Here is a 53,557-nt window from a genome sequence, read left to right as displayed (position 1 = left end):
ACTCAACGTGTGAAGTTGAGATTGTGATACCACGCTCACGCTCTTCTGGAGCGTTATCGATTGATGCGAAGTCTTTTGCTGTACCACCGTATACTTTTGCAAGTACGTTAGTGATTGCTGCAGTTAGTGTAGTTTTACCGTGGTCAACGTGGCCGATAGTACCAACGTTTACGTGCGGTTTTACGCGTTCAAACTTTTCTTTTGCCATTTTCAAATTTCCTATAAAGAAATTAAAGTCCAGCCCTAAGACCGGACCGAACTAAAATTACTTAACAGCGCGAGCTGCAATTATTGCATCAGCTACGTTTTTAGCCGCTTCAGCATACTTTAGGAATTCCATAGAGTATGATGCGCGCCCTTGTGTAGCGGAGCGTAAGTCTGTTGCATAACCAAACATTTCAGAAAGCGGTACCTGAGCATTAATTTGCTTCGAGCCACCAAAAGCTTCTTCCATGCCTTCAATTATGCCACGACGACGGTTTAAGTCGCCTACTACATCACCCATGTTTTCTTCAGGGGTGATTACTTCTACTTTCATGACAGGCTCAAGTAGAACCGGACTTGCTTCAAGCGCGCCCTTTCTAAAGCCCATCGAACCTGCGATCTTAAACGCCATCTCGTTTGAGTCAACATCGTGGAACGAGCCATCAAACAGGGTAGCTTTAACACCCAATAGCGGATAACCAGCAAGAACACCTTGCTTCATCTGCTCTTGAATACCTTTATCAACCGCTGGGATATACTCTTTTGGTACTGTACCTCCTACGATTTCGTTAACGAATTCGTATATTGGCGCATCATCATCAGAGACATCCATTGGTTCTAGCTTCAACCAAACGTGACCATATTGACCACGACCACCAGATTGACGCACAAACTTACCTTCAGCTTCAACAGAAGCTCGGATAGTTTCGCGGTATGCAACCTGAGGCTTACCAACGTTACACACAACGTTAAACTCACGCTTCATACGATCAACAATGATATCTAAGTGAAGTTCACCCATACCAGAGATAATCGTCTGACCTGATTCTTCGTCCGTTTCTACACGGAATGAAGGATCTTCTGCTGCAAGTTTACCAAGCGCAACGCCCATTTTTTCTTGGTCAGCTACTGTTTTAGGTTCTACTGCGACCGAGATTACAGGCTCAGGGAACTCCATACGTTCTAACGTAATTGGGGCATCTTGAGCACAAAGTGTATCACCAGTAGTCACATCTTTTAGGCCGATAGCAGCCGCGATGTCACCCGCATGAACTTCTTTAATCTCTTCACGCGAGTTTGAGTGCATTTGAACTATACGTCCAAAACGCTCTTTTTTACCTTTAACAGGATTTAGTACCGAATCACCTTGGCTAACTTTACCAGAGTAAACTCGGAAGAAAGTAAGTGTGCCAACGAATGGATCGGTTGCGATCTTAAATGCAAGCGCCGCAAACGGTGCATTATCGTCAGCTTCACGCGTATCTTCGGTTTCGTCTTCTAAGACACCTTGGATAGCTTTTACTTCAGTAGGCGAAGGCATGAATTCAATCACAGCGTCAAGCACAGCCTGAACACCTTTGTTCTTGAATGCACTACCTGTCGTCATTGGCACAATTTCATTGGCCAATGTGCGTTGGCGAAGGGCTGATTTAATCTCTTCTTCGCTCAACTCACCATCTTCAAGATATTTTTCCATTAGCTCTTCAGAAGCTTCTGCAGCGCTCTCAATTAGATGAGAACGCCATTCTTCAGCAAGCTCAAGAAGATCTGCAGGGACCTCTTCATAGTTGAAAGTCATCCCCTGGTCTTCTTCATTCCAGTTAATCGCTTTCATCTTGATAAGGTCAATAACACCTTTAAATTCATCTTCAGCACCAATTGGTAGCTGAATAGGCACAGGTGTAGCACCGAGACGTTTTTTAACTTGTTCAACAACAGACAAGAAGTTTGCTCCCGTACGATCCATCTTATTGACGAAAATCATACGTGGTACTTCGTATTTGTTTGCCTGACGCCAAACGGTCTCAGTTTGCGGTTGCACACCTGATGAAGCACATAACACAACAACAGCACCATCAAGTACGCGCAATGAACGCTCTACTTCGATAGTAAAATCTACATGTCCTGGAGTATCGATGATGTTTACACGATGCTCATCAAACTGAGCATCCATCCCTTTCCAGAAACACGTCGTTGCAGCAGAAGTGATCGTGATACCACGCTCTTGCTCCTGCTCCATCCAGTCCATAGTTGCGGCACCGTCGTGTACCTCACCAATCTTATGAGAAAGACCAGTATAGAAAAGTACGCGCTCGGTCGTAGTTGTTTTACCCGCATCTACGTGAGCACATATACCAATGTTACGGTAGCGCTCAATCGGAGTTGTCCGTGCCATAATATCCTCTTAAAGGGTGTTAGCAGATTACCAACGGTAGTGAGCGAATGCTTTGTTCGCTTCAGCCATACGGTGAACGTCTTCACGTTTCTTAACCGCAGTGCCTTTGTTTTCAGCAGCGTCGATCATCTCTTGAGCAAGACGAAGACCCATTGATTTTTCGCCACGCTTACGTGCAGCTTCAACCAACCAACGCATACCTAGTGCGTTACGACGCACTGGACGTACTTCAACTGGTACTTGGTACGTTGAACCACCAACACGGCGAGATTTAACCTCTACCTGTGGGCGAACGTTATCAAGTGCAGATTCAAAGATTTCTAGGTGCGACTTGCCTGATTTTTCAGCAGCCACGTCTAGCGCACCATATACGATTTTTTCAGCAGTAGATTTCTTGCCGTCAAGCATTACTACGTTAACGAATTTAGCAAGAAGCTCTGATCCGAACTTCGGATCTGGAAGAATTTTACGTTGACCTATTACGCGTCTTCTAGGCATTTTCTTTCTCCGGTATCTTCAGGTCCGTGCTAAACACGGATTCCCAAAACAATATATAAAAATTTAAAACTTAAGTGCTTGGCCTTACTAACGGAGAACCATTAGCCCTTAGGACGTTTTGCACCGTACTTAGAACGAGCCTGTCTACGGTCGTTTACGCCTGCACAGTCAAGTGCACCACGAACAGTGTGGAAACGCACACCTGGTAAGTCTTTAACACGACCACCACGGATTAGGATTACACTGTGCTCTTGTAGGTTGTGACCTTCACCACCAATGTATGAAGTTACTTCGAAACCGTTAGTTAAACGTACACGCGCTACTTTACGTAATGCAGAGTTTGGTTTCTTAGGTGTTGTTGTATATACACGAGTACATACACCACGCTTTTGTGGACAAGCTTTAAGAGCAGCAGAGTTGCTCTTTGTAACCTTGCTACGACGTGGCTTACGCACTAGCTGGTTAATAGTTGCCATTAAATAGCTCCTGAATTAATAAATTACTACTGAAAAATAAAATCTTACCATTTAGGTCAAATCCAATTTTCTTGAACGACTAAAATGGGTGGCCGAATTTTAATGACCAAAGTTTAACCTGTCAACCAAAAGTCGTCATCAGCGCTAAGTAAATGTATGCAATTCGGATGGTTTTGTCTGCGAAGCTATTGAAAGTTAACAAAAGTTAGCGATTGCATTGAAAAACCTTTGTTGCAGTATACATATTGATGTGACGCTTTGATGGCAATTCGACCTGCGAGTTGAAAAGGCATAAAAAAACCGCTGTATTCACACAGCGGTTTTTCAATTAATTCGCTAAATGGCGAGGATTACTCGTTGCCACCTAGTAAATCAGCGTTTAGTGCGTCTGTTAGCGCTTGAGTTGCCTCTTCAGCACTTACTGTTTGCTCTTCAACAGCTGCTTCACCTTGCTTACGACGGTTGATGCGCTCTTCATGGTATGCGAAACCTGTACCCGCTGGGATCAAACGACCCACGATTACGTTTTCTTTCAGACCACGTAGCTCATCGCTCTTACCGTTAACCGCAGCTTCGGTTAGAACACGTGTTGTTTCCTGGAACGATGCCGCAGAAATAAACGATTCAGTCGCAAGTGACGCTTTAGTAATACCCATTAGTTGGATTTCAAACTTAGCTGGGATCTTACCTTGCATTTCTAGTTCACGGTTAGCGATGTTTACACGTGCAACTTCAGCTTGCTCGCCTACTAGGAATTCACTGTCACCACCATCAAGGATGATACACTTACGAAGCATCTGACGAACGATAGTCTCAATGTGTTTATCGTTAATCTTTACGCCCTGTAGACGGTATACTTCTTGTACTTCGTTAGTGATGTAGTTAGATACATCAGTAACACCACGTAGACGTAGGATGTCGTGCGGAGACTCTGGACCATCGGCGATTACTTCACCTTTAGCCACTTGCTCACCTTCGAACACGTTAAGCTGACGCCATTTCGGGATCATCTCTTCGTATGCATCACCCTCTTCCGGTGTGATCACAAGACGTTTCTTACCTTTAGTCTCTTTACCGAAGCTAACGGTACCTGTGATTTCTGCAAGGATTGCAGGATCTTTTGGCTTACGCGCTTCGAATAGGTCAGCAACTCGAGGTAGACCACCCGTGATGTCACGAGTCTTCGAACCTTCTTGTGGAATACGAGCCAGTACCGAACCAGGTAGTACTGTTGCACCATCTGTGATTTCAATCGTTGTGAATGAAGGTAGACGGATCTCTTGAAGACCACGTTCTTCGTTCTCAATGATTAGTTTAGGCTCTTTCGCGTTTACTTTCGCAAGATCCTTAACAACCACACGTGTTAGACCAGTTAATTCATCAGTCTGTGCTTCAGTGTTTGAATCATCGATATCGCTGAACGATACTTTTGACTCATGTTCAATGATGATTGGGTGGCTATGCGGGTCCCAAGTAGCAACGATATCGTTACCTTTAACGTCAGCACCATCTTGTACAGTTAATACTGCACCGTAAGGAACTTTATAACGCTCTTTCTCACGACCGTGTTCATCGATTATCGTGATCTCAGTTGAACGAGACGTGATAACGATTTTGCCATCAGCATTGATTACAAACTTCGCATTGTGAAGTTTCAGATTACCATTGTTCTTAACTTGAACACTGTTCTCTGCAGAAGCTCGTGATGCCGCACCACCGATGTGGAATGTACGCATCGTAAGCTGTGTACCCGGCTCACCGATTGACTGTGCCGCGATTACACCAACTGCTTCACCAGGGTTGATGATGTGGCCACGTGCCAAGTCACGACCATAACAGTGTGCACACACACCAAAGTCGTTTTGACAGGTGATTACAGAACGTACTTTAACTTCGTCTACTGAGTGCTCTTCTAGAAGGTCACACAGTTTTTCGTCAATCATTACGTTACGTTCAACCAGTACTTCTGTTGTACCAGGCTTAACCACGTCTTCAGCAACAACACGACCTAGTACGCGCTCACGAAGCGGCTCTACAACGTCACCACCTTCAATTAGCGGCTTCATTACTAGACCTTCTTCGGTACCACAGTCTGATTCATTGATAACCAAATCTTGTGCTACGTCTACTAGACGACGAGTTAGGTAACCCGAGTTCGCTGTCTTAAGTGCCGTATCCGCTAGACCCTTACGCGCACCGTGCGTCGAGATAAAGTACTGTAGTACGTTTAGACCTTCACGGAAGTTCGCTGTAATCGGCGTTTCGATGATTGAACCATCTGGACGTGCCATTAGACCACGCATACCCGCTAGCTGACGGATCTGAGCTGCACTACCACGAGCGCCTGAGTCTGCCATCATAAACACTGAGTTAAATGACGGTTGCTCTTCTTCGTTACCTTCAGCGTTGATAACCGTTTCTTTTGAAAGGTTAGCCATCATCTCGCGAGAAAGGTTTTCGTTTACACGTGACCAGATATCGATAACTTTGTTGTATTTCTCACCGGCAGTTACAAGACCTGATTGGAACTGTTGGTTGATTTCTGCAACTTCAGCTTCCGCACGATCGATGATCTCACCTTTAGTTGGTGGGATTACCATGTCATTGATACCGATAGAAACACCTGACTTCATCGCGTAGTGGAAACCGGTATACATCACTTGGTCAGCAAAGATAACAGTATCTTTAAGACCTAGACGACGGTAACACTCGTTAAGAAGACCAGAAATTTGTTTCTTACCTAGTGGTTTGTTGATCAGTTCAAACGGCAAGCCTTCAGGGATATTCAATGAAAGGATTGCACGACCTACTGTCGTATCTACTAGGTGAGTTAAAGTGCCGCGCTCACGTGTTTCTTCGTCGATAGTCACTTCTGTGATACGCACTTTAACACGAGCGTGAAGCTCAGCAGCACCTACACGGTATGCTTTTTCAGCTTCTTTAGCATCTTTAAATACTAAACCTTCACCTTTACCGTTGATGCGATCGCGAGTCATGTAGTAAAGACCTAGTACAACGTCCTGTGAAGGAACGATGATTGGTTCACCGTTAGCTGGTGCTAGGATGTTGTTGGTAGACATCATCAATGCACGCGCTTCCAACTGCGCTTCAAGCGTCAGTGGTACGTGAACAGCCATTTGGTCACCATCGAAGTCAGCGTTATACGCCGCACACACTAGCGGGTGCAGGTGGATCGCTTTACCTTCGATAAGTACAGGTTCGAATGCTTGGATACCTAGACGGTGAAGTGTTGGCGCACGGTTAAGTAAAACCGGGTGCTCACGGATAACTTCGTCTAGTACGTCCCAAACCTCTGGTACTTCACGCTCAACCATCTTCTTCGCAGCTTTGATGGTTGTCGCCATACCACGGCGCTCTAGTTTACCGTAGATAAATGGCTTGAATAGCTCAAGTGCCATCTTCTTAGGTAGGCCACACTGATGTAGTTTCAGTGTAGGACCAACGGTGATAACAGAACGGCCTGAGTAGTCAACACGCTTACCTAGAAGGTTTTGACGGAAACGACCTTGCTTACCTTTGATCATGTCAGCAAGCGACTTCAGTGGACGCTTGTTAGAACCTGTAATTGCACGGCCACGACGACCATTATCAAGTAGCGCATCAACCGCTTCTTGAAGCATACGCTTTTCGTTACGTACGATGATGTCTGGTGCAGCTAGGTCTAGAAGACGCTTCAAACGGTTGTTACGGTTGATCACACGACGGTAAAGGTCGTTCAGATCTGAAGTCGCAAAACGACCGCCGTCTAGTGGTACTAGAGGACGTAGATCTGGTGGAAGAACCGGTAGCACGCTCATTACCATCCACTCAGGGTTGTTACCTGATTGGTGGAACGCTTCCATTAGTTTAAGACGCTTAGTGATTTTCTTACGCTTAGTTTCAGAGTTGATTGTTGGCAACTCTTCACGCATTTCAGCGATTAACTGACCAAGGTCTAGGTCACGAAGTAGATCAAGTACAGCTTCTGCACCCATCTTCGCTTCAAACTCATCACCGTGCTCTTCAAGTGCATCTAGGTATTCTTCTTCACCTAGTAGTTGACCGCGCTCTAGCGTAGTCATACCTGGCTCAGTTACCACGAATGATTCGAAATAAAGTACGCGCTCGATATCACGAAGCGTCATATCTAGCATTAGGCCGATACGTGACGGAAGTGATTTCAAGAACCAAATATGCGCAACTGGGCTAGCCAGCTCGATGTGACCCATACGGTCACGACGTACTTTTGTTAGCGTTACTTCAACGCCACACTTTTCACAGATAACACCACGGTGCTTCAAGCGCTTGTATTTACCACACAAACACTCGTAATCTTTTACTGGGCCGAAGATACGGGCACAGAATAAGCCATCACGCTCAGGCTTGAAAGTACGGTAGTTGATTGTCTCAGGTTTCTTTACTTCACCGTAAGACCATGAACGCACCATGTCTGGCGAAGCAAGACCAATGCGAATTGCATCGAATTCTTCGGTCTTATTTTGTTGCTTCAGAAACTTAAGTAAGTCTTTCACCTTAGCTCTCCTGTCGGAGGTTAATCTTGAGGGCAAGCCATGCTTGCCCCTACATTCTTTTCAGTCCGGTTGCAGTTATGCAACGCCGCAGCGCACTGCGGCGGTCGGATTAAATTTCTTCCAACTCGATGTTGATACCTAGCGAGCGGATTTCTTTCAACAGTACGTTGAACGACTCAGGCATACCCGGTTCCATCTTGTGGTTACCGTCTACGATGTTCTTATACATCTTAGTACGACCGTTAACGTCATCCGACTTCACTGTCAACATTTCTTGTAGCGTGTAGGCAGCACCGTATGCTTCTAGTGCCCATACCTCCATCTCACCGAAACGCTGACCACCGAACTGTGCCTTACCACCCAGCGGCTGCTGAGTAACTAGGCTGTAAGAACCTGTTGAACGCGCGTGCATCTTGTCATCAACAAGGTGGTTCAGTTTCAGCATGTACATGTAGCCTACTGTCACTTGACGCTCAAATGCATCACCAGTACGACCATCATATAACGTTACCTGACCACTTCTTGGATAACCACCAAGCTCTAGCATGTCTTTGATTTCAGCTTCACGTGCACCATCAAATGCTGGTGTTGCGATTGGAAGACCACCTTTAAGGTTATCTGCCAAGCGACGGATTTCATCATCAGAGAAGTTAGCAATATCTACTTTCTGACGGCAGTCACCGATTTCGTAAGCTTTCTTGATGAATTCGCGTAGCTCGTGAATTTCACGTTGCTCTTTCATCATTTCTTCAAGACGTTCACCGATACCACGAGCAGCTAGACCCATGTGAGTTTCTAGGATCTGACCGATGTTCATACGTGATGGTACACCCAGCGGGTTAAGTACGATATCTACAGTACGACCTTTATCATCGTAAGGCATGTCTTCAACAGGAACGATAGTTGAGATTACACCCTTGTTACCGTGACGACCCGCCATCTTATCACCAGGTTGGATACGACGTTTAACAGCTAGGTATACTTTAACAATCTTAAGTACGCCAGGTGCTAGGTCATCACCTTGAGTGATCTTACGACGCTTGTTTTCGAAACGCTTATCGTAGTCAGCTTTAAGCTCGTCATACTGTGCAGCTAGTTGCTCAAGCTCTGCTTGATGCTCTTCATCAGCAAGGCTTTGTGTTAGTAGCTTCTCAGTGTTAAAGCCAGCAAGCTGCTCTTCACTCATACCTGATTTAATCAGTAGGTTACGAGCGTGAGTCAGGATACCGCCTTCAAGGATTCTGAACTCTTCGTTGAAGTCTTTCTTCGCTTCGCGAAGCTGCATATCTTCAACTTCAAGTGCACGTTTGTCTTTTTCAACACCGTCACGCGTAAACACTTGTACGTCGATAACCGTACCAGATACAGAGTTTGGTACACGTAGTGAGCTGTCTTTAACGTCAGACGCTTTTTCACCGAAGATAGCGCGTAGTAGCTTTTCTTCAGGTGTTAGCTGCGTTTCACCTTTAGGCGTTACTTTACCTACAAGGATGTCGCCGCCTTTCACTTCAGCACCGATATATACAACGCCTGATTCGTCAAGCTTACCTAGTGCAGACTCACCAACGTTTGGAATATCCGCAGTGATTTCTTCTGGACCAAGCTTAGTATCACGAGCAATACACTGAAGCTCTTGAATGTGGATAGTCGTTAGACGATCTTCTTTTACAACATTCTCTGAAAGTAGGATTGAATCCTCGAAGTTGTAACCATTCCAAGGCATGAACGCTACGCGTAGGTTCTGACCAAGTGCTAAGTCACCTAGGTCTGTTGAAGGACCATCAGCAAGCACGTCACCACGTACCACCGGCTCACCAACCATACAAGTTGGTTTCTGGTTGATACAAGTGTTTTGGTTTGAACGTGTGTACTTAGTTAAGTTATAGATGTCGATGCCCGCTTCACCTTGGATGCGCTCATCTTCATTAACGTTAACAACAATACGGCTTGCATCAGCATACTTAACGATACCGCCACGCTTAGCAACGATTGTTACACCAGAGTCTTTCGCTAGTGTACGCTCAATACCAGTACCAACTAACGGCTTATCAGCACGTAGTGTAGGTACAGCTTGACGTTGCATGTTCGATCCCATCAATGCGCGGTTCGCGTCATCGTGTTCTAGGAATGGGATAAGCGCTGCCGCCACAGAGATTACCTGCTGTGGAGATACGTCCATATACTGGATGCTGTCGCTTGGCATAAAGGTTGATTCACCTTTAAAACGACATGGAATCAATTCTTCAGCAAATTGGTTATCATCAGTTAGCGTTGTATTCGCCTGTGCGATAACGAACTGACCTTCTTCAATTGCTGATAGGTAATCAACATCGTCAGTAACGATACCGTCTACTACTTTGCGGTATGGAGTCTCTAAGAAACCATAGTCGTTTGTACGCGCGTAAGTAGATAGCGAGTTGATTAGACCGATGTTTGGACCTTCAGGCGTTTCGATAGGACAAACACGACCGTAGTGCGTTACGTGTACGTCACGTACTTCGAAGCCAGCACGCTCACGAGTTAGACCACCCGGACCTAATGCAGAAATACGACGCTTGTGCGTTACTTCTGAAAGCGGGTTGTTCTGGTCCATAAACTGTGAAAGCTGTGAAGAACCAAAGAATTCTTTTACTGCTGCAGAGATTGGCTTAGCGTTGATCAAATCCTGTGGCATAACGTTATCTAGGTCACCAAGACTTAGACGCTCACGTACTGCACGCTCAACACGTACAAGGCCGACACGGAATTGGTTTTCAGCCATTTCACCTACAGAACGGATACGACGGTTACCTAAGTGGTCGATGTCATCAACATCGCCTTTACCGTTACGGATGTCGATCAATACCTTCATCACGCTCACGATATCTTCTTTAGATAACGTACCGTCACCTTCGTCTGAATCATAACCAACACGGCTATTGAACTTCATACGACCAACCGTTGAAAGGTCGTAGCGCTCTTCAGAGAAGAATAGGTTATCAAATAACGCTTCTGCAGCTTCTTTTGTTGGTGGCTCACCAGGGCGCATCATGCGATAGATTTCTACCAATGCTTCTAGGCGATTGTTAGTAGAATCAACACGTAATGTCTCTGACATGTACGCACCGCTGTCTACTTCGTTGATGTAAAGCGTATCGATCTTTGAGTGACCCGCTTTCACCAATTCAGCCATAAGCTCTAGTGATAGTTCAGTGTTCGCTTCTGCAATCACTTCGCCTGTTGATTCGTCGATATAGTTTTTAGCAACAACACGACCGATGATGTACTCATGCGGTACTTCAAGAGTGTCGATGCCTTGCTTTTCGATGCTCTTAATGTGGCGTGCAGTAATACGACGGCCTTTTTCAACCAATACGTCACCGTTTGCATCTTTAATATCAAATGCAGCGGTTTCACCACGTAGGCGTGAAGGCACAAGTTCCATCAACACTTTGCCATCTTTTACTTCGAAACTTGTCGTTTCAAAGAATAGTGCCAAGATTTCTTCTGAAGTGAACTCTAGTGCACGTAAGATGATAGATGCTGGTAGTTTACGGCGACGGTCAATACGAACGTAAAGGTTATCTTTAACGTCGAATTCAAAGTCAAGCCATGAACCACGGTAAGGGATCACACGTGCGTTATATAACACTTTACCAGATGAGTGTGATTTACCACGGTCGTTATCAAAGAATACACCAGGTGAACGGTGTAGCTGAGAAACGATAACACGCTCAGTACCATTGATTACAAAAGTACCGGTGTCTGTCATGAGCGGGATTTCGCCCATGTAAACTTCTTGCTCTTTTATGTCTTTGACTGTGCCAGGTGCATCTTTGTCCATTAGCACAAGACGTAGTTTAACGCGAAGTGGAGCAGAATATGTCACACCGCGAATTTGACATTCTTTAACGTCAAATACTGGCTCGCCAATACGATAACTGACGTATTGAAGTTCAGAGTTGCCCGAGTAGCTCTTGATAGGGAATACAGAACGGAAAGCAGCTTCCAATCCAGTATCGCCATCGGCATCAGGCGCAATGAACTTATCGAACGATTCCAACTGCATTTGCAGTAGGAAAGGTATGTCCAAAACCTGTGGACGTTTACCAAAATCCTTACGGATACGTTTCTTTTCAGAATAAGAGTAAGCCATGGGGTTCCTCAGCTTGCTGATCTTTGACCCAACCTGTCCAAAATTGAACAGACTTCACTGGCATCTAAGCCATGATAACAACATCTAAATTGTCACACTAACTTGCTTAACTAACGGCTTAAATGAGCACAATTCAGGCTATATTCAAATCGTTAATGTCATCAAATTAGTGTTACTTCAAATGCCATTGCGATTTTCAACAAAAACTTCTAAGTTATTGAAAATTACAGTGAAATTCGAAGATTTATGCACGATAGAAATGCATATCTCTATAGCGCAAAAGGGCCGGTGATTAAATAATCACCAGCCCTTGCCTGATTTCTCAGGCAGCGAACCTAGCGGGAGCTAGATTACTTGATCTCAACTTGAGCACCAGCTTCTTCAAGATCTTTCTTAAGAGCTTCAGCTTCTTCCTTAGATACACCTTCTTTGATAGGTGCAGGAGCAGACTCAACTAGAGCTTTAGCTTCTTTAAGGCCTAGACCTGTTGCGCCACGTACCGCTTTGATTGCAGCAACTTTGTTACCGCCAGCAGCAGCTAGGATTACGTCGAACTCAGTCTTTTCTTCAGCAGCTTCAGCAGGACCAGCAGCAACAACAGCAGCAGCTGCAGTTACACCGAACTTCTCTTCCATAGCTTCAACTAGTTCAACAACTTCCATTACTGACATTTCAGCAATAGCGTCAAGGATTTGGTCTTTAGTTACAGACATTTCAAATTTCCTAATTATTTACGAACCCATGCGGTTCAAAAAATTTATTAAAGAAAGGAGCGTTGCTTAAATTAAGCAGCTTGCTCAGCTTTCTGTACACGTACCGCTTCAATTGTTTTACACAATTTGCCAGCAGACGCTTCTTTCATAGCGCTCATTAAGCGTGCAACAGCTTCGTCGTAAGTAGGTAGCTTAGCAAGCATATCTACGTCAACGATTTTGCCTTCGAATGCAGCAGTTTTAAGCTCAAATGCTTCGTTCTTTTTCGCGAAATCTGCAAAGATACGCGCAGCAGCACCAGGGTGCTCTGAAGAGAAAGCGATTAGGCTTGGACCAACTAGTGATTCATTAAGGCATTCGTAATCAGTGCCTTCAACCGCACGTCTAGCTAGGGTGTTACGAACAACTTTCATCCATACACCAGCTTCACGAGCTTCTTTACGAAGAGCAGTGATTGCACCTACTGTTACACCACGAGAATCAGCAACAACTGCTGAAAGAGCACCTTTGGCAGCTTCGTTGACTTCAGCAACAATTGCTTTTTTGTCTTGAAGATTTAAAGCCATGGGTGTTACTCCTGGTTTATAGAAAAACAAACATGTTTTTCAGTTCTACTCTACCCTGCTAAAAACTTTAGCAGAGATGCTTTTTACGGCGAGAGCCAGAAGATTAGGAAAATCTAGCTGGGATTCACACCGTCTACGTAGGACGATTAAGGCCGAAGCCACCTACGGTCTTGGACGGAAGCGCAATTTATCGATTCATTGTAGACCATGATGGAAACAATTTTCGAAATTATGCGCTTCAACCCGAATTCTTTGCTTTGTAAAGAAGTACACTTCTCTACAAAATGGCGCAAAATTATAGTCTAATTTTTACGCCATGTAAACGCTAAACTCTAAATTATACTACTTGAGTATTTAGAGTAGCTTGGTCTAAAGCAACACCAGCACCCATCGTAGTAGAGATGCTTACTTTCTTCACGAAAGTACCTTTTGCAGTAGAAGGCTTAGCCTTCTTAAGCGCGATGATTAGCGCTTCAAGGTTTTCTTGAAGTTGGTTAGCGTCAAAGTCTACTTTACCGATAGTAGTGTGGATGATACCGTTCTTATCGTTACGGTAACGAACCTGACCAGCTTTAGCGTTCTTAACAGCTTCTGCAACGTTAGGCGTTACAGTACCTGTCTTAGGGTTAGGCATAAGACCACGTGGACCTAGGATTTGACCTAGTTGACCAACAACGCGCATTGCATCTGGAGAAGCAACAACAACGTCAAAGTTCATTTCGCCTTTCTTAACTTGCTCTGCAAGGTCTTCCATACCTACTAAATCAGCACCAGCTTCTTTAGCAGCTTCAGCATTTGCACCTTGAGTGAATACCGCTACGCGTACATCACGACCAGTACCGTGAGGTAGTACAGTTGCACCACGTACGTTTTGGTCAGATTTACGAGCATCGATACCTAGGTTTACAGCAACGTCAACACTTTCAACGAACTTAGCAGTAGCAAGTTCTTTTAGAAGAGCAACAGCTTCGTTGATTTCGTACTCTTTAGTCGCATCCACTTTCTCGCGGATAGTACGCATACGCTTAGTTAATTTAGCCATTCTCAATTACTCCTCTACGTTCAAGCCCATTGCACGTGCAGAACCTGCAATCGTGCGTACAGCTGCGTCCATATCAGCAGCAGTAAGATCTGGACGTTTCGTCTCAACGATCTCTTCAAGTTGAGCACGAGTAACTGTACCAACTTTTTCAGTGTTAGGACGACCAGAACCAGACTTGATACCAGCAGCCTTCTTAAGAAGGTATGCCGCAGGTGGAGTCTTCATTTCAAAAGTGAAAGAACGGTCACTGTAAACAGAAATAACAACAGGAACAGGTGCGCCTTTTTCGATAGACTCTGTACGTGCGTTGAACGCTTTACAGAATTCCATGATGTTTACACCGTGTTGACCTAGTGCAGGACCTACTGGAGGACTAGGGTTAGCCATACCAGCAGCAACTTGTAGCTTGATTAGAGCTTCAACTTTCTTAGCCATGATAATACCTCAATTGTGGGTCTTTGCCTCGTGCGCGCGAGGACGCGTACTCAAACGGCTTCCCAGTTAAAAAATTCAGTCTTTTTGCCGCATATTTTTGCGTACAACAAAAAGGCCGCTGATTATAGATTAATCAGCGGCCTTTGACAACTTTTTCAAGTTAGAATTTATTTGTCTTTCTCAACCTGACCAAATTCTAGGTCTACAGGCGTTGAACGACCGAAAATAAGTACCGATACTTTCAGGCGACTCTTTTCGTAATCCACTTCTTCAACCACACCGTTGAAGTCAGCAAATGGACCATCTGTAACACGAACCACTTCACCCGGCTCGAATAAAGTAGCAGGTTTCGGTGCTTCAGCATTTTCTTGCAGACGGTTAAGAATACGATCCGCTTCTTTTTGACTGATTGGTGCAGGACGGTCTGACGTACCACCAACAAAGCCCATTACACGCGGTGTACTATTCACCAAGTGCCAAGACGCATCGTCCATTACCATTTGAACTAATACATAGCCAGGGAAGAATTTACGCTCAGATTTACGTTTCTGACCTGCACGCATTTCAACCACTTCTTCAGTCGGCACAAGGATCTCACCGAATAGGTCTTCTAACCCTTCGATTTTAATATGCTCGATAATGGTTTGTGCTACGCGTTTTTCAAAACCTGAAAACGCTTGGATCACGTACCAACGTAATTTCTTTTCTTTGTTCTCATCCGACATGGGATCAGATCTCCAATCCAGTTAAAAAGCCTACTGCACGGAAAAGTATACCATCTAATCCCCATAGGATTAATGCCATAATCACCGTTGCAATGATCACGATGAAAGTAGTGTGAGTCGCTTCCTGACGCGTTGGCCAGATAACTTTACGTACTTCAATACGTGATTCTTTAGCAAAAGCGATAAAGGTACGGCCTTTTTCAGTCGTTACCAAAATGCCCAAAGCCGCAGCGATAGCTGCAACTACGCCAACAGCGCGTACTAAAACAGATAAATCGGCATATAGATAATTACCAACTACGGCACCAGTTAGAAGTGCAATAGCAGCTAGCCACTTTACCGTGTCCATCGAGCTTGACGAGTTTTCAACATTAGTGCTCATAATCAATTTTACCTTAAATACAGACACAACAACCCTGCATAGAACAGGGTAAATCCATTCAATCCAAATTTACAAATAAGCGACTTAAGTGGTTTTGGGTCACGTTATTTTAAATGTGGACTTGTTGCTGAATTGGCAGGGGCGGCAGGACTCGAACCCGCAACCATCGGTTTTGGAGACCGCTGTTCTACCAATTGGAACTACGCCCCTGCAAAGTGGATGCCCATTATACTGACGAAGCAAACGAAAACAAGTGTAAAAGATATGCAAAGTAACATTTAATCTAAACTTAGTTTTGCGACGTCTTCAGAAAAGACGCAATAAATCTCCGTGATAAAAATCACAAAGCACCCAAACTTGTTCAAATGGGTGACAATCAGGGATCTCCCAAGTGGCTTTTAAGCGCTTAAAATCGTCAAGATGATAAATGGGGCTAGCATTTCGAATTAACAACCAAACGCGTTGTGAATCATAGTGTTTTTTGGCTTTTTGATTGAGCAACCGCTGTAAACCGATACTCAGTTGATCGGAGTCAGCGGCTTGACTCATTGCTGCCAGCTCTCTTTGCGTGGAGAGAGACAGCGGACGCCCAAGCACAGCCATCGCTTCTTTCTCACTGGCATAAAAATGGGCTATTTCTATATCGAGCTGTGTTTTTCCTTGATAACAACTGACGTCCGGTTTATTGGGCTCATTGTGCCAAATATGGCGCATATGCACTGCAAACTGCTTTTCATAACTGCGTAAAAACAGTTTAGCCGCGTCATGCTCAAGTTTTATCTTTTCTGCTTCACTCGCTCTGTCCATTCACAACCACTGCTACATCACTCAATAGGCTTGAAGCGCCGAATCTAAAATTCTTGGCATTGAGCCACTCGGCCCCCATAATTTCTTCGGCCAATCGTAAATATCGCTGCGCTTCTACTACTGACTTTACTCCACCGGCCGCTTTAAATCCAACCGATTTACCACTGCTTTTGATTGTCTTAAGGATAACTTCAGCCGCTTCTGGTGTAGCATTGACAGCAACCTTTCCTGTACTTGTTTTAACAAAGTCCGCGCCCGCCATAATGGCAAGCTGCGCGGCCTCCGCAATGAGCTTTGGTTTGGCCAATACGCCACTTTCGATGATGACCTTGAGCTTTGCTTTACCTTGACAAGCAAGCTTGCTTGAATGCACATATTGCCAAGGTGTATCTGGATCACCCGCCATCAGCTGCTGATAAGGAAGCACGAGATCAATTTCGTCGGCACCATCAGCGATTGCTAAATGAGTTTGTGCAACGACCTGCTGGAGCTTTTGCTCTCCCGATGGGAAGTTGGTCACCGTTGCTACTTTTATCTGCGACCACTCACGCTTTTCCAACTCTTCTTTTACTAACGTCACAAACTGCGGATACACACAAATAGCCGCTGGTAGTCCAATATCAGGGTTAATGCTATTCAATAACGCGAGAATACTTGCCGGCGTATCGTCCTCTTTCAAAGAGGTCAAATCCATTAAACTCAGCGACAACCGAGCATCAGATTGTAAAGTCATTACCGTGTTCCTTTTCATTCTATGTAATAAGCCGAGGGCCTGTTCATCTTTCAAGTTTGTTTTTGCAGCAAAGGTCAACAGACCCTAGTTAAATGCATACAGCAGCACCAGCAATAGGACAAATGTCCGCATACAATTACCTGTCGGATACGGTTTTTACTATTGTTCATTAAATGAATATCTCATAACCAAACACTATAATCGTCAAATCACAGCAAAAACTTAAGCTAACCACATGAAATAAAAAGAAAATGATATTTAGCCACTTTCTTTATAACTTTTGGTTATATTGAGTCGGTTTAAATTATTTTTTCCCACATTTGCAACTCTATATGCTGCGCTCTATTACCGATATCAATCAATATTGATATCAACCGTCGTGATGTTTAGCAGAGGTTATCGTGCAATACTTGCCAATTTTTACCAAACTAGAAAATAAACCTGTATTGATTGTAGGTGGTGGTGAGGTTGCGCTGAGAAAGTGCCGCGCCTTTTTAAAAGCCAATGCAGCAGTCACTTTGGTTTCACCTGAGTTTTGCACTGAGCTTTTATCACTAGCAGCAGATTCAAGCGTTGCACTTCGGCATAAGCCATTTGATGCATCAGACCTAGACAATGCCATGTTAGTCGTTGCAGCAACGGATATTGAAGCCGTAAATGCAGAGGTGGCAGAGCTTGCTGAAGCGCGCAACCTTTTTGTTAACGTAGTCGATGACCAACCAAAGTGTAATTTTATTTTTCCTTCAATCGTGGATAGAAACCCTATAACGATTGCCATATCTAGTGCTGGAACTGCGCCCGTCCTTGCAAGACGATTACGAGAGAAGTTAGAAACCCTTATTCCACAGCATATTGGTCCGCTGGCAACGCTTGTTGGTCAATTCAGACATAAAGTAAAAGCGCGTTTTAAACACTTTGCTGACCGCCGTCAGTTTTGGGAATCTGTCTTTGATTCAAATGTGGTAGGTGAAGTACAAGCTGGTAACAATGAAAATGCACAAATTCAACTTGAAGCCATGCTAGAAAGCACTCCTTCACCTGAAGGCGAGGTGTATGTCGTCGGTGCGGGTCCTGGTGACCCGGAGCTGCTGACGCTTAAAGCATTACAACTCATGCAACAAGCCGATGTTGTGGTATATGACTACCTCGTTTCAGACGAAATCATGGATCTTGTACGTCGTGACGCTGATTTAATCTGCGTGGGCAAAAAAGCCGGTAATCATAGCGTTAAACAAGAGCACACCAACGAGATTTTGGTTGATTTAGCCAAACAAGGTAAAAAGGTTTGTAGGATAAAAGGCGGCGACCCATTTATTTACGGTCGCGGTGGCGAAGAAGTACAAGTGTTGGCCGAAAATAACGTGAAATACCAAATTGTTCCTGGCATTACTGCTGCAGCTGGATGTAGCGCATATGCAGGTATTCCATTAACTCATAGAGATCATGCTCAAGCTATTCAATTTGTGACTGGACATTGTAAGCAAGATGGACAAGAACTCGACTGGGAAGGCTTGGCTAAAGCGAATCAAACGCTTGCTGTATACATGGGAGTGATTAAATCGCCGCACATTCAGGCGCAATTACTCACTCATGGGCGCTCGCCGAGTACACCTGTAGCAATTGTTGAGAATGGCACACGCAAATCTCAGCGTGTCGTAAGAACACAATTAGATCAACTTGCACAGACTATTACTGCGCATGATATTCAGTCGCCAGCACTATTGATTATTGGTGAAGTAGCAGCATTACATGAGCAATTAGCTTGGTTTAATAAGAACAATCAAATCAGTAGCTTTGCTCAACCCATTACGCAAGTCGCGTAATAACCGTCACAGATAGTTAAATTTATAAGTAGGACATTAATCATGGCTTTAACCCATCTCCAGCAACTCGAAGCTGAGAGCATAAAGATCATCCGAGAGGTTGCCGCAGAGTTTGAAAACCCGGTAATGCTGTATTCGATTGGTAAAGACTCGTCGGTACTGCTTCACCTTGCTCGTAAGGCTTTCTACCCTGCGAAGATCCCTTTTCCTCTACTCCATGTTGATACCAATTGGAAGTTTAGAGAAATGATCGAGTTTCGCGATAGATTAGCAAAAGAGTATGGATTTGAACTGCTTGTGCACAAAAATCCAGAAGGACTTGAGATGAACATCAGTCCATTTGTTCATGGTTCATCTAAGCATACCGATATCATGAAAACACAAGGCCTGAAGCAAGCGCTAGATCAATATGGCTTTGATGCGGCTTTTGGTGGTGCGCGCCGTGATGAAGAAAAATCTCGCGCAAAAGAACGAGTTTATTCATTTAGAGATAAACACCATCGCTGGGATCCTAAAAACCAACGTCCGGAGTTATGGAATACATATAACGGTCAAGTGAACCCTGGCGAAAGCATTCGAGTTTTCCCATTATCAAACTGGACAGAGCTCGATATTTGGCAATATATCTACCAAGAAGGTATTGAGATAGTGCCACTTTACCTCTCAAAGCCAAGACCAGTTGTTGAGCGTAACGGAACATTAATTATGGTCGATGACGACCGCATGCCACTTGCTGAAGGTGAAGTGCCTGAAATGAAATCTGTACGCTTCAGAACACTTGGCTGTTACCCACTAACGGGGGCAGTTGAATCAGAGGCCGATACGCTCACTGGAATTATCGAAGAAATGTTGTTATCTACGTCATCAGAACGTGAAGGACGAGTGATTGATCATGATTCATCAGGATCAATGGAGAAGAAAAAGCGCGAGGGGTATTTCTAATGTCAACAGCAAATGAAGTGAAAGAATTAGGCATTGAAACCTACTTAGCGCGTCAGCAAGACAAGAGCTTGTTGCGCATGATGACCTGCGGCAGCGTAGATGACGGTAAATCAACGCTGATCGGCCGTTTGCTACACGATAGCCATCAAATCTATGAAGACCAATTAGCTGCGCTACACAAAGACAATGAAAAAGTCGGCAATGCGGGTGAAGATCTAGATTTAGCGTTACTCGTTGATGGCTTACAAGCGGAGCGTGAGCAAGGTATTACCATTGATGTGGCTTACCGCTATTTCTCGACAGCAAAGCGTAAATTTATTATTGCCGATACGCCGGGACACGAGCAATACACACGTAATATGGTTACGGGCGCTTCAACCAGTGATTTGGCGATTATCCTTGTCGATGCCCGTTATGGTGTGCAAGTTCAGACTAAACGCCATAGCTTTATCTGTGATTCACTGGGTATTAAACAGTTCGTTGTCGCGATAAACAAGATGGATATTGTTGACTTTGATGAGGCCGTATTTGAGCGCATAAAGGCCGACTATTTGAAGTTTGCTGAGCAACTGAACGTACGAGATATTCGCTTTGTGCCAATGTCAGCACTTAAAGGCGACAATGTTGTAAACCGCTCAGAAAAAACACCTTATTATCAAGACAAACCATTGCTGGAACTGCTGGAAGATTCTCCTGCAGCAGAGCCTAATCATGGTTTTGAAGCGCGATTCCCGGTGCAATATGTAGTGCGTCCTAACCTAGATTTTCGTGGTTTCCAAGGCACATTAACCTCTGGTAGCTTAAGCGTTGGGCAAGCGGTTAAAGTATTACCATCAGGTAAGACTTCAACCATTAAAGAACTCGTGACTTTTGATGGCAATCTAACCCAAGTGGAAACCGGACAAGCATTCACTATCACCCTAGCAGATGAAGTCGATGTGAGTCGTGGCGATGTGATTGTGCCTGCAGAGTCGACTGCTCAGGTGACGAATCAGATCACAGCTAAGCTGGTATGGATGCACGAAACACCACTCCAGCTGGGTAAAAGTTATAACCTTAAATTGGGTAGCAAGAAAACTGCGGCAATCGTGAAAAATATCGAGCACACTATCGATGTGAATACACTTGAGCACGGTCAAGCCGATTCATTATCATTAAATGAAATTGCTATCGTGACCATCGAGCTGACAGAAAATGTCGTTGCGGATGAGTATTTAAATAATCGTGAAACTGGCTCGTTTATCTTAATTGATCGCCTATCAAACCTAACCATAGGTGCGGGTATGGTGGAAACGGTTGAAGCAGCAACAGCAACGTCCTCAAGTCAGTTTAGTGAATTTGAGATTGAGTTTAATGCATTAGTTCGCAAGCACTTCCCTCATTGGCAAGCGCTTGATATTTCGAAGTTAAAATAATGCAATTTAGCCTGTTAGTCGAGGTATGACGTCATTATGGAACAAGTCATTTTAACAGGCATTATGCTAGCGTTAGTCGTGTGTCTTTTTGCCACACGCATTAACGCTGCATGGCTATTCACAGGCGCAATCGCCACTAGTTATTTGACTGGCCTTATCGATCTTGAATCGATGTTGGTGAATTATGCGAATCCGTCTTTAATCACGCTTGTGCTACTTATCCTAGTTTCTATTGCGATTGAAAAAACAACCTTAGTCAAAAAACTCGCCCACTCAATGGCGCAAGGTAGTCTCGCAAAAGCGGTGATTAAACTGGGTTTATCCACCGCCTTTTTGTCATCTTTTACCAATAACACGGCGGTGGTTGCCTCGCTGATCACGACCGTTAAAGAGAGCAAAACACATGCGCCTTCTAAGCTGCTATTACCGCTTTCTTATACCGCTATTTTAGGTGGTACGTTAACGCTGATAGGTACTTCTACCAATCTTATTGTTAATGGCTTTGCCGTAGAAGCAGGGATGGCGCCGCTGGGCTTTTTTGACTTTACCTTAGTTGGTATCGCCGTCCTGAGTGTTGGTTTATTGACCATCACGATTATGCTCAAATATTTGCCCGACAACGGCAAAAATAACGATGAGGTCGTACCGTTCTATTTAGAAGGAAAAGTTGAGCCAAGCTCCAAGCTAGTTGGTCGCACGGTTGAAGAAAACGGCCTACGCGACCTCAAAGACTTATTCCTTGCTGAAATCATTCGCGGTGAACGACGGATCTGCGCCGTAACGCCACAACAAGAAATTCTTGCTGGTGATGTTCTGCTATTTGTGGGCGACATCAACTCAGTGCCACTGTTACAGCGTTTCGATGGATTAAAAATAGTCCATGATAAACACGAGAAAGACGTTGAGCACTTGGTGGAAGTGGTCGTAAGTCAGTCTTCGCGCTTTCTTGGAAAAACTATTAAAGAGATCCGCTTTAGGGAGCAGTTTCATGCCGCTATTATTGCGATACGTCGTGGTCATGATCGCCTACAAGGTGGAATCGGTCAGGTCGAATTACAAGCGGGCGACTCTTTAATACTTGCCCCAAGCAGCGATTTTTATGCACTCCCCAATCTCAAACGCGAATTTGTGTATATCTCTGGCCTAGATTTACAAACACATCTATCTCGTAATAAGTCCAACACCGTACTTGCGAGTTTTGCGACAGTGGTTGGCCTTAGCATCTTTGGGGTTGTACCGTTGGTAAAAGGGTTAATTGTGTTACTCGCCGCCCTTGTGGTGCTCGGTACAATCAAAGTCCCTGAGATGAAACGTCGCTTTCCTATTGAGCTTGTCGCTATTGTTGGCAGTGCGATAGGACTGGCTAAGTTAATGATTGAAACCGGACTAGCGGCAGAGATTTCCTCGAGCTTATTGTGGTTGTTAGGGGATTTTGGTCCTTACGGCGCATTTATCGCCATTTTTGTGATGACTGTGATATTTACCGAGCTCATCACTAACAATGCCGCGGCAGCACTTTCATTCCCAGTGGCTTATGCGCTGGCAAGTGGCTTTGATGTAAATCCACTGCCATTTGTAATGGCGGTAGCCTTTGGTGCATCCGCGAGCTTTATCTCACCTTTTGGCTATCAAACTAACCTCATGGTGTATAGCGCAGGCAACTATCGAATTCGTGATTACGTCACCATGGGACTGCCCTTGTCATTGATTTATTCAGCGACGGTACTGACTGTTATTCCATTTGTCTTTCCATTTTAATAGAGCAAAGTATGGACGAAAATATTGTTTGGCATAACTATGCCGTAGATAAAACAAAACGTAGCGAATTAAAAGGTCATAAGCCTTGCGTGCTGTGGTTTACAGGCTTTTCAGGCTCAGGTAAAAGCACCGTGGCCAATGCACTTGAGCATGCACTGCAAGCAAAAGGCATACATACCTACCTCCTTGATGGGGATAATGTCAGGCATGGACTGTGTAAAGACTTAGGGTTCAATGATGAAGACCGCGTCGAAAACATTCGTCGAGTGGGTGAACTCAGCAAACTCATGGTCGATGCGGGACTAATGGTACTCACCGCTTTTATCTCACCTTTTCAAGCTGAACGAGACATGGTGCGTAACTTAGTCGCAAGCGGCGAGTTTATTGAAGTATACCTAGATACGCCGCTTGCAGTTTGCGAGCAACGAGACCCTAAAGGTTTGTATAAAAAAGCGCGTGCTGGAGAAATAAAACATTTTACTGGCATAGATTCGGCGTATGAGCCCCCAATTAGTCCAGAAATATGTTTAAATACTTCCGAGCAGTCGCTGGAAGAATCTGTCCAGCAGCTAATACACTATCTACTGTCAAAAAATTTAATAGGGTAAGTCATGAATCATACGGATCTGCTGGAAGAAGTATTAAATCTGAGTATTCGCGCTGGTGAAGCGATTATGGAGATTTATGCCAAGGACTTTAATGTTGAATATAAAGAAGATGAAAGTCCCGTCACTGAGGCAGATCTCGCTGCACATAAAATTATTGTTGCAGGCCTTAAAACTCTCACTCCCGAAATACCGATATTAAGCGAGGAAAGCGCGGGAATAGATTGGCAAGAACGCCAACAATGGCAGGAATATTGGCTGGTTGACCCCATTGATGGCACCAAGGAATTCATCAAGAAAAATGGCGAATTTACGGTAAATATTGCACTTATCAATAACGGTGAACCCATTCTTGGTGTTGTTCATGCTCCAGCACTTAATGAAAGCTACCTTGCAGAAAAAAGTATTGGCGCGTTCAAGCAAACGGGTGAAGCTCGCATAGAGCTCAAAGTCACCACCAAGCCCAATCAAGGTTTAATCAAAGTAGTTGGCTCGCGCTCACATCCTTCACCAGATTTAGCCGAGTACCTTACCCGCTTCGAGCAAGTCGACATGGTACCTAAAGGCAGTTCACTTAAGTTATGTTTAGTGGCCGAAAGTAAAGCCGATGTTTACCCTCGTCTTGGCCCAACTTCTGAGTGGGATACCGGGGCCGGACACGCAGTGGCGAGTATCGCTGGGGCAAAGGTCAGCCAAGTGAATGGCGAGCCTCTGCGCTATAATCAAAAAGCAGAGTATCTTAACCCCTATTTTGTGGTTTCTAGGTTGGAAGACTAAGCTAGAAGGTGGTAATACTGTAAACTAATTCACGTAAAACCAGTCGAATTAACGTTCGACTGGTTTATTTGCGGCGCGAGTTAGGACTTTATCGTATACGCTTTTTAAAACTGCTCTTGGCGTTTCAAGCAAAAATGTCTCTTTTACTAACTGCTCTAGCTGAGCAAAGCTCTCCACTTTAGTTTCAGTAACACTGCCATCGCATTCATGCCATTCGAAATAACTCTGATTACGCAGTAAATAACGGTGGCAATCTGTAATTCGAGAGACCACTAAGTTATTCACAAACGCCGCTTCAGGATGTTGATGGGAATAAAAGTGTGCCACTTCACAATCGGATTCGAACACTTCAGCAAGGTCGACATGATATAAAGTAAGCGGTGCTTCTCCTTCCTCTAACAGAGTCACTTTGACTGTGTCTGCTGTTTTTTGTACCTGATAAGTCTGCCGACCTTGGATAGTTAAGGCCTGATTGATGTTAATCGGTACACGAGGCGACTTCACTCCAAATCCTACATCAACCAAGTACTGCTCACCATCCAAATTAAGCAATGTCATCCGGTGAGAACGAGGATTGGAGGAGCTACCATTTAGCATTACTCTCGCAAGAACCGGCCTTACTGTAAACCCAAGCTGTTGCAGCGCTAAAAATGCCACCTTGTTATGCTCAAAGCAGTAGCCACCTTGTTTGTTGGTCACTAAACGGCTAAATAGTGGTAATGAGTCAAGCAACAGACGCTCACCATACATGGCATTAATACTTGAGAAGGCGTAGCGAGAAAGGTGTTTTTGTTGTAACTCGGTGACCAGCTCAATCCCAGCAAAGTGCTGTAACGATAAGCTGCTAAGATATTGATTGATATTCGCTTCTAATTCCATGACTGACTCCTAAAGTTGATGGAGGCAGGTTAAAACCTCAACCCATGTTAAGGTCAATAGGTATTTTCACTTTTTCAGCCATTATTTCTATCACCTAATGAGATGTCACTTTGTTATCCAAACCTCAGGTTAACTAGGCAAATAACTGATGCACTTTTTTGTTCGGTGAAACAAGGCATTTAGCTTCAGCCACAACCAGTGGCTTCGACATAAAATAGCCTTGCGTTTGATGACAATAAAGCCTTGATAACGTATCAAGCTGCGCTGCCGTTTCAATACCCTCGGCTGTCACGACAAGGTTAAAGCTGTGCGCAATCGCACAAATCGCTTCAATGAGTTGCGTCGCCTTACCGCCCAGCTCAATGCCGGACATAAAAGCCCTATCTATTTTTATGCCATCCACGGGAAGATGATTGAGCCGGGCAAGGCTGCTATAACCTGTGCCAAAGTCATCAATATAGATGCCAAATCCCGCTTGATGAAGTTGTTCCAGCGGTCCTATAAGCATGTTTTCCTCTGCCATCATGGCGGATTCTGTCAACTCAAGCTTAATTTGTTTCATCGCAACATTTTCATCCTCACAGCGAGACACTAACCAATCGATAAATTCCTGCGACTGGAGTTGCAACGGAGAAACATTAACAGCAACAAAAAGGGTGCTGTCTCCTACGGCATTGATAAAATTGAGCGCCTGATCAAATACCCAGCGACCAAGCTCTGAAATCTTCGCGCATTGTTCTGCGATGGGAATAAATTCCGCAGGACTTACTTCTCCAAGTGTTGGGCTATTCCAGCGTAGTAGCGCTTCGAACCCTTTTAAATTCTGCCCTTTTTGACAATAAACGGGCTGCAAATTCAGGCTTAGTTCGCGAGACATGTCTATTGCCTGTAGCGCTTGCTCAATCTGGATCTTTCGACCTGCTTCGCATGCGATAGCATTAGTGAATATATGATAAGTGTTCTTGCCTCGCTTCTTTGCCTCATACATTGCAATATCGGCATCATGTAGTAGCTTCTCAGCATCGCAATGTAGACACGGAACGGTAAAGTGGCGTACGCCAACGCTACCACTAACACAGTGGCTGTTACCCTGATACAGAAATGGCGCTCGGATCCGCGCAAGAATATCTTCAAGCACCCCCTCAATTGGTTCATGTAGATGCTCATCGTAAATAAGGACGGCGAATTCATCACCGCCAAGCCGGGCAATATCTGCATAGCTACTAAGCAGCATACGCATTCTTGTTGCAAATTCGATAAGTAGCTTATCGCCGGCTTGATGGCCTAAGGTATCGTTTATTAGCTTAAAGCGGTCTAAGTCAATATATAGCAAAGTAAACTTGGCGCGTTTTCGCTCACGGAGCTTATCAACCAAAGACACAAAGCTCTGACGATTTAGCAGATCGGTCAAGCTGTCATGTTGCGCTTTATATCGCAATTGTTCTTGGAACAGTTTAGCCTGAGTAATGTCCGTCACTCTCCCCTCATACAGGCAACTATCCGGTTGATGCAGCCAATGCCCAGAATGTCTAAGCCAGATATGCTCTCCTGATTCTGCTTTTGCTAACCACTCCATTTCTTGGTGAGCTTGCTTAGTGGCAACAATCTGGTTCCACTGCTCATGACACTCAGAGTCTTGCATAAGTGCACTAAAGTCTGTATTTGGCGAAGGAATACGCCCACCAAAAAGTAACGCATTGAAAGCGGGGTTGGAGTCAATAATGTAGCCCCGGCGGTCTAGTACAAATAAACCTTCATGGCTATTAACGAATAAACTTTTATATTTACGCTCTGCAGCGACCTGTTGCTGCAAAGCCCCTAACCGTTTATTAGATTCGACTTGTAACCTGTGCTTAGACACCTCTAGGCTTTTAGTTCTTTCAACAACTAAATTATTGACGGTGTCATTGCGATTTTTCAGTTGTCTTAGCTGGAGCCACACCAATAAAATACAGGCGGCCAGAATACCTAAAAAGAGTACAATCAGTACGCTATGGTTATTTAACCAACTTGGATGTAAACACGCCTCATCATACAACTGCATGGTAATGGGCAAACCATAAAAATTAATGGTGTGCACCGCACTTGGCGTTAAATTATGAAGGTCGAAGCGCTTCTGCCAATCGGAGCTATAAATAATTTCTTTTTTTGAAGAGACCAATAAGTGTTGCTTGCGCTGCTGATATAATTGGCCAAATAATGAATCCAATAAAAAAGGTAACTCAAAACTTAATCCCAGTAGCGTTTTAAACTCTCCAAAACGCGGTTGCTCAATCAATACACTGAGTTTTTGCCTATTTGGCCAGACATAGGTCGTTAAGTCATTCTCATCCCGCTCTGCAAAAATATCTCTCTCAAGCACCTCCGCCTGCCCGACGGTCTGACCAACTTCAGACACAGGTGCAGCACGGGTAACCACCAACCATTGGTTAGCCTGTTTATCTAGATTGCCTCTAATTTTAAAGTCAAAATACCCTCTTTCTCGCTGCACTTTCTCTAATATGGAGAATTGATCAGGTGAAACCACTGCGTATGTTTCCATACTCAACCCTAAATTCGCCGTGGTAAGCTGTGATTGCGCTATCTCATAAAAGTCTGCATCTTGATGGGTGTTGAGGTAAGCGTCTATCGAATACAGTAGGTGAGCAACGTGTTGCAACTTACTATCCAGTAAGTATTCTAATCGTGTCAACTCCTGCGCACTTTTGCTTTCTGATTGGTTTTGGTAGTAAACATTCGCTATCAAGCCAACATATATCAAACAGGCGAACAGCAAGATGAACCCCAGCACAGGAAGCCTTCGCTTAAAAACCTGCTGAGCGCTATGGAGAATGGTATTTGTAAAAACGCGTCGTTTAAGTCTGGACATCTTCATCGAACATTGTATGCTACACCCATTCGATAATAATTCTTATTTGCAATGAATAAAAGTAAACTTTTCCTTTTTTTGCTCTTTTGGGTACATTTTGGTCAAGCGGTTGCAACGCAGCCCCACACCTCGCAAGTAAACGTCTATTCATTTAGAAAATATGAATTAATTCAACCTGTCCTCCAGGCATTTGAAAAAGAGACTGGGATCACCGTAAACCTAGTAAATGGTAAATCAGCACAACTGCTTGAGCGCCTCAAAAGCGATGGCGCCGACTCAAAGGCCGATGTGTTACTCACCTCCGATCTAATTCAGTTGCATGATTACAAAGCACTACTGCGTCCTATCGACAAGATCACAAATTGGCAAGCAGTAAATCATGAACTCAAGGATGATGATAAGCGGTGGATCAGTGTTTCGATAAGGACACGCGCATTATTCCGTAAAAAAGGCGTTTCGACGCCCTTGCCCGAGCACTTTTCGGATTTAGATAAAACGCTTTACCATGGTAAGTTTTGCATTCGCCAGTGGTCTCATAGTTATAATTTGACGTTAGCATCGAGCCTCTATGCTTCTTCAAATAGCAATGACTCCTCGTGGCTCAACCACGCTAATACGCTATTAGCAAAACGCCCTGTGGGAGGAGATAGAGATCAACTGCGAGCGCTTGCACAAGGTCAATGTGAATTTGCGCTGGCGAATCACTATTATTGGAGCATGATGCAGCACTCCGAAAATAAGCGCGATAAGGCACTTGCCGAACAGCTAGAGATCCACTTTCTGAAAATGCACTCGGGAAAAACGCCTATTTCTACCACCACAGTTGCGATAGCAAAGCACTCACCCAATACACACAATGCCGAGCTATTTATTGATTTCTTGCTAAAACCGAGTACTCAGTCCATGTATGCTAATTTGCTTCATGAATATCCTGTGATTCAGAGCTCACAAACGGCTCCGGCTCCGTTTGCCCCCGCCACGAAACAGGTGAAACTCGGCCTGCAGCAAGTGTCACGAGCCCAGCGAGTTATCAATTCACTCAGCAAAGATCACTTGTAAATCACAATTAAATACAGGCACTGGTCCATCGAAAAGCTGCTGGCGGGTAAATGTTTTTGCAGGCTTGGGCCCCTGTAATGTCTGCACTGTATGTTCGCGCTCGGCATACACTTGCTGGTAGGGGTGCTGCTCGGATTTCTCATGCCATGTGAGCGTAAGAGAATTACTTTTATAGATCCAACGCCCCCGATACTCAGTGCCAACCTGCTGCCAATGACCATTGGGTTTCAGCTGCAATTGGATAGAATCATCTTTACATTGGTGGGCAAACAATAGATCTGGCAAAGCTTGAGCAGCTCTGTTTTGCACCAGATACAACCCCGCGTTATTCGGTGTATAGCGGTGCCCTTCCATATTAAATTCTGAAATTGTCAGCGTATCAAAACCAATCTTTTTCACCACATACTCGATATCCCTAAGCCACTTGTCGCCTGAAGTCATCGGTGGAATATTTAATTGTGCGCTCTCATATTGTAGCGGTACGGGAAGCTCGGTAAAACGATAATGAATATCTCGCTTTTCTAACGCTTGAACTAAGTTAGCTCTAGTACCTTCATCGAGACCGGATTCAAAGATATGTAGGGTTTGGGTGCTACAGCCACTCAATAATAAAGTAGCAATTGCGAAAAAACGTTGCATTGTCATCCTTGGTGTTACGCCTCAGTTTGAAATGCACCTAATCTGGGAAGTACACTTCAACCTCAGTCTTATTAATACTTCAAATTAACACCTAGACAACCAATTTTCAACAGACGTTTTTGGGTAGAGAATATCTTTAAACAATCGATGCTGTTGATGACGTAGATGCCGCTCCTGACTTGGCAGTCCGGCTTGCACCTGACTATGATGCTCATTAAATCGAGAGATGACAGAAAGCTTATCCTTGGCTTGCGTGAGAGACTCATTGACATAGTGACGTACATCATCCGCGGTCATTAGATCAGTCTTATCTACGTTCATAAGCTCTTTTCTTAATGCTGTGCGAATACCCATCGTTGCCTCCATAAAATACTGATAAAAACAAATCGCGTGGTCGGCTTGCAAGATACACACCAAATGCTTCAATAATGTTAAAGACCCCGGATTTAACGAAAAAGTTTCGTCATTCACCGTAGTAATTTTATATACTGTCGTATAAGGCAATAAGACACTGGCTGTGTTAGGTAAATACGGCATGTTGAGGTTATAAAAATGCAAGATGGGTTTATTGAAATTGAGCTCGAAGAAGAGCCGATAGAATTGTGTAACCTTTTGAAAGTGCTCGACTTAGCAGAAACTGGCGGACATGCTAAGTTATTGATCACTGAAGGTTATGTAGCAGTCAACGATGAAATATGTACACAAAAACGTAAAAAGATTTATTCAGGCGATATTCTGCATTTTGATGGTGATGAATTTCATTTAACCTTAGCACCTGATGCTACGCCGCAACCGCGAGCAGTCGCCACTCCACGCGCCGAAACGGCACCAACGCCGAGTAAGAAAAAACGACAAAAGTCAGGAAAATCTTACACACAAGTGGACAAAAATACAGGCCGAAAACCCATCTCCTTTGGCTAGCAATCCCAGACGCTGACGTATTTAATTACAAAAATGCTCACCTTTTTAGTGCACCGATGCCTCGCGAAAGTGCACTTCCCCCTTGAAAAAGTTCCCAATCAACACTAGGACTATATCAGTACAAAAAAACGGCAAGTCTGCAACTGGTACATTCTATGCACCTTGTTTTGCATTTCTAGAACAAAACCAATTCACTTAATTGGATGCTCTACTTCCCTCTTATATAGAGCAAATCTTAAGTGCAGTTGGTATAAGGAAAGGGTCAAGCATGAATAATTCATATAACACCCTGACTCAGCTTACCGTCGGCGAGCGTCAGGTCCATATTCACTCACTTCCAGCTTTAAGCGATAGAGCAAGAAGATTACCGTTTTCGCTTAAAATTTTATTAGAAAATTTACTGCGCCATGAAGATGGCAAAAACGTGACTGCACAAGACATCGATGCCTTACTCAACTGGAAGCCGGAAGATAAACCAAGTAAAGAAGTTGCTTTCACGCCCGCGCGCGTCGTGATGCAAGATTTTACAGGCGTACCAGCCATCGTGGATCTTGCAGCAATGCGTGACGCTATGGCAAAACTCGGTGGCGATCCAAATAAAATCAACCCTTTATCACCCGCTGAAATGGTCATAGACCACTCAGTACAAGTAGACGAATATGGCCACGATGGCGCCTTTGATCTTAATGCTAAGTTAGAGTACCAACGCAACAAAGAGCGCTATGAATTTTTGCGCTGGGGGCAAGGCGCGTTTGACAATCTAAAAGTGGTGCCACCCGCAACTGGGATCGTGCACCAAGTTAACCTAGAGTATTTAGCACGTGTCGTATTCGAAAAAGAAATCGGCGGTATGCCATTCGCCTACCCTGATACGTTAGTGGGAACCGACTCTCATACCACAATGATCAACGGCCTTGGCATTTTAGGTTGGGGCGTAGGCGGCATTGAGGCCGAAGCCGCCATGCTTGGTCAGCCAATTTCACTGCTCATTCCTCAGGTCGTTGGTTTTAAACTTGAAGGACAGTTGCCTGAAGGCACAACCGCAACCGATCTGGTACTCACCGTGACACAAATGCTACGTGAACACGGCGTAGTGGGTAAGTTTGTCGAGTTCTTTGGCGATGGTTTAGCAGATTTACCACTTGCCGATCGTGCCACCATCGCCAACATGGCACCTGAATATGGGGCAACCTGCGGTATTTTCCCCATTGATAACGAGACCTTGGAATATCTACGACTAACCAATCGTGATGAAGAAAAAATTGCATTAATTGAAGGTTATGCCAAGCATCAAGGCATGTGGCGAGAACCTGGAGATGAACCACTTTACACCGACGTACTGACACTAGACTTAGCGACAGTGGTTCCGAGCCTTGCAGGTCCAAAGCGCCCACAAGATAGAATTCCTCTCAATGACGCAGGCAAAACAATTCAAGCCCATTTGGGTGAATTCCAGCATGAGCGCAGTGAAAAAAATGCCGTGTCAGATCAAGATGAAGCTCGCACTGTTGGTGAAGGCGGGACTTCTCGAGTTGATCAAGATGAGCCCGCAACGCTTGGCGTCGGTAAGGTTACATTTAAAGATCAAGAGTTTGAATTGGTCGATGGCGCCTGTGTTATTGCCGCTATCACAAGTTGCACAAACACCTCTAATCCAAGTGTTATTCTTGCCGCAGGCCTTGTTGCACAAAAAGCAAAGGCACTTGGCTTAAAACCTAAGCCTTGGGTGAAAACCTCATTGGCCCCTGGCTCAAAAGTAGTTACCGATTACCTAAGACAAGCTGATCTATTGGAACCACTTGCTGAACTAGGTTTTGATTTAGTGGGCTATGGCTGTACGACTTGTATCGGCAATTCAGGTCCCTTACCAAAAGAAATTAATGAAGCCATCGTTAAACATCAGCTGGTTGTCAGTTCCATCTTATCAGGAAACCGCAACTTTGAGGGGCGGATCCACCAAGATGTAAAAATGAACTTCCTCGCCTCGCCGCCACTTGTCGTTGCGTATGCACTTGCAGGTCGCACTGATATCGATGTCTACAATGAGCCATTGTGCCAAACCGATGATGGCCAAGATGTGTTCTTAAAAGACATTTGGCCATCGGTCTCTGAAGTCAGTGAACTTGTGTCTCAGACAGTCACACAAGCCATGTTTGAGAAGAACTATGCTGACGTTTACCAAGGCGACCAACATTGGCAACAAATCGCGGTAAATCAGAGTGAGCGCTATGATTGGCAAGATAGCTCTACTTATATTCGAAAAGCCCCTTTCTTTGATGATATGAGTAAAGAGCCACCAGGGATCCCAAGTATCAAAGGCGCACGCTGTCTCGCTAAACTGGGCGACTCAGTGACGACTGACCATATTTCTCCAGCAGGTAATATTAAAGCTTCGGCACCAGCTGGGGAGTATTTACAAGCGCAAGGAGTGAAACAAGCTGATTTTAACTCTTATGGTTCGCGTCGTGGTAACCACGAAGTCATGATGCGAGGTACGTTTGCAAACGTACGTTTACGCAATCAATTGGCTCCGGGTACCGAAGGTGGTATTACTCGCCTATTACCTGAGGGCGAACTTATGAGTATTTTCGATGCGGCAGAGCAATATCAGCAGCGCAATACGCCACTCGTTGTACTCGCGGGCAGTGAGTACGGCACGGGTTCATCACGAGACTGGGCTGCTAAAGGGTCTTTACTACTTGGGATTAAAGCCGTACTTGCTAAAAGCTACGAACGTATTCACCGTTCTAACCTCATCGGTATGGGGGTATTACCGCTACAATTTAAACCGGATGATGGCCACGAAGAGCTAGGATTAACTGGCGAAGAAGAGTTTGAAATTGAAGGGATATACGACACATCAACCGAAGTGATAGTCACGGCAACAAATGCGGATGGCAAAGAAATCAAGTTTTCGGCGGATATCCGGATCGATACCCCTAAAGAGTGGGAGTACTACCAACATGGCGGTATTTTACAGTACGTCTTAAGACAAATGCTATAGGCCTCTTTTGACAATACTTTAATGGAAAAGACGGCACCGGCCGTCTTTTTTAAAACCTGCGAGTGTAAATCAGCGTAATGGTATTGATGCCACCATCATCAAGCGCACTGCCAATTCCAAACTTCAGCGCCGATTGTGAACTAAACCAATAATCGGTCTGTAATTCCACTACCGACTGATCAAAATCATCTTCACGTAATCGAGCTGATGCAGAGATCTGCCAATTCTTAGCCAAATAATAGCCAGCATGGATCTGCCAAAAGTCGATATCTGCTGCGACTTTTTGCATTTTTACATCCCATCCAACGCCATTATCAATCTCTGTATAACGAAAAAATGGCGCTATTGCCGTTTCTGTATCTCGTTCATCCACTCCGTAGTTATCAAATTCTGAACGCTCACCGATGAACGTAACCCCAAGCTGCATGTTCTCACTAACAAAACGTCCCACTTGTACCAGCGCTATCGTATCTCGCGTCGCAGTAAAAAGTGCAGAGTCATCTCTAAATTGAGTTACATCTACAGCAACTCGCCAGTCTCGCCCAATAAAGAATTCAGCATCAGCTTGGTAAAGATGCCAATCATCATTTTTAAAACCACCTACAGAGAAGTTGTTACTTTTTTGCAGGTATCCCTGTAAACCATAGGGTGTGCCATCATTCTTTAACTCAGTAAGATAGTGTCGATACTGAACACCTAAGAATCCATCCTCAATCTCTAAAAACTCTCCGAAGCCAACACTTACTTCGTGAGAGTTGGCTATACTGAAGCCTGAATAAAATAACAGTCCTATCAGCGATAATGCTTTCATACTTTCCCCTTTATGTTAATGAAACGATTGTAACTATGAAAAAAAATCGCCATAGTAAAAAAATGTAAGCATATGTATTCAAAAGAGAGACAAACATGGCAATCTGGTTCAAACCCGTAAGTGTAGAGTTATGCAAAAAGCTGGAAGATGGCATGACGGGTAAAGGTACGCTCATGAAAACGTTAGGAATAGAAATCAGCGAGGTGGGTGACGATTACTTGGTTGCGACTATGCCTGCCATTCCTGAGCACCATAATCCCATGGGTATGGTCCATGGCGGCGCAAACGTTGCTTTAGCGGAAACCGTTGCTAGTTACGCAGCAAACTTTGTTGTAGATACTGAACAATTCTACTGTGTTGGGCAAGAGGTCAATGCGAATCACTTAAAAGCATCAAGAACAGGCATACTCACAGCCATTGCTAAGCCTGTACATCTCGGTAAACGTTCATCTGTTTGGGAGATCCGCATCACTAACAGTCGCAATGAACTATGCTGCATTTCCAGAATGACCGCCGCCGTAGTATCACGCTAAAACTTGATCTATCACAACTACAAAAAACCAAACCCACCTCATTATTATTGCAACACACAAAATAGTGAGGTGGTACTGTGTCAACTCAAAAGCTTTGGCCTCTGCATATGCTCATTGTGGTGGGATTGATTTTAATTTTCACAGGCCACACCATGTTAACGAGCGACTGGCTGAATGATCTTGGTCCGAGCGGTTTTATAATTGGTGCGAGCTGTGTCGCGCTCGGTCTTATTTGTTCTTTACCGACTAAAATATATCTGACCATTTTACTAATGCGTCGAGAGCACCGAGATTAGCGTATACCAGCTTGATATTGGGTTGCTTTTACTGCACCCTGAGCGTCTAGGTTTATGAAGGTACTTAGTTTGTGGAAAAGGTCGACACCCTAATTATTGGCGCTGGCGTTGTAGGCTTAGCGATAGCAGCAAAACTCAGCCAGAGCCGCAGCGTTATTGTTATCGATAAAGAATCTCGTGTAGGTGAGCATACGAGTAGCCGTAATAGTGAAGTGATCCATGCCGGCATTTACTACCCTTATGGTAGCTTAAAGCACCAGCTCTGCGTGCGAGGAAAAGCACTCCTTTACACACACTGTGAACAGCTAAACATCCCCTTTCAGCGACTCGGTAAATTCATTGTTGCGACAAACGAAGAGGAAGCGCAAAGCCTAGAACAAATTAAGGCTCGTGCCCATGCTAACTCTGTCACAGATATTGACTTCGCTTCATCCAAAACTATCAAACAACAGCTCAGCTATTTGAAAATACATAACGCACTATTCTCTCCCTCCACCGGTATTGTAGACAGCCACCAATTTATGCTGTCACTCATCGCTGAGATTGAAAGTAATGGGGGGATTGTTGCAACGCAAAGTGAGTTTATGCACGCACAGCAATTAGGCAGTGATTTTATTGTTGCGATGCGCTGCGATGGCGAGCAGTTCGAAATGGGCTGTAGCCAGCTGATAAACAGCGCTGGGCTGAACGCCCCCGATGTACTCAATAAAATTACCGATGATAGCGACAAAGCCATCGCCTATTATTGTCGTGGCCGTTACTATCGCTATCAAGGTAAGCACCCTTTTCAACAGCTCATCTACCCTCTACCTAACACGCATGGATTGGGCGTACACGCGACATTAGATTTAGCTGGGCAACTCAAGTTTGGCCCTGATACCGACTATATTGAAAACATTGATTATCAGTTTGATGACTCCCAAAAAGCGCGCTTTGTCACCGCAATAAAGCGATACTGGCCGGCTCTGGATGAGAATAGACTGACAGCGGATTACACTGGGATAAGACCAAAATTAAGCAAAGAAAAGCAAAGTGACTTTGTAATTCAGTTCGAGGCAACCCATGGAATATCAGGCTTTGTTAACTTAATGGCGATTGAGTCACCGGGATTGACCGCAAGTCTCGCCATTGCAGAATATATTGAACAACGACTTTAGCGCTGGTTTTCCTCCAGTGCCTTTTCAAGCTGTTTCGTTCTATCATCCATCAGCTGCTGAATGTTTTTCGCATCTTCCATCACCTGTTTTACCGCTTTTGGATTTAATGCCGTTGGTAATGCCGAAGCAGCTTCTTTACTTACGGCTTGCTCTGGCTGTTTATTCAGAATGCTTGTGTCTTCGGCTGCTATCACGGTAATTTTGCGCTCGTCTAATTGATAGTGCTGCGACTCGCCGTTTGGATTGGGTTTATCTGAGTAATGCCATTGTCCCTTGGCGTCGCGCCAACGATACACTTGCACCCCAGACGTTGGTTGCTGAGTGTCATCACTCACAAGCTCCTTCGTGTGGGTTTTCACTTTATCAAGCACTGTCGCACCTTGAACCGTTAATTCTGTTACCTGCTGCTCAACCTTGTTGGTCAACGAATTTACATTTAACCATGGCTTGCCATCAGGGCGCTTCAATACAAACAAACTGGCTAACGCCACCAGCATTATCATAATCATCAAGTAACTTGCGGCTTTCATCTTCATACTCTGACTTTCCTTAGAGCCCATACTTTAACAGTATCTGCTTAAATTGCTCCGTTTTTTTAAAGTCAGCATAAAAGTGATTGAAGTCATCACACAACTTTTTCGCTCTTTGAGTGCGACCAAACTGCAATTGTAACGGCGCCACATCAGAAACGCCGCGCACGCTGATAGTACTTTTTAATACTGGATATTTCAGCTGTAACCAACGCAGTGTTGGTTCGCCAACAATAGAAAAAGCGAGACTTTTGTCACTTCCGCCTGCAAGCACGGATAAGATATCAAACTCTGAGTAGTAGTCTTTGCGCTGCAGCAAATTACTGTCAAAATACGGCTCTAACTGAGGATAAGTGTAACCAAATCGACCTAAAAATAGATGCTCATTTAAGCCGTTGACATCAAATTGTTCAGCCTGCTTGTGTGTAACAAAGACATCTTCAATTGTGTAAATTGGCGCGCTCCAACACATTTGCATTGTGCCACGATACCAATGTTCAGACTCCATCCGCACATCCACATTCCCTCGCTCGATCTCTACAGACGAACGCTTTTCTGGATAAACAGGGTAATTTGGTTGGTAATGATATTGTGCTGCAAACAGCTCGAAAATATCGATAAGCACACCCTGCTCTTGGGCATGTTCGATAATAAAGGGAGGATAATACTGCACTGCAAAGTTGATAAACGTTTTGCTTTCTTCCGCTGTTTTAGCGTGGCCAGCAAAAGACAAGGTACAACCAAGTAGCAATAATAACATCGTCTTTGGAAAGTAGATCAAAGCCACCTCCAAGACCTTGAACAAATAATAGACTAAGTATGACCGATCGCTGGGAATTTCCAAGTCAAAAAACCAGCCATACTCAAATCTACTAAATGAACATTGCGGATCTAAATACCATCACCATCAATATGCAACCCACACTCACGATTTAGACCGAAGAAGCGTGTTTCTTCCTCTGTCATACCAGGTTCAAGCTTACGGGTGGTGTGAACATCCCCCATAGAAACATAACCTTGTTCCCAGAGCGGGTGATAAGGCAAATCAAACTTTGTAAGATATTGATACACGTCACGATTATGCCAGTCAATAATAGGGTAAAACTTGACCGTGCCGCGACTGAGCTCAACGATTGGCTTATCCGCACGCGTTGAAGACTGTTGGCGACGTAAGCCACTGAACCAAGTGCCTGCGCTAAGTTCACGTAACGCTTGAGTCATCGGCTCAACTTTGTTTAGGGTATTGTATTTTTTAATCCCTTCTTCGCCTTGCTCCCATAACTTACCATACACCGCCTCTTGCCAAGCAGGACTCTGTTTAGCACGGTATATCTTAAGATTGAGTGCCAAACGCTCTGACAATGACTCTATAAATTGATACGTCTCAGGAAACAAATAGCCCGTATCGGTAAGTACCACGGGGATATCAGGCTGCTGCTGAGTCAAAAGGTGTAACATAACCGCAGCTTGAATACCGAAACTAGAAGACAAAAAGTGAGTATCCGGTAAGTTTTCCAGTGCCCAAGCCACTCTCTGCTCGGCAGTTTTATCACTCAGTAGGGCATTAGCATCCGCGAGTAGCATCTGCTGAGTTGCACTGTCCAGAGTCAATATTTGCTTAAAATCACTCATTTTCTCATCCAATAGGCAGCGTAGCTGCCCGTTCTAAATCAAGCGTGGAAATCAGTTTTTGACACTTTTACTTCCGCAACGATTTCTTTGCGGATGACATAGTCACCAAAACATTCATCTTCGTTGCGCTCACCGACCCACTGACCAATCAACTCATCTAGAGCTGGCAGGAATACGTCTTCGCCAACATTCTCCAAGTACAGCTTAGGAATGCGAGTACCAGCACGGTTACCACCTAAATACATATTGTATTTACCAGGTCCTTTACCCACAAATCCAACCTCAGCTAGCATCGCTCGACCACAGCCGTTAGGGCAGCCAACTACACGAAGGATAATATTCTCTTCAGCAACCTCGTGCTTGGCGAGCAGCCCTTCTACCTTTGTCACTAGCTCAGGTAAATAGCGCTCCGCCTCAGCCATCGCAAGTGGACACGTCGGTAGCGATACACACGCCATCGAGTTTTTGCGCTGTTCTGAATGTTTGCTATCTATCAAACCATGCTCGCGGGCAATTTGTTCGATTTGCGCTTTATCCTCAGCTGCAACTCCAGCAATAATTAAGTTTTGGTTTGCAGTCATGCGGAAATCCCCTTTGTGGATCTCTGCAATTTTGCGACAACCTGTTTTAAGTGGTTTATCTGGGAAATCTAAAATACGGCCATTTTCGATAAACACCGTTAAGTGATGCTTACCATCAATACCTTCAACCCAACCAAAGCGGTCGCCACGGTGAGTGAATTCATAAGGACGGCTTGGCTCAAACGTCATACCGGCACGGTTTTCAACTTCCGCTTTAAACGCCTCAGTGCCAAATGTATCTAGCGTATATTTAGTTTTTGCATTTTTACGGTTTACTCGGTTACCCCAGTCACGTTGCACAGAAACTACATGCTCAGCAACGGCAAGCGTATGCTCAAGCGGAATAAAGCCAAGGTCATCTGCTTTACGCGGATAGGTATTCACGTCACCATGAGTCATCGCCAAACCACCACCCACAAGCACGTTAAAGCCAACTAGTTTGCCCTCATCTGCGATAGCAACAAAGTTGAGGTCATTGGCATGCACATCGACTTCATTGTTTGGGGGAATAGTAACGGTGGTTTTGAACTTGCGTGGTAAATACGTATCGCCCAGAATCGGCTCTGCCGTTGTCTCGGTTTTTTCACCGTTCAACCAAATTTCAGCGTAAGCTTTGGTTTTAGGTAGCAAGTGCTCTGAAATTTTAGCCGCCCACTCGTACGCTTCTTGGTGTAACTCAGACTCAACCGGGTTAGTTGTACATAACACGTTGCGATTTACATCACCCGCCGTCGCAATAGAATCGATACCTACGCTATTCAGCAGCTGGTGCATCCCTTTGATGTTTGGCTTCAATACACCGTGGAACTGGAAAGTTTGACGCGTTGTCAGACGAATGCTGCCATACATGGTTTTATCCGCTGCAAATTCGTCAATCGCCAACCACTGATGTGGTTTAATGATACCACCAGGCATACGAGCGCGGAGCATCACGTTATGCAGTGGCTCAAGGCGCTGCTTAGTGCGCTCTGGGCGGATATCGCGGTCGTCTTGCTGATACATACCGTGGAAACGGATCAATTGGAAGTTATCCGCAGTAAAGCCGCCGGTTAGTTGATCGGTCAGATCCGTTGAAATTGTGCCGCGTAAGTGGGCACTTTGTGACTTCAAACGCTCATTATCAGAAAACTTTGCGTTTGCATCGAGCTTACTATTCGGTTTGATTTCAGAGTTGCTCATTGTCTTTCCTACATTAAAATTGGCTGACGGTATAACAAGACGCGTTAGTAAACGTCTTTCTGATAACGGTTTGCGCTACGCAATGCTTTAAGATATTGCTCAGCTTGTTCATCATCTTTCCCTCCATGGGTTTTAATGATGTCGATAAGTGCTTGGTGTACATCTTTGGCCATTCTGCTAGCGTCACCACAGACATAAAAATGAGCGCCCTTTTCAAGCCATGCAAATACAGCTTCGCCCTTCTCGCGCAGTCTATCTTGCACGTAAATCTTTTCTGCCTGATCACGACTAAATGCCAAATCTACATGTGTTAATAAACCCGACTTTACATACTTTTGAATTTCTACTTGATAAAGGAAATCTTCCGTAAAGTGTGGATTACCAAAGAACAGCCAGTTTTCACCCTCAGCGTCACGCGCCTCACGTTCTTGCAAGAAGGCTCTAAACGGTGCTATACCTGTACCTGGACCAACCATGATCACAGGTGTGGCATTGTCGACAGGTAATCTAAAGTTATCGTTGTGCTCACTGAATACTTTCACTTTCGTGCCTTCTTCAGCACGATTCGCTAAATAACCTGAGCAGCCGCCAAAATGCTTTTCACCAAAGGTATCAAATTCAACTAAACCTACGGTTAAATGCACCTCATCTTCCACCTCAGCTTGGCTTGACGCGATAGAGTACAGGCGCGCTTGTAATTTGCGGCAGCAATCAACTAGTGCTTGCGCCTCAATGTTGGCAGGGTTTTGCTTTATCACATCGAAGATTTGGCGTTCTTCAATATAAGCACGCAATGCCGCTTTATCGTTTGCAAGTGCGCTTAGTTCCTCATTCCCAGTTGCAATCGCATACTTTTCAACAAAGCCAGGATACGACTGTGTTAGCTCAAGATGTTCAATTAACGCCGTTTCTAATGAAACCGAGAGTTCACCTATTTTTACAGTTTGTGCTTTGTCGATTTTTAAGACATCGATCACCGCCGCCACTTCTTGTGGGTCATTTAAGAAATACACGCCAAGTGAATCACCCGGCTGATAAGTGATATCAGAGCCTTCAAGGGAAATTTCAATGTGACGCACATCTTTGCTTGAGTTTCTGCCAGTGATCTTTTGTACCACACTCAGCTCAGCCGCAAATGGGTTTTGCTTTGTATATTGGCTCGCTGCGGCCTGAGGAGCACCAAACGGCATGCTGATAACATTACCACCACCCACTTGCTGCTGAGCTTTAAGCGCAGGCTCCAACGCATCTAGCGCCTGTGCGATCCACGCCTCGGCTTCAGCTTCATAATCCACATCTAAGTCAGCACGCGGCACAGCAATTTCAGCGCCAAGGGCAGCCAAGCGCGCTTCAAAATCCTTTGCTGTTTGGCAGAAGAATTCATAACTTGAATCACCAAGGCCAATCACAGCTTGCTTTACACCTTCCAGTTTAGGCGCCTTCTTACCAGCTAAGAATTCATGCAATGCTTCTGCATCTTCTGGTGGCTCACCCTCACCGTAAGTAGAGACAGCAATCACTAAGAACTTCTCTTTCTTCAGGTTGGCAGGTTTGTAGTCAGCCATATTGACCAACTTAGTCGTCAAGCCACGCGCTTCCGCCTGAGCTTTAATTTGGTTTGCAACCCCTTTTGCGTTACCAGTTTGTGAACCAAATAAAATAGTCAGAGGTGCAGACTCGTCAGCGCCCGCTGTTGCTTGTCCAGCAATACCTGATAATGCAGCTGAATTTGCGGTTGCAGCTAAATAGCCACTTACCCATGCCTGTTGGATTGGATTTAACTCTCCAACTAAGCCTTGTAGTTTTTGCAGTTGTTCATGTGTCAGCGGACTTGCTGCAGCATTAAGTTGACTTAACAACATCATGGATCCCCGTACCCAAAAGGTTTTGCTTGCTCATTGCATAACTGGCTCGCACGCAGCGTAGCCTACTTTTATTAGCGTGAAGCATACGCGGCAAATTGAGAGATCAAAAAGAATAGAATCTGCTTTTATATTCCTTTTAGTTATTGAAGATTGAAAAGTCCAAAGAAAACAGATTAAAAGAAGTTCGATATTTAACCATTAAAAAGTTTAACATTGCCGTAACAGTTTTGATGCAAAATCAAACTGTCATACACAGACAAATCAATAATACAGATAATCATAATAATGAGACTAAAAATGAAACACGGGAAATATATAAACCTAATACTCAGTTCTTATTGCTCAATACTCAGCTTAAGCGCTGCTGCAGAAGTTACAAATGGCAGTTTCGAGAGCTGGAGCGGTCAAGTCCCTAGTGGATGGACGACGATAGACTCGGGCATCACACTTAGCTCGGTTACGACACCAATAAAAGACGGTAATCTTGCCGCTGCGGTGCAGGTAACTACTGCAACACAAAGTAGCACAGACTTACAACAGCAAGTAAACGTTGAAGCAGGTAAAAGCTATCAATTTAGCACTTGGGTCTATCACACGGAAGGTGGCGTCAAAGCACGATTAGTGGTGGACGGCTATCATGGCTATTCAGATCAGTTCAATGTCGGGCAGTGGCAACAACTTAGCTATACCTATACCGCAACCGCAACCACTGCGATTAATGTTGGCTTACGTTTTTACGATGGCAGTGGTTTTGACGGTAATGAAACTGTCTACGTTGACGGCTTTGGTCCAACTTCTACCACACCAGAGCCACCTCAGAGCTGTCAAAATAATAGTGTCACTCTCGCTTTGATGACCGATAATTATGGTAGCGAAACAAGCTGGCAAATCACTAATACAGCAAACACAACCGTTGCTAGTGGTAGTGGCTATAGCAATAATCAATCGGTAAATGAAAACTTATGTCTTAACGACGGTAGTTATACCTTTACGATTTTAGACAGCTATGGCGACGGAATTTGTTGCACCAATGGTAATGGCCAGTATACCTTAACGCACGCTGGTACAACGCTCGCTTCCGGCGGCCAGTTCAGCAATCGTCAAGATCATACCTTTACGCTTGGCACAACCACGCCTCCCCCTTCAGGTGATGGTTACTATGCCTCTGCTGCTGGACTGAGCGGTTATGCACTGAAAACAGAGTTACACCAGATTATTCGTAACCACCAATCACAAGGATATTCTGCTATTTGGAGCTTTATCGATCAGAACGAGCGCGACCGCTATTTTGAAAAAGATAACAGTATATTAGATCGCTACTCTGAAAAGCCAACGGCAAATGATAGTGTTACTTATGTCTCTACCGGATCACAATGCGGCAGTTACAGCGGCGAGGGCGATTGCTATAATCGTGAACACTCATTCCCTAAATCTTGGTTTGGTGGCCAAGTAGAACCGATGAATTCAGATATCCATCATATTTTTGCTTCCGATGGTTATGTAAATTCTAAGCGTAGTAACTATCCATTTGGTGAAGTAGGAAGCGCTTCTTATACCTCAAGCAATGGTAGTCGCTTAGGTTCAGCATCTGGTATTAACTACAGCGGTACCGTATTTGAGCCTATTGATAGTTTCAAAGGAGATTTTGCTCGTGCCTACTTCTATATGGCAACGCGTTATCAAGATGTGATTGCAAATTGGCAAAATAATACCAGCTACAGCAATGCGGTACTCAATGGCACCCAACAGCAAGTCTTCGAAACTTGGGTCGTCAACATGCTAAAAAGATGGCATAACGAAGATCCTGTCGATGCCCTAGAGCAAGCGCGCAACCAAGCTGCTTATGAATTTCAGGGTAACCGAAATCCATTTGTAGACCATCCAGAGTTTGTCGAAGCAATTTGGTAACTATAAATAAAAAAGGCCAGTAACTGGCCTTTTTCAATAACATCATTTTGGCTAATATTTAGCGAGGGTTAATTGTAAGTGGCTCAATCGTCACTTTCGCATTACCACTTGCGCCCATATGCCCGTTATAAGTTTGTCCTTCAAACAAAGTGTAAAACACATCAACGTAGTCATCATCGTTAGTAAACCAATGGCTTGGCATCGCTTTGATCAATTGATTCGTCAGTTGCGGGATAATCGCATAGCCTTGAACATTAGGATCAGGAATAGCGCGCATCACTTGCGTCACAATATCCAAAAGTGTTGTTGCTAATTCTTGATAGTTAGTATTGTCGTCTTGCTCCATCAGCAATAAATCTGCCGCTTGCCAACGATATCGCTCCCAGTGAATGATAATTTGGTTAGGCGTATAGTCCGTACCATCGTGGTCCAAATATGGCATGTCCACAATATCTAGAACGGGCTCATCTCGGGATGGGTTGACGCCTGTTACAATGCCGTAAACTTCCGCAGCCCCAGATACCCAAGGCTCTTCATCGTCATTTAGTCTGATTTTCTTCAATACACTGGTTGAAATCGGCTCAGCATCATCGTTGCTCTGCACAGCGGTTGATGGCATTGCTAAGCCTTGCTTGGCAAACACTTGCTTCATTACCTGAATGCCTTCTTGTTTTACCTTATTGCTATCAAGTTCAACGATTAGCACGGGTCGCTCTGGCATTGTATGTGCGTCAAGTAAATGCAATTGACCTTGCTCATCAAAGGCCTCGACATATTGCCAGCGCTTATCATCACCTTTAGGCGCAAAAGCAATTAATGGCGCTTCACCTTGTTGCCACTTTGTTAGCATTTCGCTAGAAGCAATACGCAGCTGATATAGATTAGAGCTATAGTCAGTCAGGCCTTTTAACGAGCGAGTGTACTGGCTCGCTTCTGTCATGAGCTGCTTAGTTGCCCCCTGAACTTGTAGCTGATCCAGTGAAACTGCATCCTGATACTGGCTAAGTTGAGTTTGAACTTGGGGACCTACGTGATTAAGTGATAGCGCTAATTTTTTCGCAATTTGCTTTTTTATATCAGCAACTTGAACTGGTGCAGCGTTAAATTTATCAAGCTGCTTCAGTGAACTGTAGGTATTAAGATTAACCTTGTCTGCCGCAGAACTTGCGAAAGACATTCCGCCGAGCATGGCTATCATTAGGGTAGAGAGGGTTACATGTTGTTTCATCTTGCGTTCCTAGAAATAATCCGTGTTATGGAATAAACAAGATAAAACAACAAAAATAAATTATCAACACATTAACATGATTAACATATAAAACAATTTAATCTAGCTTTTAGAGTTTTTATTCTTCTACTGGGTAGATAGTAATTTCTATACCGGCACCTATTGCAGAGATCCTAAGCAACGTATCGGCCTGTAGTGCTTGCGAAAAGCACTTGGGTGACTTGCCTGAGTTAAAGCCAATATCAAAAGTTCGCTTAGTACAACCTAGCCATTGCTTAAGTGCCGCTTTAGAGCAAGACTCAATTAACTCACACAATTGGTTAATCGCTTTGTCAGGGGTTAATTCATTGGTATTCGCTTCGATGCGAGCCAATTGACGATAGTCATCTTGATCGTAATGCAGCACGATAGCATTTTTCTTTAAATCCGAAACTAGCGCACTAATATCCTGCTTTGACTCCAGTTCCAAATCGACATTTAAAAATTGAATTTCAGACATGTATTAAAAGCTACCTTGTAAAGCTAAATCTAGTAATGACTTATTTATCAGTGTGATAAGGACATTACTTATTGGACAATGCGACAATTTGTCACATTCTAAGCACCGTGCGTTATAGTTATCATACTCACGAACAACTAGAATAACATATTGTGATGATTAAAAAACTGCTAAAACCCGCACGTAAACTCCACAAGTACCTTGGCTATTTACTGTTTTTACAGATCTTTGCTTGGCTATTAGGCGGGTTAGTCATGAGCGCGATCCCATTGGAAAAGATCCATGGTAAACACTTAGCGCATAGAAGCTTAGACAACCCCTTTCCCACTGCCGCGTACCAAGCTGATCTCAATCAGTTAGTACAAAGCACGGTGCAAGTGCGCCAAATTCAGTTCAGCCATTTTCTCGATACTCCCATCATCAAACTTAACCAAGATGAGCAGCTTATTTTCAACGGGATAACAGGCGCACCTTTTACCACTCCAAATCAACAGCAAATAATACAACAGGCCAACCAACACCTATTAATTGCAGCGGATGTGAGCGAAATTGAACGACTTGCCAAAGCCCCCAGAGAAGCAGGTTACAAGGAAGATGTTTGGCGAGTCGAGTATAACGATATCCTCTCCACTACCCTGTATCTTAGCGCAACCAGCGGTGAAGTTGTGACGGTTCGTAGCACGTTGTGGCGCATCTTTGATTTTTTTTGGATGTTACACATTATGGATTACGACGAACGTGAGGATTTTAATAACCCCTTGCTCATTTCCTTCGCCGCTACGAGTGTGCTCTTTTGTCTAACAGGGATATTGTTATTATTGCAATCTCCACCTTGGAGAAAACGTCGCCCTGCACTGAATAAATAAAGGGGTTTACCGTATACGCTTGTTGGTATTGATGATTTTTTTGATATAGTGACATTTCCTGTATTCCACCATTTGGTGAGAGGTTATGTCACGATATTGCTATATCTTAGCGCTTAGCTTATTTGTATTAACGGCTAACGCTCAAGAATTCACGTCTTTCTCAAAAGCAAAGAAACATTTATCACAACAAGTTACCGACAATACCCGCACGCTTTATTGTAATTGTAATATCAAAAAGCAAGGCAAAAAGCTGGTCCCAGATCCCGCAAGTTGTGGTTATACCCCGAGGTTACCTTACACTCGCAACGGCAAAGAAAACGCCCGTGCTCAGCGCATTGAGTGGGAGCATATCGTGCCCGCGTGGGAGTTTGGACATCAGTTGCAGTGCTGGCAAGATGGGGGCAGAAAGCACTGCCGTAAAGTCAGTGAGCAATTTAGGAGGATGGAAGCAGATATTCACAATCTTGCTCCAGCGATTGGTGAAATTAATGGGGATCGGTCTAATTTCCGTTTTGGCATGTTACCTAGTACTGAAGCAAATTATGGTGCATGTCCAGTAAAGATAGACTTTAAATTACGCCGAATTGAACCTCCAGAATATGCAAGAAAACGCATCGCTGAGGCGTATTTTTATATGGAAAAAACCTACGGACTAAAAATCTCCTCACAGCAGCGGAAATTATTCACGGCTTGGCAGAAACAGTGATTGCGAGATAACCCAAGCAGTGCTAGTTTTTAGTCATACAACTAAAACAGGAACGTGAATACGATGCAACGTATTACTCTAGTTTTCGCATCAACAGCAATGAGCTTGTTATTAGCCGCTTGTGGTGGCGGTGGTAGCGATTCATTAGGCACCGATAACCCAGGTAATAACACGGGACAAACCGAGCCGCCAACTTGGACGTTTAATCAATTTCCTGCGTCAAGTCAGTTTATTAACTATTGCGCCTCGCCAAGAACGGGTACTGACAAATATAACAACAACCAACCTTATCCCGATAAGGTTGGTACGGCGATGCATGAAAAAATGTGGCTCCGCTCTTTTACCAACGAAACCTACCTTTGGTACGACGAAGTACTAGATAACGACCCAACACAATTCGATACCGTTATTGATTACTTCGAGCAATTAAAAACAAACCAAACGACTGCGTCGGGTAATGCCAAAGATCAATTTCATTTCTACGAATCTTATGAAAGCTTCCAAAAAGAAGCGCAATCGGGTGTTGCAACCGGTTATGGCATTCGTTGGGCGGCCATATCCACATCACCACCACGTAATTTTACTGTCGCCGCAGTAGAGCCTAATTCACCAGCCGCGAATGCAGGGATCGTACGTGGAGATAAGATCCTCTCGATAGATGGCGTCGATTTTATCTCAAGTGATAATACCGCTGCGCTAAACGCAGGCCTATCACCAGAGCAAAGCGAGCCCCATCGTTTTGTATTTGAAGATAAAGCGGGTAACGACAAATCAGTCACCCTGACTTCAGTCGATATTGAAACTTCACCGGTGCAAAACGCTAAAGTCATTAGCTATGGCGGCAAGCAGGTTGGATATGTGCAGTTCAATCAATTTATTCCAACAGCGCAAGAAGGATTAATTGAAGCCTTTAATCTATTTAAAACACAACAAATAGACGACTTGGTACTCGACATGCGTTACAACGGTGGTGGTCGCGTCATTATGGCAGCGCAACTAGGCTATATGGTTGCGGGCAACAGCAGCCTAAACAAAACCTTCACTTATAGCACCTTAAATGACAAGCGTACTGCTGAAGAAGAACGAACAGAATTTGAGTCTAGAGCAATTAACTGGGCTGAAAACAAGTTTACATCCACCACTTTGCCCACCGTAACCTTACCTAGAGTTTATATCCTCTCGACACGAGGCACAGCCTCTGCCAGTGAAAATGTAATTAATGGCCTGCGCGGCATTGATGTTGAAGTCTTTTTGATCGGTGGCACCACTCGAGGTAAGCCCTATGGCTTTGTGCCCGCGCAAAACTGCGGCACGGTTTACTATACCATTCAGTTTGGTTCAGAAAATGCGAAGGGCTTTGATGCTTATGCTGATGGCTTTACCCCTTCAGGAGCGTCAAGCAGCGGTGAAATTGGTCTAAGCGCACAAGTACCAGGTTGTATTGTCGCAGATGACTTCTCAGCACCGCTAGGCAGTCAGGAGGAAGATCTTTTCGCCGCAGCACTGACGCATATAGATACTGGTCGTTGCCCAGATGTAGCGCAATTTGCGCCTACCGCTCAGCCACAGTATCAAAATAAGGAGCATGCGGTTACGCTCCCAGTCTATCCACTACGGGAAAATGCAATTTTAATGAAGCCTAAGGAGCCGCAATAATGGCGCTGCTAAAAGCGGTGAAAATCACCGCTTTGGCTTTATTGCTGCAAGCGTGCAATAGCGCGCCTGCAGCAACTTCGGTTAATGAAGCTGTACTCTCGGCTTCTTCGCCCGAAGTGTTATCACAACTCAAGCAAGCTATAGTAAAACTCAAAGGCGGTGTACCACCGACGCTCGCAAGTACCGTTTTTCAACGTAGTCCAACACTACTGCTTGAGCATGGCCAAAGCCTAGATGGCAATGGCAGTCCAATTTTAGGCGCCCATAATCTCGCTTATGAGAGTTTCATCTTGCAGCTTCGTGACACCCAGTGTGTGCTCTACTATCCGAAAAAAGATACTTATGTCGTGCTCAGTAAAGTTAGCTGCAAAAAGCTGGAAAAATAACGCCAGCCGTAATTCTCTTAACCTCAGTTCAGGTTAGCAAAATGGCGCTTTAACACGTCACATAATGCCTGTACTTTGGCCGTTCGGTGAACCAGTACATGGGTAACTAGCCAAACTTGGCTTAACCATTTTAACTCATCACGCAACACCGGCTGTAAATCTGGATAACGCTTTGCTACATCGTGCTGTAGCCCACCAATACCTAAACCATTAACAATGGCACGCGACGCATCTGACGTTTCAGATACCCTAAGCGTTACTTGCGTCTCAGGGATATGTTCATCTACCCAAGCGAAATATGGCACTCTTGCATTAAATCCGGCCACACCAGAGACAAAGTAATGCGCCTGTAACGCTTCAAGTGTCTTGGGGATCCCCATACGCTTGATATAGCTTGAAGATGCATACAAACCAGCTTCTAAAGTATTTAGATGCTGCACTATGTAGTCGGGCTCATCGGGCTTTGGCCCTGCCCTCACCGCAACATGCGCCTGTCCGTGATCTAAGCGTAAACGCTTTTGGTCGAGAATGACTTCAAGTTGTACCTGTGGGTGTAATTGCTGAAAAGTCAAACAAGGCTCCGACAGCATATCCATAAAGCCACTGACCGTTGTCACCAAAAGCTTACCTCTAAGCTGACTGTCCGAGGCAACAATAGAAGTACTCAACTCCATCAAGCGCTCGTCTATTTGACTCGCCGTCGCAAGTAGTTTTTCTCCTGCCTGTGTTACCTGATAACCTCGGGCATGACGGTGAAATAACCGCGTTCCCAATGCTTCTTCTAAGCTATTTATTCGCCTCAGTACCGTACTGTGGTGGATCTCTAAATGCTCAGCTGCCGCAGATAAGGTGCCAAGCTTGGCAACCGTATAAGCGACCTTAAGATCCTGCCAATCTGTGAATTTATCCATAACCACCTCTGTGCATATATGCACACAAGCTTTGCGTTTATTTCGGTTTTGTGCAAGTAAAATTTTGCTACTATCACTTTAACGAAACAAAATAAGGTATCAGCAAGATGACTACAGCAAAAATTATCGCACTAGCAGGCAGTTTAAGAAAAGACAGCTACAACCAATTACTCATCCAAGCCGCGGCAAACTTTGCACTAGAAAGTGGCGCAGAAGTAGAAGTGATCAAGTTACAAGATTTAGATATTCCAATGTTCGATGAGGATCTTGAAGCACAAGGCACACCAAAAGGTGCTCAACTTTTAAAAGACAAGCTACGCGATGCCGATGGTATTCTATTAGCAAGCCCAGAATACAACGGCTCCTTCACTGCGGTGCTCAAGAACGCAATAGATTGGGCTTCTAGAACAGAACAAGGTGCAGTGCCAGCATTTAGAAACAAAGTAGTGGCACTCTATGCAGCCTCACCAGGCGGCTTAGGTGGATTACGTGGCCTAAACCATGTCCGTGATGTGTTGTCTGGCATTGGCAGTTTAGTCCTCGCAGACCAATTGGCTGTACCTAGCGCATTTAATGTATTTGATGACCAAGGTAAAATTAAAGACCTAGAACTTGCTGAAAAAGTATCAAGCCTCGCTCTGCAACTGGTGTCAGTTGCAAGTAAGCTAAAATAACTTTCAATCTCTCGTTCATATCTTGCTATGGACGCTTAGCTCATGCACACTAAGCGTCCAAAGCGAATTAGAGGCGCTATATCAGCCTTGTAATAATGGATACGAATAACGGGAGTCAGCTTTGCAAAGCACTCAGAGTCACCTATTTACCCCCTACCTCTCACACCATTTTCATTGCATTCAGTTTGATCCTGACAGCTTTGACGCGCTTTCCTTTGAACAGCAAAATATACTCCTGCCCGCTTCACTAGATAAAGCAGTGGCGAAAAGGCGAGCCGAGTTTTTAGCGGGACGGATATGTGCCAAGACCTGCCTAGCGCAATTTGGACAAGGTGACTTTACGCTACTTAACGGCTCCGATCGGGCGCCTATCTGGCCTGCTAATATTGTTGCCAGTATTACGCATACTCGAGGGATCGCGGCTGCGATTGCTACCGATGATATCGCCGTGAAAGGCTTAGGCATTGATATCGAAAGAGATATGAAACCGAAGCAGGAAGTCGAACTACAACGACAAATTTTACATCCTGAAGAAGCTGAAATTTTTACACTGTTCGGCGAGCAAGTGCACTGCCCGTTGACTGTTATTTTCTCGGCCAAAGAAAGCATATTTAAGGCACTTTATAGCACGGTGCAAAAGTTCTTTGGCTTTGATGCCGTCAAGCTGACTCAGTTTGATGACAAGAAACTTATTTTCACTTTGATGGAAACGCTACACAAGGATTTAGGCGAAGGAAAACAAGTGGAAGTATATTACCAATGTAAAGACGCTTTAGTGCTGACCGAATGTGAATACATCACACAGTAAACTCATGCCTATTTGACTTAATACTTACTCAACTTGAAGGAGTAAACCTGACCCTAACTGGGTTAAAAACTTCTCATTTAGAACTAAAAAACGCCCACTTGGGGCGTTTAATCTGAAGTTTGGATAAAGATTCACTTAGCCGTTTTCCAAAGCCAACTTACTGAAACACAACATTTTCACTGCCAGCAGCCGCTTTAAAGCGCGCTATCAGCTTTTCACAGTCCTGTAAGATCTCTGCTTCTAGGCGCTCTTCAGCACGCCAACGCTGGCTATCCATTTTGAAAATCTCTTTTTTAGAATACTTCTTACGCGCGTCATGAGTTGGCATTTCTTTGACTTCATCATACATCTGATAAACACCAGGATAACTTTGTTGTAAGTCAACTTCCTCGTCAAAGCTATATTGCGAGATGAGTACCCAAACTCGTAAACACCCTTCAGAATATTCACATTGTTTTTCCTTCATCGCACGCGCGATCAAGTTAACGCTATCCGCAATTTTTCCATTGCGCTGCTGCCGTGACTTTTCAAGCTCAGCAGCCTTTTGCTCGCGATGTTTGGCAATCTGCTCTTTTTGCACCTTCAGTTGCCATAGTAATTTACCCGCGTAAAACGCCAGTCCAGCAATAATCAGGGCACCAATAATGATTGCGATGATCCATGCAGTATTCATTACTTATCATCTTCCTCAAAGTCGTCGTCTAACCATTCATTTGCTAGATCATTACTCATAAACTGATCCATTGGATCATCTTCTAGCATATCGCCTTCTTCAAACTCATCATCAATTCCTAAGATCTCACATAGCTCCTGATGACGTGCAATGCCGCGATTGAAGTATTTCGCATCTTTACCTGTTAGCAGTTCACCGCGTTCATGGCGTTCAAGTAGCGCCATCAAGCGTTCGTCATTTTCTAACTGCTCTAGCTCTTGCTCTGGAGTTAACGTCTCTACCGCTGTAGTTAACTTAACTTGCGGCTGTAGATGGCGCTTCATCTCTGGCTGTGTATTCGACTTAGTCGGTTGTGGCTCTGCGACCAAAGAAATGGGCTTTTTGCTACCAACACGCGGATCTTTATTGGTCGTCGTGTTTGATTGCTCTTTCACTAAGATCTCTGGTGCATTTCTAGAACCCGGCTTTTTACCCTTGGTTTTTTTGCTACGCTGCTCTTTGAGCGCACGTAACGCTTGGAGCTTTTCTTTACTCAGCCTTGGT

Annotated in this window: 48 protein-coding genes and 1 tRNA gene (1 of these 49 running past the window's edge); 19 read left to right on the top strand and 30 right to left on the bottom strand. The window is 44.4% G+C overall.

Annotated features, from left to right (window positions below; translation table 11 throughout):
• From MHN30_RS19860 to deoC, 15 genes are all read right to left on the bottom strand, one after another.
• Positions 1-208: GTP-binding protein (locus tag MHN30_RS19860; protein ID WP_239360500.1), on the bottom strand; the 208-nt coding region annotated here is incomplete at its 3' end.
• 57 nt (positions 209-265) lie between these two features.
• The gene (gene fusA, locus MHN30_RS19855; RefSeq protein ID WP_010607821.1) at positions 266-2,380 is read right to left on the bottom strand and encodes an elongation factor G; all 2,115 of its coding nucleotides are present in this window, start codon (positions 2,378-2,380) and stop codon (positions 266-268) included.
• A gap of 27 nt (positions 2,381-2,407) precedes the next feature.
• Complete coding sequence (gene rpsG, locus MHN30_RS19850; protein WP_010376219.1) at positions 2,408-2,878, bottom strand: 30S ribosomal protein S7; 471 nt, start codon at positions 2,876-2,878, stop codon at positions 2,408-2,410.
• Positions 2,879-2,979: 101 nt separating this feature from the next.
• Positions 2,980-3,354, bottom strand: coding sequence for a 30S ribosomal protein S12 (gene rpsL, locus MHN30_RS19845; protein WP_010367657.1), 375 nt, complete (start codon positions 3,352-3,354; stop codon positions 2,980-2,982).
• Positions 3,355-3,704: 350 nt separating this feature from the next.
• Positions 3,705-7,886: a DNA-directed RNA polymerase subunit beta' gene (gene rpoC, locus MHN30_RS19840; RefSeq protein WP_010607820.1), complete on the bottom strand. Its 4,182-nt coding sequence runs from the start codon at positions 7,884-7,886 to the stop codon at positions 3,705-3,707.
• 109 nt (positions 7,887-7,995) lie between these two features.
• The gene (rpoB, locus tag MHN30_RS19835) at positions 7,996-12,021 is read right to left on the bottom strand and encodes a DNA-directed RNA polymerase subunit beta (RefSeq protein WP_010607819.1); all 4,026 of its coding nucleotides are present in this window, start codon (positions 12,019-12,021) and stop codon (positions 7,996-7,998) included.
• Positions 12,022-12,371: 350 nt separating this feature from the next.
• Positions 12,372-12,734 (bottom strand): 50S ribosomal protein L7/L12, encoded by a 363-nt coding sequence (gene rplL, locus MHN30_RS19830; RefSeq protein WP_010376226.1) that lies wholly within the window; start codon positions 12,732-12,734, stop codon positions 12,372-12,374.
• Positions 12,735-12,805: 71 nt separating this feature from the next.
• The gene (gene rplJ / locus MHN30_RS19825) at positions 12,806-13,300 is read right to left on the bottom strand and encodes a 50S ribosomal protein L10 (RefSeq protein WP_010376227.1); all 495 of its coding nucleotides are present in this window, start codon (positions 13,298-13,300) and stop codon (positions 12,806-12,808) included.
• 337 nt (positions 13,301-13,637) lie between these two features.
• Positions 13,638-14,342 carry a 50S ribosomal protein L1 gene (gene rplA, locus MHN30_RS19820; RefSeq protein ID WP_010376228.1) on the bottom strand — a complete coding sequence of 235 codons (705 nt, stop codon included), beginning with the start codon at positions 14,340-14,342 and terminating at the stop codon, positions 13,638-13,640.
• A 6-nt stretch (positions 14,343-14,348) separates the two neighbouring features.
• Positions 14,349-14,777 carry a 50S ribosomal protein L11 gene (rplK, locus tag MHN30_RS19815; RefSeq protein ID WP_010376229.1) on the bottom strand — a complete coding sequence of 143 codons (429 nt, stop codon included), beginning with the start codon at positions 14,775-14,777 and terminating at the stop codon, positions 14,349-14,351.
• Positions 14,778-14,944: 167 nt separating this feature from the next.
• Positions 14,945-15,502 carry a transcription termination/antitermination protein NusG gene (gene nusG, locus MHN30_RS19810; RefSeq protein WP_010376230.1) on the bottom strand — a complete coding sequence of 186 codons (558 nt, stop codon included), beginning with the start codon at positions 15,500-15,502 and terminating at the stop codon, positions 14,945-14,947.
• A gap of 4 nt (positions 15,503-15,506) precedes the next feature.
• Entirely contained in the window at positions 15,507-15,884 is a 378-nt protein-coding gene (gene secE / locus MHN30_RS19805) for a preprotein translocase subunit SecE (RefSeq protein ID WP_010376231.1), read from the bottom strand.
• A gap of 133 nt (positions 15,885-16,017) precedes the next feature.
• Positions 16,018-16,094, bottom strand: a tRNA-Trp gene (locus MHN30_RS19800).
• 96 nt (positions 16,095-16,190) lie between these two features.
• Positions 16,191-16,691, bottom strand: coding sequence for a hypothetical protein (locus tag MHN30_RS19795; RefSeq protein ID WP_017219218.1), 501 nt, complete (start codon positions 16,689-16,691; stop codon positions 16,191-16,193).
• Entirely contained in the window at positions 16,675-17,424 is a 750-nt protein-coding gene (gene deoC, locus MHN30_RS19790) for a deoxyribose-phosphate aldolase (protein ID WP_010376233.1), read from the bottom strand. The genes MHN30_RS19795 and deoC overlap by 17 nt, the downstream gene beginning before the upstream one ends.
• 401 nt (positions 17,425-17,825) lie before the next feature.
• Here deoC and cysG point away from each other — a divergent pair, with 401 nt between their 5' ends.
• The 6 genes from cysG to cysQ are packed head-to-tail and all read left to right on the top strand — an operon-like array spanning position 17,826 to position 24,744.
• Positions 17,826-19,247: a siroheme synthase CysG gene (gene cysG, locus MHN30_RS19785; RefSeq protein WP_130163379.1), complete on the top strand. Its 1,422-nt coding sequence runs from the start codon at positions 17,826-17,828 to the stop codon at positions 19,245-19,247.
• A 42-nt stretch (positions 19,248-19,289) separates the two neighbouring features.
• Positions 19,290-20,189 (top strand): sulfate adenylyltransferase subunit CysD, encoded by a 900-nt coding sequence (gene cysD, locus MHN30_RS19780; RefSeq protein WP_010376235.1) that lies wholly within the window; start codon positions 19,290-19,292, stop codon positions 20,187-20,189.
• Positions 20,189-21,604 (top strand): sulfate adenylyltransferase subunit CysN, encoded by a 1,416-nt coding sequence (gene cysN, locus MHN30_RS19775; protein WP_017219215.1) that lies wholly within the window; start codon positions 20,189-20,191, stop codon positions 21,602-21,604. Before cysD ends, cysN begins: the two co-directional genes overlap by 1 nt.
• Before the next feature lie 33 nt (positions 21,605-21,637).
• Positions 21,638-23,362: an SLC13 family permease gene (locus MHN30_RS19770; protein WP_205992048.1), complete on the top strand. Its 1,725-nt coding sequence runs from the start codon at positions 21,638-21,640 to the stop codon at positions 23,360-23,362.
• Between the two features lie 11 nt (positions 23,363-23,373).
• Positions 23,374-23,970, top strand: coding sequence for an adenylyl-sulfate kinase (gene cysC / locus MHN30_RS19765; RefSeq protein ID WP_239360860.1), 597 nt, complete (start codon positions 23,374-23,376; stop codon positions 23,968-23,970).
• Positions 23,971-23,973: 3 nt separating this feature from the next.
• A complete protein-coding gene (gene cysQ, locus MHN30_RS19760) occupies positions 23,974-24,744 on the top strand; it encodes a 3'(2'),5'-bisphosphate nucleotidase CysQ (RefSeq protein ID WP_239360858.1) in 771 nt (256 codons plus the stop codon).
• Positions 24,745-24,792: 48 nt separating this feature from the next.
• On the opposite strand, the gene MHN30_RS19755 is transcribed toward cysQ, so the two are convergent.
• Together MHN30_RS19755 and MHN30_RS19750 are read right to left on the bottom strand one after the other, a co-directional pair.
• Entirely contained in the window at positions 24,793-25,623 is an 831-nt protein-coding gene (locus MHN30_RS19755) for an arylamine N-acetyltransferase (protein WP_239360856.1), read from the bottom strand.
• A 133-nt stretch (positions 25,624-25,756) separates the two neighbouring features.
• Positions 25,757-28,414 (bottom strand): EAL domain-containing protein, encoded by a 2,658-nt coding sequence (locus MHN30_RS19750; protein ID WP_239360854.1) that lies wholly within the window; start codon positions 28,412-28,414, stop codon positions 25,757-25,759.
• Between the two features lie 156 nt (positions 28,415-28,570).
• Here MHN30_RS19750 and MHN30_RS19745 point away from each other — a divergent pair, with 156 nt between their 5' ends.
• Entirely contained in the window at positions 28,571-29,551 is a 981-nt protein-coding gene (locus tag MHN30_RS19745) for an extracellular solute-binding protein (RefSeq protein ID WP_239360852.1), read from the top strand.
• Here MHN30_RS19745 and MHN30_RS19740 read toward each other — a convergent pair.
• Positions 29,528-30,190: a hypothetical protein gene (locus MHN30_RS19740; RefSeq protein ID WP_239360851.1), complete on the bottom strand. Its 663-nt coding sequence runs from the start codon at positions 30,188-30,190 to the stop codon at positions 29,528-29,530. The genes MHN30_RS19745 and MHN30_RS19740 overlap by 24 nt on opposite strands.
• An 84-nt stretch (positions 30,191-30,274) precedes the next feature.
• A complete protein-coding gene (locus tag MHN30_RS19735) occupies positions 30,275-30,544 on the bottom strand; it encodes a hypothetical protein (RefSeq protein WP_222242179.1) in 270 nt (89 codons plus the stop codon).
• A gap of 198 nt (positions 30,545-30,742) precedes the next feature.
• Here MHN30_RS19735 and MHN30_RS19730 point away from each other — a divergent pair, with 198 nt between their 5' ends.
• Together MHN30_RS19730 and acnA are read left to right on the top strand one after the other, a co-directional pair.
• Positions 30,743-31,111, top strand: a complete 369-nt coding sequence (locus tag MHN30_RS19730; RefSeq protein WP_045962213.1) for an RNA-binding S4 domain-containing protein — start codon at positions 30,743-30,745, stop codon at positions 31,109-31,111.
• A gap of 268 nt (positions 31,112-31,379) precedes the next feature.
• Positions 31,380-34,115, top strand: a complete 2,736-nt coding sequence (acnA, locus tag MHN30_RS19725; protein ID WP_239360849.1) for an aconitate hydratase AcnA — start codon at positions 31,380-31,382, stop codon at positions 34,113-34,115.
• 49 nt (positions 34,116-34,164) lie between these two features.
• On the opposite strand, the gene MHN30_RS19720 is transcribed toward acnA, so the two are convergent.
• On the bottom strand, positions 34,165-34,926 hold the full coding sequence (locus MHN30_RS19720; protein WP_239360847.1) for a hypothetical protein: 762 nt from the start codon (positions 34,924-34,926) through the stop codon (positions 34,165-34,167).
• Positions 34,927-35,021: 95 nt separating this feature from the next.
• Between MHN30_RS19720 and MHN30_RS19715 the strand changes: the two genes are divergently transcribed.
• The 3 genes from MHN30_RS19715 to MHN30_RS19705 all read left to right on the top strand — a co-directional run bounded on the left by MHN30_RS19715 (position 35,022) and on the right by MHN30_RS19705 (position 36,912).
• Positions 35,022-35,459 carry a hotdog fold thioesterase gene (locus MHN30_RS19715; RefSeq protein WP_239360846.1) on the top strand — a complete coding sequence of 146 codons (438 nt, stop codon included), beginning with the start codon at positions 35,022-35,024 and terminating at the stop codon, positions 35,457-35,459.
• A gap of 77 nt (positions 35,460-35,536) precedes the next feature.
• A complete protein-coding gene (locus MHN30_RS19710; protein ID WP_039494584.1) occupies positions 35,537-35,755 on the top strand; it encodes a hypothetical protein in 219 nt (72 codons plus the stop codon).
• 71 nt (positions 35,756-35,826) lie between these two features.
• Positions 35,827-36,912 (top strand): NAD(P)/FAD-dependent oxidoreductase, encoded by a 1,086-nt coding sequence (locus MHN30_RS19705; RefSeq protein ID WP_239360845.1) that lies wholly within the window; start codon positions 35,827-35,829, stop codon positions 36,910-36,912.
• Here the strand turns inward: MHN30_RS19705 and MHN30_RS19700 are convergent.
• The 5 genes from MHN30_RS19700 to MHN30_RS19680 all read right to left on the bottom strand — a co-directional run bounded on the left by MHN30_RS19700 (position 36,909) and on the right by MHN30_RS19680 (position 42,696).
• The gene (locus tag MHN30_RS19700) at positions 36,909-37,448 is read right to left on the bottom strand and encodes a DUF4124 domain-containing protein (RefSeq protein WP_239360844.1); all 540 of its coding nucleotides are present in this window, start codon (positions 37,446-37,448) and stop codon (positions 36,909-36,911) included. The two genes, MHN30_RS19705 and MHN30_RS19700, sit on opposite strands and share 4 nt — an antisense overlap.
• Positions 37,449-37,461: 13 nt before the next feature.
• Complete coding sequence (locus MHN30_RS19695) at positions 37,462-38,229, bottom strand: amino acid ABC transporter substrate-binding protein (RefSeq protein ID WP_239360843.1); 768 nt, start codon at positions 38,227-38,229, stop codon at positions 37,462-37,464.
• A gap of 104 nt (positions 38,230-38,333) precedes the next feature.
• Positions 38,334-39,074: a phosphoadenylyl-sulfate reductase gene (locus MHN30_RS19690; RefSeq protein ID WP_039494589.1), complete on the bottom strand. Its 741-nt coding sequence runs from the start codon at positions 39,072-39,074 to the stop codon at positions 38,334-38,336.
• A gap of 38 nt (positions 39,075-39,112) precedes the next feature.
• Complete coding sequence (gene cysI / locus MHN30_RS19685; protein ID WP_045990441.1) at positions 39,113-40,834, bottom strand: assimilatory sulfite reductase (NADPH) hemoprotein subunit; 1,722 nt, start codon at positions 40,832-40,834, stop codon at positions 39,113-39,115.
• 44 nt (positions 40,835-40,878) lie between these two features.
• Positions 40,879-42,696 carry an assimilatory sulfite reductase (NADPH) flavoprotein subunit gene (locus MHN30_RS19680; RefSeq protein ID WP_239360868.1) on the bottom strand — a complete coding sequence of 606 codons (1,818 nt, stop codon included), beginning with the start codon at positions 42,694-42,696 and terminating at the stop codon, positions 40,879-40,881.
• Positions 42,697-42,996: 300 nt separating this feature from the next.
• Between MHN30_RS19680 and MHN30_RS19675 the strand changes: the two genes are divergently transcribed.
• Positions 42,997-44,607, top strand: a complete 1,611-nt coding sequence (locus MHN30_RS19675; RefSeq protein ID WP_045990439.1) for an endonuclease — start codon at positions 42,997-42,999, stop codon at positions 44,605-44,607.
• Between the two features lie 58 nt (positions 44,608-44,665).
• Here the strand turns inward: MHN30_RS19675 and MHN30_RS19670 are convergent, their stop codons facing one another.
• Both MHN30_RS19670 and MHN30_RS19665 read right to left on the bottom strand, forming a co-directional pair.
• The gene (locus tag MHN30_RS19670) at positions 44,666-45,835 is read right to left on the bottom strand and encodes a DUF3103 family protein (protein ID WP_239360842.1); all 1,170 of its coding nucleotides are present in this window, start codon (positions 45,833-45,835) and stop codon (positions 44,666-44,668) included.
• 118 nt (positions 45,836-45,953) lie between these two features.
• Entirely contained in the window at positions 45,954-46,334 is a 381-nt protein-coding gene (locus MHN30_RS19665) for a hypothetical protein (RefSeq protein ID WP_010376275.1), read from the bottom strand.
• Between the two features lie 155 nt (positions 46,335-46,489).
• Here MHN30_RS19665 and MHN30_RS19660 point away from each other — a divergent pair, with 155 nt between their 5' ends.
• From MHN30_RS19660 to MHN30_RS19645, 4 genes are all read left to right on the top strand, one after another.
• A complete protein-coding gene (locus tag MHN30_RS19660; RefSeq protein WP_239360866.1) occupies positions 46,490-47,200 on the top strand; it encodes a hypothetical protein in 711 nt (236 codons plus the stop codon).
• 85 nt (positions 47,201-47,285) lie between these two features.
• Positions 47,286-47,906: an endonuclease gene (locus MHN30_RS19655; protein WP_069018820.1), complete on the top strand. Its 621-nt coding sequence runs from the start codon at positions 47,286-47,288 to the stop codon at positions 47,904-47,906.
• A gap of 63 nt (positions 47,907-47,969) precedes the next feature.
• Entirely contained in the window at positions 47,970-49,562 is a 1,593-nt protein-coding gene (locus tag MHN30_RS19650; RefSeq protein ID WP_130163363.1) for a S41 family peptidase, read from the top strand.
• On the top strand, positions 49,562-49,948 hold the full coding sequence (locus MHN30_RS19645; RefSeq protein ID WP_130163362.1) for a hypothetical protein: 387 nt from the start codon (positions 49,562-49,564) through the stop codon (positions 49,946-49,948). The genes MHN30_RS19650 and MHN30_RS19645 overlap by 1 nt, the downstream gene beginning before the upstream one ends.
• 23 nt (positions 49,949-49,971) lie before the next feature.
• On the opposite strand, the gene MHN30_RS19640 is transcribed toward MHN30_RS19645, so the two are convergent.
• Positions 49,972-50,859, bottom strand: coding sequence for a LysR family transcriptional regulator (locus tag MHN30_RS19640; RefSeq protein ID WP_010376285.1), 888 nt, complete (start codon positions 50,857-50,859; stop codon positions 49,972-49,974).
• A gap of 107 nt (positions 50,860-50,966) precedes the next feature.
• Between MHN30_RS19640 and MHN30_RS19635 the strand changes: the two genes are divergently transcribed.
• Positions 50,967-51,533, top strand: coding sequence for an NAD(P)H-dependent oxidoreductase (locus MHN30_RS19635; protein ID WP_130125745.1), 567 nt, complete (start codon positions 50,967-50,969; stop codon positions 51,531-51,533).
• A 121-nt stretch (positions 51,534-51,654) separates the two neighbouring features.
• Complete coding sequence (locus MHN30_RS19630; RefSeq protein ID WP_130125744.1) at positions 51,655-52,341, top strand: 4'-phosphopantetheinyl transferase superfamily protein; 687 nt, start codon at positions 51,655-51,657, stop codon at positions 52,339-52,341.
• 157 nt (positions 52,342-52,498) lie between these two features.
• Here the strand turns inward: MHN30_RS19630 and MHN30_RS19625 are convergent, their stop codons facing one another.
• Positions 52,499-53,014 (bottom strand): DUF2489 domain-containing protein, encoded by a 516-nt coding sequence (locus MHN30_RS19625; RefSeq protein ID WP_010376294.1) that lies wholly within the window; start codon positions 53,012-53,014, stop codon positions 52,499-52,501.
• A protein-coding gene (gene yihI / locus MHN30_RS19620) for a Der GTPase-activating protein YihI (protein ID WP_010607784.1) crosses the window boundary here: on the bottom strand, positions 53,014-53,557 show its 3' portion. Its footprint extends 44 nt past the window's final position; 544 of the gene's 588 nt are visible here — the last part of the coding sequence; its start codon lies off the right edge, out of view; it ends in the stop codon at positions 53,014-53,016. Before yihI ends, MHN30_RS19625 begins: the two co-directional genes overlap by 1 nt.

Source organism: Pseudoalteromonas sp. OF7H-1 (assembly GCF_022347825.1).
In the GTDB taxonomy this organism is placed as follows: Bacteria; Pseudomonadota; Gammaproteobacteria; order Enterobacterales; family Alteromonadaceae; genus Pseudoalteromonas; species Pseudoalteromonas maricaloris.
The sequence above is the reverse complement of the archived record's forward strand: the minus strand, read 5'-3'. Positions and strand labels throughout refer to the sequence as shown.

Excerpts from the sequence above, each read along its gene's own strand:
- fusA (WP_010607821.1), bottom strand. The coding sequence starts at position 2,380 with ATGGCACGGACAACTCCGATTGAGCGCTACCGTAACATTGGTATATGT.
- rpsG (WP_010376219.1), bottom strand. The coding sequence starts at position 2,878 with ATGCCTAGAAGACGCGTAATAGGTCAACGTAAAATTCTTCCAGATCCG.
- rpsL (WP_010367657.1), bottom strand. The coding sequence starts at position 3,354 with ATGGCAACTATTAACCAGCTAGTGCGTAAGCCACGTCGTAGCAAGGTT.
- rpoB (WP_010607819.1), bottom strand. The coding sequence starts at position 12,021 with ATGGCTTACTCTTATTCTGAAAAGAAACGTATCCGTAAGGATTTTGGT.
- rplL (WP_010376226.1), bottom strand. The coding sequence starts at position 12,734 with ATGTCTGTAACTAAAGACCAAATCCTTGACGCTATTGCTGAAATGTCA.
- rplJ (WP_010376227.1), bottom strand. The coding sequence starts at position 13,300 with ATGGCTTTAAATCTTCAAGACAAAAAAGCAATTGTTGCTGAAGTCAAC.
- rplA (WP_010376228.1), bottom strand. The coding sequence starts at position 14,342 with ATGGCTAAATTAACTAAGCGTATGCGTACTATCCGCGAGAAAGTGGAT.
- rplK (WP_010376229.1), bottom strand. The coding sequence starts at position 14,777 with ATGGCTAAGAAAGTTGAAGCTCTAATCAAGCTACAAGTTGCTGCTGGT.
- nusG (WP_010376230.1), bottom strand. The coding sequence starts at position 15,502 with ATGTCGGATGAGAACAAAGAAAAGAAATTACGTTGGTACGTGATCCAA.
- secE (WP_010376231.1), bottom strand. The coding sequence starts at position 15,884 with ATGAGCACTAATGTTGAAAACTCGTCAAGCTCGATGGACACGGTAAAG.
- MHN30_RS19795 (WP_017219218.1), bottom strand. The coding sequence starts at position 16,691 with ATGGACAGAGCGAGTGAAGCAGAAAAGATAAAACTTGAGCATGACGCG.
- deoC (WP_010376233.1), bottom strand. The coding sequence starts at position 17,424 with ATGACTTTACAATCTGATGCTCGGTTGTCGCTGAGTTTAATGGATTTG.
- cysD (WP_010376235.1), top strand. The coding sequence starts at position 19,290 with ATGGCTTTAACCCATCTCCAGCAACTCGAAGCTGAGAGCATAAAGATC.
- cysN (WP_017219215.1), top strand. The coding sequence starts at position 20,189 with ATGTCAACAGCAAATGAAGTGAAAGAATTAGGCATTGAAACCTACTTA.
- cysC (WP_239360860.1), top strand. The coding sequence starts at position 23,374 with ATGGACGAAAATATTGTTTGGCATAACTATGCCGTAGATAAAACAAAA.
- cysQ (WP_239360858.1), top strand. The coding sequence starts at position 23,974 with ATGAATCATACGGATCTGCTGGAAGAAGTATTAAATCTGAGTATTCGC.
- MHN30_RS19755 (WP_239360856.1), bottom strand. The coding sequence starts at position 25,623 with ATGGAATTAGAAGCGAATATCAATCAATATCTTAGCAGCTTATCGTTA.
- MHN30_RS19740 (WP_239360851.1), bottom strand. The coding sequence starts at position 30,190 with ATGCAACGTTTTTTCGCAATTGCTACTTTATTATTGAGTGGCTGTAGC.
- MHN30_RS19735 (WP_222242179.1), bottom strand. The coding sequence starts at position 30,544 with ATGGGTATTCGCACAGCATTAAGAAAAGAGCTTATGAACGTAGATAAG.
- MHN30_RS19730 (WP_045962213.1), top strand. The coding sequence starts at position 30,743 with ATGCAAGATGGGTTTATTGAAATTGAGCTCGAAGAAGAGCCGATAGAA.
- acnA (WP_239360849.1), top strand. The coding sequence starts at position 31,380 with ATGAATAATTCATATAACACCCTGACTCAGCTTACCGTCGGCGAGCGT.
- MHN30_RS19720 (WP_239360847.1), bottom strand. The coding sequence starts at position 34,926 with ATGAAAGCATTATCGCTGATAGGACTGTTATTTTATTCAGGCTTCAGT.
- MHN30_RS19715 (WP_239360846.1), top strand. The coding sequence starts at position 35,022 with ATGGCAATCTGGTTCAAACCCGTAAGTGTAGAGTTATGCAAAAAGCTG.
- MHN30_RS19700 (WP_239360844.1), bottom strand. The coding sequence starts at position 37,448 with ATGAAGATGAAAGCCGCAAGTTACTTGATGATTATGATAATGCTGGTG.
- MHN30_RS19690 (WP_039494589.1), bottom strand. The coding sequence starts at position 39,074 with ATGAGTGATTTTAAGCAAATATTGACTCTGGACAGTGCAACTCAGCAG.
- cysI (WP_045990441.1), bottom strand. The coding sequence starts at position 40,834 with ATGAGCAACTCTGAAATCAAACCGAATAGTAAGCTCGATGCAAACGCA.
- MHN30_RS19680 (WP_239360868.1), bottom strand. The coding sequence starts at position 42,696 with ATGTTGTTAAGTCAACTTAATGCTGCAGCAAGTCCGCTGACACATGAA.
- MHN30_RS19675 (WP_045990439.1), top strand. The coding sequence starts at position 42,997 with ATGAAACACGGGAAATATATAAACCTAATACTCAGTTCTTATTGCTCA.
- MHN30_RS19670 (WP_239360842.1), bottom strand. The coding sequence starts at position 45,835 with ATGAAACAACATGTAACCCTCTCTACCCTAATGATAGCCATGCTCGGC.
- MHN30_RS19665 (WP_010376275.1), bottom strand. The coding sequence starts at position 46,334 with ATGTCTGAAATTCAATTTTTAAATGTCGATTTGGAACTGGAGTCAAAG.
- MHN30_RS19660 (WP_239360866.1), top strand. The coding sequence starts at position 46,490 with ATGATTAAAAAACTGCTAAAACCCGCACGTAAACTCCACAAGTACCTT.
- MHN30_RS19655 (WP_069018820.1), top strand. The coding sequence starts at position 47,286 with ATGTCACGATATTGCTATATCTTAGCGCTTAGCTTATTTGTATTAACG.
- MHN30_RS19650 (WP_130163363.1), top strand. The coding sequence starts at position 47,970 with ATGCAACGTATTACTCTAGTTTTCGCATCAACAGCAATGAGCTTGTTA.
- MHN30_RS19645 (WP_130163362.1), top strand. The coding sequence starts at position 49,562 with ATGGCGCTGCTAAAAGCGGTGAAAATCACCGCTTTGGCTTTATTGCTG.
- MHN30_RS19640 (WP_010376285.1), bottom strand. The coding sequence starts at position 50,859 with ATGGATAAATTCACAGATTGGCAGGATCTTAAGGTCGCTTATACGGTT.
- MHN30_RS19635 (WP_130125745.1), top strand. The coding sequence starts at position 50,967 with ATGACTACAGCAAAAATTATCGCACTAGCAGGCAGTTTAAGAAAAGAC.
- MHN30_RS19625 (WP_010376294.1), bottom strand. The coding sequence starts at position 53,014 with ATGAATACTGCATGGATCATCGCAATCATTATTGGTGCCCTGATTATT.